We start from the raw sequence: 54,856 nt of genomic DNA, 5'->3' as shown, positions 1-54,856 counted from the left end.
GACGCCGGTACAAGTGGCACGTTGCATTGACAGCGTCGGCATTGGCTTCATGTTTGCCCAGTCCCACCACGGGGCGATGAAGCACGCGGCCGGCCCGCGCAAGGACCTTGGCTTGCGCACCCTGTTCAATATGCTCGGCCCGCTTACGAATCCGGCCGGTGTGAAGCATCAGGTCGTCGGTGTGTTCAGCCAGGCGTTGTGCCGGCCGTTGGCCGAAGTGCTGCAGCGGTTGGGCAGCAAACATGTGCTGGTGGTGCATTCCAAAGATGGCCTGGATGAATTCAGCCTGGCGGCGCCGACCTTCGTGGCGGAGTTGAAGAACGACCAGGTCACGGAATATTGGGTCGAGCCTGAGGACCTGGGCATGAAGAGCCAGAGCCTGCACGGCCTGGCAGTGGAAAGCCCGGCGGCCTCGCTGGAATTGATCCGCGATGCGTTGGGCCGGCGCAAGACCGAGAACGGTCAGAAAGCTGCGGAAATGATTGTGCTGAATGCTGGCGCGGCACTTTATGCAGCCGACCACGCCTATAGTCTTAAAGAAGGTGTGGCCTTGGCCCACGATGCGCTGCACACCGGTCTGGCTCGCGAGAAACTCGAAGAACTCGGAGCATTCACCGCCGTATTCAAGATGGAGAATGAAGCATGAGTGTTCCGACGGTTCTGGAAAAAATCCTCGCGCGCAAGGCTGAAGAAGTCGCCGAACGCCGTGCTCGCGTGAGCCTGGCCGAGCTGGAAACCCAGGCGAAAGCGGCGGATGCCCCGCGAGGGTTTGCCAAGGCCTTGCTTGATCAGGCGAAGAGGAAGCAGCCGGCGGTGATCGCCGAGATCAAGAAGGCTTCTCCGAGCAAAGGCGTGATCCGCGAACACTTCGTGCCACAGGAAATCGCCGTCAGCTATGAAAAGGGTGGGGCGACGTGCCTGTCCGTACTGACCGATATCGATTACTTCCAGGGTTCCGACCTGTTCCTGCAGCAGGCACGCGCCGCGTGCAAGTTGCCGGTGATTCGCAAGGACTTCATGGTTGATCCCTACCAGATCGTCGAAGCCCGCGCCCTGGGCGCCGATTGCGTGCTGCTGATCGTTTCGGCACTGGATGACGTGAAGATGGCCGAGCTGGCAGCCGTGGCCAAGAGTGTCGGCCTGGATGTGTTGGTTGAAGTGCACGACGGCGACGAGCTGGAGCGCGCGCTGAAAACCCTCGACACACCGCTGGTAGGGGTCAACAACCGTAACCTGCACACCTTCGACGTCAGCCTGGAGACCACCCTCGACCTGCTGCCGCGTATTCCGCGTGACCGCTTGGTGATCACCGAGAGCGGCATCGTCAACCGCGCCGATGTGGAACTGATGGAAATCAGCGAGGTGTATTCGTTCCTGGTCGGCGAGACGTTCATGCGCGCCGAGAACCCAGGGGCGGAACTGCAGCGTCTGTTCTTCCCGGAGCGTGGTGTGGCGGTCAGCGGTTCGACTCTCGACTGAACTGATTTGAAATGTGATCAACATGTGGGAGGGGGCTTGCCCCCGATAGCGGACTTTCTGTCAGTACATCGTCAACTGATACACCGCAATCGGGGGCAAGCCCCCTCCCACATTTGGGTTTGTGTTTGTTCAGATAGGTAGGTGACCCGTGATTCAGCCCCTGTCGATGACCGTCGAAGCCGGCCTTGCCGCCGAGCAGGACTTGCTGGCTGCCGTCTGCGCGGGCGAACGTGAGTTCGGGCTGTTGTTCTGGCAACCCAACGATCAAGCCTTGGTCATGCCGCGCCGTTTGAGCCGATTGCCGGCCTTTGAAATGGCCAGCCAAGTCTCGGCTGACGCCGGTTGGCCGGTGTTGTTGCGCGAAACCGGTGGCGAGCCGGTGCCGCAGTCGGCCGCTACGGTCAACATTGCCCTGGTCTATGCGCCGCCGCGCAGTGAGGGTGATCAAGGGCGCATCGAAACCGGCTATCAGCGCTTGTGCCAGCCAATCTGCGACTTGCTGATTGAATTGGGCGGCGAGGCGTCTGTTGGTGAAATCGACGGCGCGTTCTGCGACGGTCGTTACAACGTCAATCTCAACGGCCGTAAAATGGTCGGCACGGCCCAACGCTGGCGGCAGAGCGGTGGCCGCCCGGTAGGGTTGGTGCACGGTGCTTTACTGCTGGATAACGATCGCGATGCGTTGATTGCAGCGGTCAATCGTTTCAATCAAGCCTGTGGCCTGGAACAGCGCGTGCGCGCCGAGAGCCATATCGCGCTGCATGAAGTCTTTGCCGTGCCGGACGCGATCAGCCGGCTCGACACCCTGTACCGTCAAATGTTGGCAGGGATACTGCCCGGCTAACGGGTGCCGAACACCACCATCGTCTTGCCTTTGACGTGCACCAGGTTGCGCTCTTCCAGATCCTTGAGTACGCGACCTACCATCTCCCGCGAACAGCCCACGATGCGCCCGATTTCCTGGCGCGTGACCTTGATCTGCATCCCATCGGGGTGAGTCATGGCGTCGGGCTGCTTGCACAGCTCCAGCAGGCAGCGAGCGACACGCCCGGTGACATCGAAGAACGCCAGGTCGCCGACCTTGCGGGTGGTATCGCGCAGCCGCTGGGCGATCTGCCCGCTCAGGGCGTACAGAATGTCCGGATCATGTTGGGCCAGTTCGCGAAATTTGGTGTAGCTGATCTCGGCCACTTCGCATTCCACCTTGGTGCGCACCCAGGCGCTGCGCTGTTGCTCCTTGCCGGCCTGCTCGAACAGCCCCAGCTCGCCAAAAAAATCCCCGGTGTTGAGGTAGGCGATGATCATTTCGCGACCGTCTTCGTCCTCGATCAGAATGGTGACCGAGCCCTTGATGATGAAGAACAGTGTTTCGGAGCGCTCGCCCGCGCAGATGATGTTGTGCTTGGCCGGATGCCGCCGGCGCTGGCAATGCATCAGCAGCTTGTCGAGGTTCTTGATCTTGGGTGTGGGAGTGAGAGCAACCATGGTTGTATCCCGAAAGACTGCACGATGTGGTTGGATTTGTTTTTATCAGCGATGCCGGTATTGAGGCATGCTGTACAAAGGATGGCAATGCGCCATTGATTTGGCGCCAGCTTACCAGACACATTCTGACTCGATTAGCGTATTTCACCGGCAAACGCTGTTTATTGATCGTTTTCCTGCAGGGCACTGCTGCTGCGGGGCCTTGTGCTAAGCTGGCGACCCTTTTTTAGCAGTGGAGTCTGGGCGATGAAGGCACGCATCCAATGGGCGGGCGAAGCCATGTTCCTCGGTGAATCGGGCAGTGGCCATGTAGTGGTCATGGATGGCCCGCCGGAAGCCGGTGGCCGCAACCTGGGTGTACGCCCGATGGAAATGCTGCTGCTGGGTGTCGGCGGTTGCAGCAATTTCGACGTGGTCAGTATCTTGAAAAAGTCCCGTCAGGCCGTGGAAAGCTGCGAAGCCTTTCTGGAAGCCGAGCGTGCGACTGAAGATCCCAAGGTATTTACCAAGATCCATATGCACTTTGTGGTCAAGGGGCGCGCGCTGAAGGAAGCGCAGGTCAAGCGGGCCATCGAGCTGTCGGCAGAAAAGTACTGCTCGGCATCGATCATGCTGGGCGCGGCCGGCGTGGCCATTACCCATGATTACGAGATCATCGAACTCGGCTGATCTGGCCCTATGCTGTGGCGAGGGAGTTGCTCCCTTGCCACAGGGGCCAATTTCAAACCGCCGACGTGTTTATATGCGGTAAGTGCTCTTGGTCATCACCTTGGCCAGCATGCTCATGCCGAATCTTACCGGCGCCGGAAAACGGAAGCCGCCAGCATCCAGTGCGCTCTCAGCGTGGTGTTCTTCATCGATGCGCATCTGCTCAAGAATGGCCCGGGACTTTTCGTCCTCGGCCGGCAGTTGCTCAAGATGCTCGTCCAGATGCTTGCAGACCTGACGCTCGGTCGCTGCGACAAAACCCAGGCTGACCTTGTCACTGATCAGGCCGGCAGCGGCGCCGATCCCGAACGACAGGCCATAAAACACGGGGTTCAGCACGCTGGGGTGACTGCCCAACTGGCGAATGCGTTGTTCGCACCAGGCCAGGTGGTCAATCTCTTCCTCGGCCGCGTGCTCCATCGCCGCGCGTACCTGCGGTAACTTGGCGGTCAGGGCCTGGCCTTGGTACAACGCCTGGGCACACACTTCACCGGTATGGTTGATGCGCATCAGGCCGGCGACATGGCGGGTCTCGGTCTCGCTCATCTGTGCCTCTGGCTGCACGATGGCGGGGGACGGGCGGTACGGCTGGCCGCTGAATGGCAGCAGCGTACGCATGGCCGTGTCGGCTTGCAGTAACAGACGGTCAATCGGCGAGTAGTGACGTTGGGTAGTCATGCTGACCTCCGGGAAGAATCTCGGCGGCCAGTTTACCGCAAGAGAGGACGTCGCGTTTGCGCTGAGTCAATTTGCCCCTGCGCACTCAGCCCGGCGGCCAATTCATCTGACGCTGACCCAGTACATGCATATGAATGTGGTAAACGGTCTGCCCGCCGTCTTCATTGCAGTTCATCACCACACGGAAGCCTTTTTCGCAGCCTTGCTCCACTGCCAGGCGCTGGGCGGTGAACAGAATATGGCCGGCCAGGGCTTTGTCGTCTTCGGTCAGGTCATTAAGGGTACGAATCGGTTTTTTTGGGATCACCAGGAAATGGACTGGCGCTTGTGGCGCGATATCGTGGAAAGCGAGTACCTGGTCATCTTCATAGATGATTTTGGCGGGTATTTCTCTGTTGATGATCTTGGTGAACAGAGTATCCACAGCGGTTTCTCCATTGAAAAGTTAGGTGAGTGTACTCAGGCGGTCAACGCGGACAATAGGCCTTGTTGATGGCGCCGGCAATTTTGCGGGTCAGCAACCTAGGGCTCAGGCGTGGGCTGAAGGTCAGCCAGCGGTTACGGCGTCCGGGAATGATGATCGCCTTGTTCTTTTCCAGCGCCCGCACGGTGTAGAGCGCGACTTCTTCGGGGCTCATCAACTGTTGGCTGCGGTCGAGTTTCGCGGTGTCCATCTGCGCGGTGCCGAAGAAGGCGGTGCGTGTGGGGCCTGGGCACAATACCGAGACTTTGATACCGCACGTCTTCAGTTCCTCGCGCAAACCTTCGGAGAAGTGCAGTACATAGGCTTTGCTCGCGTAATAGCTGCTCATCCACGGGCCTGGCTGGAAAGCCGCGACCGAGGCCACGTTGAGGATCTGCCCGCCGCCCTGCAGCGCCATGGCGTTACCCAGCGCATGGCACATGCGGGTCAGGGCGAGGATGTTGACTTCGATCAGGTCCTGCTCGGTCATCCAGTCCTGTGCCAGGAAAGGCCCACTGGTGCCTATACCTGCGCAGTTGACCAGCAGATCGATCTGCCGCTCACCTTCTTCCAGTTCCAGCAAAAAGCCCGACAACCGCAGCGGCTCGCCCAGGTCGCAGGCACGAAACAGCACCTCGACGCCGAAACGCTGAGTCAGTTCGATTGCAATGCTTTCCAACTGATCACGCTGGCGGGCCACCAGAATCAAGCTGCGGCCACGTCGGGCCAGGGCTTCGGCCAAAGCCAGGCCGATACCGCTGGAGGCACCGGTGATCAGAGCGTAACGGGTCATGCCTTTCTCCATCGCAACGCCGCCGGGCCTGTGACAGAGGCATCACAGGCGGCGGGCGTTTCTTCACTGTTCTGGAGAGTCTACAGGTTCGGCCGCTTCGTCAGCACTTTGCGCTGCTTCTTCATCAACGATGGCGCTTTGGTCGGCATCTTCATCGGTGGTCATGGAGCTGCTTTCATAGCCGCTGTCCATGTTGGCTTCAAGCTGGTCCAGGTAGCCGTTCATGCCCAGGGTTACCACGATGATGAGTATCAGCGGGATAAACGCCAGCCACAACGAAGCCAGGATTTTAACGGCGGTGGAGTTGCGCGGAGGAGGGGCGCCGTACTGGTTGGCACCCGTGTTACCCGGCAATACCAGCAACAGCAGAGGAAACACGCTGTTTACCAGCGGAACCAGGTTCAGCAGATACAGCCAGCCCGACCAGCCGAGGTCGTGCAGGCGCTGCACACCGATTTGCACACTGACAACGGCGACTGCAATAAACAGCGCGAAACCCAGCAGCGAGCCAATAATGATCGCGATCGTTGGCGAGGCCGTGGCCACCGCGAAGCCCACGGTGCTGATGATGCCCGCGGCCACCAGTAGCGCGACGGTCAGTGCCAGCGTCCAGGCGAGGTAGCGCAGGCGACCGATACGGCCATGGATGGTGAAGATTTTAAGGGTGGAGTATTCCGGCAAGTCATCACCGACAGCGGCGCGTGGCGGTGCGTAAGGCGATGCGGCGGCGTGCGAGAAGTCCGAGGCGGATGAGCCGGTTTCGTGGGTTTCGGCCAGGCTGAAAGCCACGGGTTGTTCGGCTTCGATACGTGCCTCGATGCCGGCGTTCTGCAAGGCGGTGAGATAGGTGTCGGCATCGGCGCGGGACAGATCGCGCTTGAGCGCGACCGGGCGGCCGGTGAACAGCTTTTCGATCGCTTCGACATCGCTCTTGAACAGCTCGGCGAGGTTCAGTTTGGCAGTAGTGCTTTCGACACCCGGGCGCAAGGCCCCGTCAAACACAATCTTGAAACGGCTGTCGCTCATGCGGGCATCCTTGTCACTTAATCAGGGAGGGGTATGCAGGCCACCGAATTGGCAGGCCTGGCATTTGGGTTAACGTGGCCAGCGCAATTGTGCCGCGTTTTCGCGTGCCTTGCGGTATTCCGCGTCCAGGCGCGCGACGAGTTCATCCACGCCGGGCAAATCATGGATCTCACCGACGCCTTGGCCGGCAGACCATACAGTCTTCCATGCTTTGGCCTCATCGCTCAATGGTTTGAGCTTGGAACCGAAGTTGACCTCGCCTTTTCCTTGAAGGGCGGCGAGATCAAAACCGGCGTTTTCCAGGCTCTGGCGCATAAAGCTTGCAGGCACGCCGGAAACAGCCGGAGTGTGCACGATGTCGGCGGCGCGCGCTGTGAGCAGCATCTCTTTATACGCATCCGGCGCATGACTTTCGGTGGTTGCGATAAAGCGTGTGCCGAAATACGCCAGGTCCGCGCCGAGCAGTTGGGCGGCGAGAATCTCCCGCCCATGGTTGAGACAGCCGGCCAGTAGCAGGGTCTTGTCGAAGAACTGGCGTATCTCGGCAATTAGCGCAAAGGGGCTCCAGGTGCCGGCGTGACCGCCCGCGCCGGCGGCGACCGCAATCAAGCCATCGACACCCGCTTGGGCCGCTTTTTCCGCATGGCGCCGCGTGGTGACGTCATGAAAAACCAACCCACCGTAGCTGTGCACGGCATCGACCAGTTCCTTCACCGCACCAAGGCTGGTGATGACGATAGGCACTTTGTGCTCGACGCAGATTGCCAGGTCGGCTTGCAGCCGTGGGTTGCTGTTGTGCACGATCAGGTTCACGGCATAGGGCGCGGGGTTATCCAGCAGCGCCAGGCCCGCTTCGATTTCCTCCAGCCAGGCCCTGAAGCCGCTGCTTTCGCGTTGGTTGAGTGCCGGGAAACTGCCGACGACTCCGTTGCGGCAGCAGGCCAGCACCAGTTGCGGGTTGGAAATCAGGAACATCGGCGCAGCCACCACGGGCAGGCGCAGACGTTGTTCAAGCAGAGCGGGCAGCGACATTGGAGGTTCCCCGAGTAATTGACGTTAAAACGGTTTGACCACGACCAAAATTACGATAGCTAGCAATATCAGAACGGGGACTTCATTGAACCAGCGATAAAAGACATGGCTGCGGGTGTTTTCGCCACGGGCGAAGCGTTTCACCTGGGCTCCGCACATGTGGTGGTAACCGATCAGCAGAACGACCAGGGTGAGCTTGGCGTGGATCCAGGCGCCCGATTGGAAAATCCCAGGGTTCAGCGCCAGCATCCAGATGCCGAAAACCAGCGTGGCAACCATCGCCGGGCCCATGATGCCGCGATACAGCTTGCGCTCCATGATACTGAAACGCTCCTGGCTGACGGTGTCTTCGCTTTGCGCGTGATAGACAAACAGGCGTGGCAGGTAGAACAGCCCGGCAAACCAGCAGACGATGCTGACGATATGGAAGGCTTTGACCCATAGATAAAGCATTTTTAGTTATTCCCAGGTTCACGGTAGCGAAGATAGTAGTAGCTCATGCACCCGTACGTCACGTTGGCGGTTGTCGCAGGACGATGCGGCCCCTATTATCGACGGCTTTCCAGTGGGTTCGTTGAGGGCAGGTTTATGGTCAAGGTCGGTATCGTCGGCGGCACGGGTTACACCGGTGTCGAATTGCTGCGTCTGTTGGCTCAGCATCCGCAGGCTGAGGTGATGGTCATCACTTCACGCTCCGAGGCTGGCCTGGCCGTGGCCGATATGTACCCCAACCTGCGAGGCCACTACGACGGCCTGGCGTTCAGCGTGCCGGACATCAAGACCTTGGGCGCCTGTGATGTGGTGTTCTTCGCCACGCCACACGGGGTTGCACATGCGTTGGCCGGTGAGTTGCTGGCGGCGGGCACCAAGGTTATCGATCTGTCCGCGGACTTCCGGCTGCAGGATGCCGATGAGTGGGCCAAGTGGTACGGCCAGCCTCACGGCGCGCCGCAGTTGCTGGAGGAGGCTGTGTACGGCTTGCCGGAAGTCAACCGTGAGCAGATCAAGCAGGCGCGCCTGATTGCGGTGCCGGGTTGTTATCCGACTGCGACCCAGCTGGGTTTCCTGCCACTGCTGGAAGCCGGCTTGGCGGATGCCTCGCGTTTGATCGCGGACTGCAAGTCGGGCGTTAGCGGCGCCGGTCGCGGTGCTGCGGTGGGCTCGCTGTACTCAGAGACATCGGAAAGCATGAAAGCTTACGCGGTCAAAGGGCATCGTCACCTGCCTGAAATTCGTCAGGGGCTGCGCCGTGCAGCGGGTAAGGACGTTGGGCTGACCTTCGTACCCCACCTGACGCCGATGATCCGCGGGATTCATTCCACGTTGTACGCGACCGTTGTCGATCGCTCGGTAGACCTGCAGGCCCTGTTCGAAAAGCGTTATGCCAACGAGCCGTTCGTCGACGTGATGCCGGCGGGCAGCCATCCGGAAACCCGCAGCGTGCGCGGTGCCAACGTATGCCGAATTGCCGTGCATCGTCCGCAGGATGGCGACCTGGTGGTGGTGCTGTCAGTGATCGATAACCTGGTCAAGGGCGCATCGGGCCAGGCGGTGCAGAACATGAACATTCTGTTCGGTCTGGATGAGAAGCTGGGCTTGTCCCACGCGGGCATGTTGCCTTAACGCTTGCTCCTTGCAGCGCAAAAGGCCCGCACTTCGGGCCTTTTGCGTTTTTAATGGCCGCAGCGCAGATTGATATACCGTAACAATAGTTGACCGCTTTTCTAGGAGAAGCGGATAATGCCCGCCATTACGCATATGGCGGCGCTACGCCGGGAGATTATCAGCATGAGCGTTGAATCCTTCACCCCCACGGCTTTGCAATTCACCCACGGTGCTGCGCACAAGGTGAAGAGCCTGGTCGATGAAGAGGGTAATGATCGCTTGAAGCTGCGCGTATTCGTTACGGGCGGCGGTTGTTCAGGGTTTCAGTACGGTTTTACCTTCGATGAAGATGTGGCCGATGACGACACCATTGTTGAACGCGAGGGCGTGAGCCTGGTTGTGGACCCGATGAGCTTCCAGTACTTGGCTGGCGCTGAGGTGGATTACCAGGAAGGGCTCGAGGGGTCGCGTTTTGTGATCAAGAACCCTAACGCTACGACTACCTGTGGTTGCGGGTCTTCGTTCTCGATCTGATCGAAAACCTGATCTGCGCGCATAAAAAACGCCGCTTGGCTTTGATAGGCCAAGCGGCGTTTTGCTGTCTGAAGATCAGGTGGGGTAGATCGCACCCAGCACGCGCAGCCCACGAGCACCTGTGACACTCGGGCGGTTCGCGGCGATGCCTTCCAGGCAGCAATGGGCCAGCCAGGCGAAGGCCATGGCTTCCACCCAGTCCGGGTCTACGCCATAAACCGCAGTGCTGCTTACCTGTGTGGACGGCAGCAGCGCGGCCAATCGTTTCATCAGCGTACCGTTATGGGCGCCACCGCCGCAGATCAACAGGGTTTCGGTCCGGGGTTGAGCGCTTTGCAGGGATTCGACGATGGTCAGGCAGGTCAGCTCCAGCAACGTGGCTTGCACGTCCTGAGGAAGAAACGCCGGCAGCGCGCCGATGTGTTGCTGTAGCCAGCGCAGGTTGAACACTTCCCGTCCGGTACTTTTCGGGCCCTTGGTCGCGAAAAAGGGGTCGCTGAGCAGTGCGTTGAGTAACTGCGGCTGAACCTTGCCACTGGCCGCCCATTGCCCGTCACGATCAAAGTGTTCGCCGCGTTGGTTATGAATCCAGGCGTCCAGCAGGACATTGCCTGGGCCGCAGTCAAAGCCAGAAACGGGCTTGCCGGTTTCTATCAGGCTCAGGTTGCTGAACCCTCCGACGTTCAACACGGCGCGGTGGCCGGTACTTTCACCGAACAGTGCCTCGTGGAAGGCTGGCACCAAGGGCGCGCCCTGACCGCCTGCGGCGACGTCGCGGCTGCGGAAATCGCTGACCACGGTGATGCCGGTCAACTCGGTGAGCAACGCCGGATTGCCGATCTGCACGGTAAAGCCCCGGGCAGGCTCATGGCGGATGGTCTGCCCATGGCTGCCAATCGCGCGAATGTCCTGAGGCTTGAGGTTTTGCTGCTCCAGCAAGGTATGGATACCTTGAGCGGCGAGCGTTACCCAGGACTGCTGAGCGACTGCCGAGCGAGCGATTTCATCCGGCCCGCTGGCGCACAGGCTCAGCAGCTCGGCGCGCAGGGTCGCAGGCATCGGGATATAGTGAGTGGCGATCAGACTGATCGCCGCACCCTGTTCGATGAGGGCGATATCCAGGCCATCAAGGCTGGTCCCGGACATCACACCGATATAGCGCGGCATGCCTTAACGCTTCGCCGAAGCCAGCAGGGTGGTGCGTTCCTGATCCATGCGGGCCATCAGCGGTTGGCTTTGTTGCATGAAACGCGCACGTTCGGCCTTGGCGATCGGGTCGGCCATTGGCAGTTTCTGGCCCAGAGGATCAACGTGTACGCCGTTGACCTGGAATTCATAATGCAAGTGTGGCCCGGTGGACAGGCCAGTCGTGCCGATATAGCCGATCACCTGACCCTGCTTCACGTTGCCACCGGTTTTCACGCCTTTGGCAAACCCCTGCATGTGGCCATACAGCGTGCGGTAAGTGTTGCCGTGCTGGATGATCACCGTATTGCCATAGCCACCGCGACGCCCGGCCAGCAGGACCTTGCCGTCGCCAGCTGCCTTGATCGGCGTGCCACGGGGCGCGGCATAGTCGACACCTTTGTGGGCGCGGATTTTGTTCAGAATTGGATGCTTGCGACCCATGGAGAAACGCGAGCTAATACGAGCGAAGTCCACCGGCGTACGGATGAACGCCTTGCGCATGCTGTTCCCATCGGCGGTGTAGTAACTGGTATTGCCCTGTTTGTTGGTATAGCGCACTGCGGTGTAGGTCTTGCCGCGGTTGGTGAAGCGTGCAGAGAGGATGTTGCCGGTGCCGACGACTTTGCCGTTGGCGACTTTCTGTTCGTAGATCACATCGAATTCGTCACCCTGGCGGATGTCCTGGGCGAAGTCGATGTCGTAGCCGAAGACGCTGGCCATGTCCATGGTCATGCTGTGGGACAGGCCTGCACGGGCGGCGGATTGCGACAGCGAGCTATTGATCACGCCATGTACGTAGGCAGAACGCATGACCGGCTTGGTGGTGATGCGATTGAAGGCAAAACCCTTCGCGCCCTTGCTCAGGCTGATGCTTTCAAGGTCGCTGATATTGGTGTGCAGGTTGTTCAGCTGGCCGTCGGGCGTCAGTTCGAACTCAAGCTTCTGACCATTTTTGAGCTGGGTGAATTGCTTGGCTTGCTTGTCGGTAGCCAGCACGTCGCTGACGGTGGCGGCAGGCAATCCGACCTTTTCAAACAGCGTTGAGAGCGTGTCGCCTTTGCTCACGATGACTTCGCGATGCTGAGGGTTTTTGCTCGCGATTGCCGCGGGCTTTTCCTGGGCGGCCTCCTGAGTCTCTTCTGGAGTGTTTTCGATCTGGGCGAACGGAGACTCGGCCGGGGTATTTGTGGCTTCTTGTGCGTCGGAAGCGTCTTGATCTTGTGTCAGTTGCTCAACAGGGCTTTCCAGGTCGAGGCTTAGGGATGTTCGTTTGGCTTCTACGTCACTGGAAGGGAATACCAGGAGTGCCAGGCTGAGTAGGGCGGCGATACCACTTGCGGCGAGCAGGTGGGTCTTCGGGTAAAGCGGCGGCGCTTTAGACGGTTCAGTGGTCATAGGTATTTTGACTTTGAAGATGAAATGGAAAAGATGAATGACATGATGAAGATGAAATAACTGTATAAAATATAACCAAATCATCTGTGGTGCAAGCTCGCAAACGCTGGGCTTGCGCAATGGTGTCCGTGCGCAGGGCAAAACTTGTAATTAGTCCCTGATCTTGTATGGTTGTTCCCTTTTGAATCTGAGCCTTGCGGGTCTGTTATGAAGTCGGTTGAAGAGCAGTTAGCGCTGATAAAACGTGGTGCGGAAGAACTGTTGGTCGAAGCTGAGCTGATCGAAAAGCTCAAGCGTGGCCAGCCCCTGCGTATTAAGGCTGGCTTCGATCCAACCGCGCCGGATCTGCACCTTGGTCATACCGTGCTTATTAATAAGCTGCGACAGTTCCAGGAGCTGGGCCATCAGGTCATCTTCCTTATCGGTGACTTCACCGGGATGATCGGCGACCCGAGCGGCAAGAGCGCAACGCGCCCGCCGCTGACTCGCGAGCAGGTTCTCGATAACGCCGAGACCTACAAGACCCAGGTATTCAAAATCCTTGATCCGGCCAAGACCGAGGTGGCGTTCAACTCCACCTGGATGGATCAGATGGGGCCTGCGGACTTCATTCGGCTGACGTCGCAATATACCGTCGCGCGCATGCTTGAACGTGATGACTTCGACAAGCGCTACTCCACCAACCAGCCGATTGCGATCCATGAGTTTCTTTACCCGCTGGTCCAGGGGTATGACTCAGTGGCTTTGCGTGCGGACGTTGAGCTTGGCGGGACGGATCAGAAGTTCAACCTGCTGATGGGGCGTGAGCTGCAGCGTGCATATGGTCAGGAAGCTCAGTGTATTTTGACCATGCCGTTGCTGGAGGGGTTGGACGGCGTCAAGAAGATGTCCAAATCCCTGGGTAACTATGTCGGTATTCAGGAGGCGCCAGGCGTGATGTACGGCAAGCTGGTGTCCATTCCGGATTCGCTGATGTGGCGTTACTTCGAATTGCTCAGCTTTCGCTCGATGGATGAGATCAATGCGTTGCGTGCCGATGTCGAGGCGGGGGCTAATCCGCGTGATGTGAAGATCAAGCTGGCCGAAGAAATCGTCGCGCGTTTTCATGGCGAAGAGGCTGCGGCCAATGCTCACCGTGCGGCGGGTAACCGGATGAAGGATGGCGAGTTGCCGGACGACCTGCCTGAGGTCGAACTGACAGCGGCAGAGGCGATGCCAATCGCTGCCGTCCTTAATAAGGCAGGTCTGGTGAAGAATTCGGCGGTTGCGCGTGATCTTCTCGGTTCGGGTGGTGTGCGTATAGATGGTGAGGTGGTTGATCGCACCTTTATATACGAGCTGGGCGCGACTCACGTTTGCCAGGCGGGGAAGAAGGCGTTTGCGCGTATTACGCTCAAATCCGAATAAGTCTTTAATTAGCACTTGACGGCGAATTATATCTCTCTATAATTCGCCCCACTTCCGGCGCAGTCGAAACGGAAAACTCCTTGGTAAACAATGAGTTAAGTAGGTTTCAGCAGTAGGGTGCTTCAGTTCATCGAAGCCAAAAGGAAGTTGAAAAAGAGGTGTTGACAGCAGCGTGTAACGCTGTAGAATTCGCCTCCCGCTTACGAGAGATCGCAAGCGCAAGTGGTTGAAGTTGTTGAAGAAATCTTTGAAAACTTCTGAAAATAACCACTTGACAGTAAATGAGGCTGCTGTAGAATGCGCGCCTCGGTTGAGACGAAAGATCTTAACCAACCGCTCTTTAACAACTGAATCAAGCAATTCGTGTGGGTGCTTGTGGAGTCAGGCTGATAGTCAACAAGATTATCAGCATCACAAGTTACTCCGCGAGAAATCAAAGATGTAACCAACGATTGCTGAGCCAAGTTTAGGGTTTCTTAAAAACCCAAAGATGTTTGAACTGAAGAGTTTGATCATGGCTCAGATTGAACGCTGGCGGCAGGCCTAACACATGCAAGTCGAGCGGTAGAGAGAAGCTTGCTTCTCTTGAGAGCGGCGGACGGGTGAGTAATGCCTAGGAATCTGCCTGGTAGTGGGGGATAACGTTCGGAAACGGACGCTAATACCGCATACGTCCTACGGGAGAAAGCAGGGGACCTTCGGGCCTTGCGCTATCAGATGAGCCTAGGTCGGATTAGCTAGTTGGTGAGGTAATGGCTCACCAAGGCGACGATCCGTAACTGGTCTGAGAGGATGATCAGTCACACTGGAACTGAGACACGGTCCAGACTCCTACGGGAGGCAGCAGTGGGGAATATTGGACAATGGGCGAAAGCCTGATCCAGCCATGCCGCGTGTGTGAAGAAGGTCTTCGGATTGTAAAGCACTTTAAGTTGGGAGGAAGGGCAGTTACCTAATACGTGATTGTTTTGACGTTACCGACAGAATAAGCACCGGCTAACTCTGTGCCAGCAGCCGCGGTAATACAGAGGGTGCAAGCGTTAATCGGAATTACTGGGCGTAAAGCGCGCGTAGGTGGTTTGTTAAGTTGGATGTGAAATCCCCGGGCTCAACCTGGGAACTGCATTCAAAACTGACTGACTAGAGTGTGGTAGAGGGTGGTGGAATTTCCTGTGTAGCGGTGAAATGCGTAGATATAGGAAGGAACACCAGTGGCGAAGGCGACCACCTGGACCAACACTGACACTGAGGTGCGAAAGCGTGGGGAGCAAACAGGATTAGATACCCTGGTAGTCCACGCCGTAAACGATGTCAACTAGCCGTTGGGAGCCTTGAGCTCTTAGTGGCGCAGCTAACGCATTAAGTTGACCGCCTGGGGAGTACGGCCGCAAGGTTAAAACTCAAATGAATTGACGGGGGCCCGCACAAGCGGTGGAGCATGTGGTTTAATTCGAAGCAACGCGAAGAACCTTACCAGGCCTTGACATCCAATGAACTTTCCAGAGATGGATTGGTGCCTTCGGGAACATTGAGACAGGTGCTGCATGGCTGTCGTCAGCTCGTGTCGTGAGATGTTGGGTTAAGTCCCGTAACGAGCGCAACCCTTGTCCTTAGTTACCAGCACGTAATGGTGGGCACTCTAAGGAGACTGCCGGTGACAAACCGGAGGAAGGTGGGGATGACGTCAAGTCATCATGGCCCTTACGGCCTGGGCTACACACGTGCTACAATGGTCGGTACAGAGGGTTGCCAAGCCGCGAGGTGGAGCTAATCCCACAAAACCGATCGTAGTCCGGATCGCAGTCTGCAACTCGACTGCGTGAAGTCGGAATCGCTAGTAATCGCGAATCAGAATGTCGCGGTGAATACGTTCCCGGGCCTTGTACACACCGCCCGTCACACCATGGGAGTGGGTTGCACCAGAAGTAGCTAGTCTAACCTTCGGGAGGACGGTTACCACGGTGTGATTCATGACTGGGGTGAAGTCGTAACAAGGTAGCCGTAGGGGAACCTGCGGCTGGATCACCTCCTTAATCGACGACATCAGCTGCTCCATAAGTTCCCACACGAATTGCTTGATTCATTGAAGAAGACGAAAGAAGCAGCCCGAAATTGGGTCTGTAGCTCAGTTGGTTAGAGCGCACCCCTGATAAGGGTGAGGTCGGCAGTTCGAATCTGCCCAGACCCACCAATTTTGTGTGGGAAACGCCTGTAGAAATACGGGGCCATAGCTCAGCTGGGAGAGCGCCTGCCTTGCACGCAGGAGGTCAACGGTTCGATCCCGTTTGGCTCCACCACTACTGCTTCTGTCGGTATAAAGCTTAGAAATGAGCATTCCATCGTTGTGATGGTGAATGTTGATTTCTAGTCTTTGACTAGTTCGTTCTTTAAAAATTTGGGTATGTGATAGAAAGATAGACTGAACGTTACTTTCACTGGTAACGGATCAGGCTAAGGTAAAATTTGTGAGTTCTCTTAACTGAGAAATTCGAATTTTCGGCGAATGTTGTCTTCACAGTATAACCAGATTGCTTGGGGTTATATGGTCAAGTGAAGAAGCGCATACGGTGGATGCCTTGGCAGTCAGAGGCGATGAAAGACGTGGTAGCCTGCGAAAAGCTTCGGGGAGTCGGCAAACAGACTTTGATCCGGAGATGTCTGAATGGGGGAACCCAGCCATCATAAGATGGTTACCTTACACTGAATACATAGGTGTATGGAGCGAACCAGGGGAACTGAAACATCTAAGTACCCTGAGGAAAAGAAATCAACCGAGATTCCCTTAGTAGTGGCGAGCGAACGGGGACTAGCCCTTAAGTGGCTTTGAGATTAGCGGAACGCTCTGGAAAGTGCGGCCATAGTGGGTGATAGCCCTGTACGCGAAAATCTCTTAGTCATGAAATCGAGTAGGACGGAGCACGAGAAACTTTGTCTGAATATGGGGGGACCATCCTCCAAGGCTAAATACTACTGACTGACCGATAGTGAACTAGTACCGTGAGGGAAAGGCGAAAAGAACCCCGGAGAGGGGAGTGAAATAGATCCTGAAACCGTATGCGTACAAGCAGTGGGAGCCCACTTTGTTGGGTGACTGCGTACCTTTTGTATAATGGGTCAGCGACTTATTTTCAGTGGCGAGCTTAACCGAATAGGGGAGGCGTAGCGAAAGCGAGTCTTAATAGGGCGTCTAGTCGCTGGGAATAGACCCGAAACCGGGCGATCTATCCATGGGCAGGTTGAAGGTTGGGTAACACTAACTGGAGGACCGAACCGACTACCGTTGAAAAGTTAGCGGATGACCTGTGGATCGGAGTGAAAGGCTAATCAAGCTCGGAGATAGCTGGTTCTCCTCGAAAGCTATTTAGGTAGCGCCTCATGTATCACTGTAGGGGGTAGAGCACTGTTTCGGCTAGGGGGTCATCCCGACTTACCAAACCGATGCAAACTCCGAATACCTACAAGTGCCGAGCATGGGAGACACACGGCGGGTGCTAACGTCCGTCGTGAAAAGGGAAACAACCCAGACCGTCAGCTAAGGTCCCAAAGTTATGGTTAAGTGGGAAACGATGTGGGAAGGCTTAGACAGCTAGGAGGTTGGCTTAGAAGCAGCCACCCTTTAAAGAAAGCGTAATAGCTCACTAGTCGAGTCGGCCTGCGCGGAAGATGTAACGGGGCTCAAACCATACACCGAAGCTACGGGTATCACGTAAGTGATGCGGTAGAGGAGCGTTCTGTAAGCCTGTGAAGGTGAGTTGAGAAGCTTGCTGGAGGTATCAGAAGTGCGAATGCTGACATGAGTAACGACAATGGGTGTGAAAAACACCCACGCCGAAAGACCAAGGTTTCCTGCGCAACGTTAATCGACGCAGGGTTAGTCGGTCCCTAAGGCGAGGCTGAAAAGCGTAGTCGATGGAAAACAGGTTAATATTCCTGTACTTCTGGTTATTGCGATGGAGGGACGGAGAAGGCTAGGCCAGCTTGGCGTTGGTTGTCCAAGTTTAAGGTGGTAGGCTGGAATCTTAGGTAAATCCGGGATTCTAAGGCCGAGAGCTGATGACGAGTCATCTTTTAGATGACGAAGTGGTTGATGCCATGCTTCCAAGAAAAGCTTCTAAGCTTCAGGTAACCAGGAACCGTACCCCAAACCGACACAGGTGGTTGGGTAGAGAATACCAAGGCGCTTGAGAGAACTCGGGTGAAGGAACTAGGCAAAATGGCACCGTAACTTCGGGAGAAGGTGCGCCGGTGAGGGTGAAGGACTTGCTCCGTAAGCTCATGCCGGTCGAAGATACCAGGCCGCTGCGACTGTTTATTAAAAACACAGCACTCTGCAAACACGAAAGTGGACGTATAGGGTGTGACGCCTGCCCGGTGCCGGAAGGTTAATTGATGGGGTTAGCTAACGCGAAGCTCTTGATCGAAGCCCCGGTAAACGGCGGCCGTAACTATAACGGTCCTAAGGTAGCGAAATTCCTTGTCGGGTAAGTTCCGACCTGCACGAATGGCGTAACGATGGCGGCGCTGTCTCCACCCGAGACTCAGTGAAATTGAAATCGCTGTGAAGATGCAGTGTATCCGCGGCTAGACGGAAAGACCCCGTGAACCTTTACTATAGCTTTGCACTGGACTTTGAATTTGCTTGTGTAGGATAGGTGGGAGGCTTTGAAGCGTGGACGCCAGTCTGCGTGGAGCCAACCTTGAAATACCACCCTGGCAACTTTGAGGTTCTAACTCAGGTCCGTTATCCGGATCGAGGACAGTGTATGGTGGGTAGTTTGACTGGGGCGGTCTCCTCCTAAAGAGTAACGGAGGAGTACGAAGGTGCGCTCAGACCGGTCGGAAATCGGTCGTAGAGTATAAAGGCAAAAGCGCGCTTGACTGCGAGACAGACACGTCGAGCAGGTACGAAAGTAGGTCTTAGTGATCCGGTGGTTCTGTATGGAAGGGCCATCGCTCAACGGATAAAAGGTACTCCGGGGATAACAGGCTGATACCGCCCAAGAGTTCATATCGACGGCGGTGTTTGGCACCTCGATGTCGGCTCATCACATCCTGGGGCTGAAGCCGGTCCCAAGGGTATGGCTGTTCGCCATTTAAAGTGGTACGCGAGCTGGGTTTAGAACGTCGTGAGACAGTTCGGTCCCTATCTGCCGTGGACGTTTGAGATTTGAGAGGGGCTGCTCCTAGTACGAGAGGACCGGAGTGGACGAACCTCTGGTGTTCCGGTTGTCACGCCAGTGGCATTGCCGGGTAGCTATGTTCGGAATAGATAACCGCTGAAAGCATCTAAGCGGGAAACTAGCCTCAAGATGAGATCTCACTGGAACCTTGAGTTCCCTGAAGGGCCGTCGAAGACTACGACGTTGATAGGTTGGGTGTGTAAGCGCTGTGAGGCGTTGAGCTAACCAATACTAATTGCCCGTGAGGCTTGACCATATAACACCCAAGCAATTTGCGTCGAAAGGCCAGATTGCGGTGTGTGAAGACGCAATGAACCGAAAGTTCGACGCTCGCAAAACACCGACTTCTATTACATACCCAATTTGCTGAAGCGAGGCCAGCTGGTCACGACTCAGTACCCGAATTTCTTGACGACCATAGAGCATTGGAACCACCTGATCCCATCCCGAACTCAGCAGTGAAACGATGCATCGCCGATGGTAGTGTGGGGTTTCCCCATGTGAGAGTAGGTCATCGTCAAGATTAAATTCCAGAACCCCAATTGCGAAAGCAGTTGGGGTTTTGTTTTGCGCGGTCGAAAAGACGCCTAGGGCACTCACCCCTGCCTGATGACGCGCGGCCTTTCTATGCAATGCCTCTTCGCATGGCTATCATGCGGGCCTCATTGTGAGGCGATACCTGCATGCTTACGCTGTTAGAACTTCTGAAAGATGGCCGATTCCATTCCGGGGAGGCGTTGGGTGCTGCCCTGGGCGTTAGCCGGAGTGCCGTGTGGAAGCAACTTCAGCTACTTGAGGCTGAATTGAATCTACCTATTCATAAGGTGCGTGGTAAGGGGTACCGGTTAGCATCGCCGCTGGTGTTCCTGGATGCGCAAGAGATCTCGCGAAGTGCACCGTCATTGCAGTGGCCCATTCATATCTACGACTCGATCGACTCTACCAACGCGGAGGCGTTGCGCTTGGTTGGTATTGCCCAGGCGGCACCCTTCCTGGTGTTGGCTGAGCAGCAGGTGGCCGGGCGGGGTAGGCGTGGTCGAAAGTGGGTCAGTCCATTCGCCCAAAACATCTATTACAGCCTCGTGCTGCGTATTGAGGATGGGCTCCGGCAATTGGAAGGGCTGAGCCTTGTTGTTGGCTTGGCGGTCATCCAGGCTTTGCGAGAGTCGGGTGTACAGGACGCAGTTTTGAAATGGCCGAATGACGTATTGGTCGGGCAGAAGAAAATTGCTGGGATATTGTTGGAACTGGTGGGCGATCCGGCAGATATCTGTCACGTGGTTGTCGGAATCGGCGTCAACGTGAATATGCAGAAAGCTGCCGAGGTTGACCAGCAATGGACGTCAGTGCAGCTTGAAACGGGTACTGCCGCTGACCGTAACGCCCTGGTGGCTCAGGTCGGCTTGCAGCTCCAGCGCTACCTGGACCGGCACAAGGCGTCAGGCTTTGCCGCTCTCCAGGAGGAATGGGAGCAACATCATGCATGGCAGGGGCGGTCGGTATCACTGATTGCGGGCGTGAACCGAGTTGATGGTGTGGTGCTTGGTGTTGACCGTCAAGGTGCATTGCGCTTGAGCGTTGACGGTGTTGAGAGAACATACAGCGGTGGTGAGCTAAGCCTGAGGTTGCGTGATGATTCTTGAGCTCGACTGTGGCAATAGCTTTATCAAATGGCGAGTACTGGATGTCGAAAGGATGGGCACCTTTGCCGAGGGTGTTGTCGGTTCGAATATCGCCTTGATTGAGAGCCTGAATGCCGTGCCGGGCATGTTGCTGACGCGCTGTCGGCTAGTGAGTGTTCGCGCGCTGGAGGAAACAGACAAGCTGGTCGAAACATTGGTTGAGGCTTTTGGTGTCACTGTTTCGTGTGCGACGTCAGCCCGGGAAATGGCGGGCGTTCGCAATGGTTATGACGATTTCGAGCGGCTTGGTCTTGACCGTTGGCTGGCGATCCTTGGTGGGCACAAATTAGCGCCAGGTGCTTGCCTGGTGCTGGATTTCGGTACTGCTGCGACTGCGGACTTCATCGGTGCCGATGGCGAGCATTTGGGTGGCTTCATTTGTCCCGGCCTGCCTCTTATGCGAAACCAGCTGCGCACGCACACCCGTAAAATACGCTACGACGATGCTGCTGCTGAGCGCGCGTTGGAGCGTCTTTTACCTGGACGTACGACTGCCGAGGCGGTTGAGCGTGGTTGTACGCTCATGCTTAGGGGATTTGTGCTGACCCAAATCGAGCTCGCCAGGAGCTACTGGGGGGATGACTTCACGGTATTCCTGACAGGGGGAGATGCTGCTCTGGTGTTCGACGCTGTGCCGCAGGCGCGGCTTGTTCCGGATCTGGTATTCATTGGTCTGGCAATGGCGTGTCCTTTGCCCTGAGGTGCTTATGCGTTGGTTGTTTCTGCTTCTACTGATTCTCAACGTCTTCTATTACGTATGGCATCAGCAAGAGGCGCCGTTGCGTGCCAAGGACGTCACCCCGCTGAGTCTTTATCGTGGCTCCCAGCAGGACATAAGGTTGCTGAGTGAGTCTTCCGAGGGGATGGCTCGAAGGGATCGTCCGAAAGCGTCCGATACTCAGAATACCTGCTTGTACATAGGCGGATTTACCGATCAGCGTCAGGCGCGATCCCTCGAGCAGCGCCTCACCAGCCTGGATATAAAGGTTGAGGTTAAATTGCTGGGCGCGCCGGAGGTTGGCGGTTACTGGCTTCGAGTGGCCCCTGAAAGCAGGCGCTTGGCGGATGATCTGCCCTTTGAAAACCTTGCTAAGGAATTCAATGAGTTAAAACATAAAATAATGCTGTGCGAAGGCATTGCAAGTCTCGAATAGTTTGCATAGAATGGCGCCCGCTTCGCAGTGAAGACCTTCAGGGGCTTCGGTGAGAAGTGACGTCAATGCAGCTAACCTCATAATTTAAATGAGAAAATGCTTGACAGAAGGTCGGCGTGATGTAAAATGCCGGCTCGCTTAGGAGGGGTTCCCGAGCGGCCAAAGGGATCAGACTGTAAATCTGACGTCTACGACTTCGAAGGTTCGAATCCTTCCCCCTCCACCATTTTAGCGTGAGCTGCAAGCTCCGCGGGTATAGTTTAGTGGTAGAACCTCAGCCTTCCAAGCTGATGATGCGGGTTCGATTCCCGCTACCCGCTCCAAGTTTGCAGGTTGTGCACGGTGTTTCGCTCTTGTAGCTCAGTTGGTAGAGCACACCCTTGGTAAGGGTGAGGTCAGCGGTTCAAATCCGCTCAAGAGCTCCATATGACAAGGCAGATATGAAAATATCTGCCTTTGTTTTAACAGCTGCCTCGGCTTGTATCGTGTTGTTTCTGGCGCTGTTTGCCGGTTGATTTCAAGTCTGTTGGGGTTGGTTGTTGTAAAGTCTTTTTCAGGCCTGCATAATGGTCGGCCTGATTTTGTTTTAGGTCAGTAGCTCAATTGGCAGAGCGACGGTCTCCAAAACCGTAGGTTGGGGGTTCGATTCCCTCCTGACCTGCCAGATTCACGTGGTGTGTCTGGCTTTCTTTTCACAGGATCTTCATAGATGACTCCTAAGGCTGAAGCTCAAAGCTCTCGTTTCGATCTGTTCAAGTGGCTCGCCGTAGTCGCCTTGGTGGTCGTAGGCGTTGTTGGCAATCAGTACTATTCTGCTTCGCCGATCCTGTACCGCGTTCTCGCTTTGCTTGCCCTTGCCGCTGTAGCTGCCTTTGTAGGCCTGCAGACTGCTAAAGGCAAGTCTTTCGCGGTCCTGGTAAAGGAAGCTCGCACCGAAATTCGTAAAGTCGTTTGGCCGACTCGCCAAGAAACCACGCAGACCACATTGATTGTCGTGGCTGTCGTTCTGGTTATGGCGTTGCTGTTGTGGGGGCTTGATTCCCTGCTCGGCTGGCTTGTTTCCTTGATTGTTGGCTAAGGGTGTCCCGTGGCTAAGCGTTGGTACGTTGTGCATGCTTACTCGGGTTACGAGAAGCATGTTATGCGCTCTTTGCTAGAGCGCGTAAAGCTGGCAGGCATGGAAGATGGCTTCGGCGAAATTCTGGTTCCCACTGAAGAAGTGGTTGAAATGCGGAATGGTCAGAAGCGCAAGAGTGAACGCAAGTTCTTCCCTGGCTACGTGCTGGTACAGATGGACATGAACGAAGGTACTTGGCACTTGGTCAAGGACACTCCTCGCGTCATGGGTTTCATTGGCGGTACCGCTGATAAGCCTGCGCCGATCACTGATAAAGAAGCGGAAGCAATTCTGCGTCGTGTTGCTGACGGTAGCGACAAGCCTAAGCCGAAGACATTGTTCGAGCCGGGTGAGGTTGTTCGTGTTACAGACGGTCCGTTCGCTGATTTCAACGGTACTGTCGAAGAAGTTAACTACGAAAAGAGCCGGATCCAAGTGGCGGTGCTCATTTTCGGTCGCTCTACTCCGGTAGAGTTGGAGTTCAGCCAGGTCGAGAAGGTCTAGCTGAGCAAGCATCCCAACCCCGCAGCCTAGGCTGTGGGGTTTTGTCGTCACTGGGATAAACGCGCAAGTAACCGGGGAGCCTTTCGAGGCGCTTGAACCCGTAATTGGAGTGCCTCATGGCCAAGAAGATTACCGCTTACATCAAGCTGCAAGTGAAGGCCGCTCAGGCCAACCCTAGCCCACCCGTCGGTCCAGCTCTGGGTCAGCACGGCGTGAACATCATGGAATTCTGCAAGGCCTTCAACGCCCGTACTCAGGGTCTTGAGCCAGGTCTGCCGACTCCAGTGATCATCACTGTATACAGCGACCGTAGCTTCACTTTCGAAACCAAGTCGACCCCGGCTTCGGTTCTCCTGAAGAAAGCTGCTGGTCTGACTAGCGGTTCCGCTCGTCCGAACACCGTTAAGGTTGGCACCGTCACTCGTGCTCAGCTGGAAGAAATCGCGAAAACCAAAAACGCGGATCTGACTGCAGCTGATATGGATGCAGCCGTGCGTACCATCGCCGGTTCTGCTCGTAGCATGGGCCTTAACGTGGAGGGTGTGTAATGGCTAAGCTGACCAAGCGCCAAAAGGCTATCGCCGGCAAAATCGAAGCAGGCAAGTCCTACAGCTTTGTAGACGCTGCTGCCCTGCTGACAGAGCTGTCGACTGTCAAGTTCAGCGAGTCCGTTGACGTTGCTGTGAACCTGGGTGTTGACCCACGTAAATCCGACCAGGTCGTTCGTAGCGCTACTGTGCTGCCACACGGTACTGGCAAGACTGTACGTGTTGCTGTCTTCACCCAAGGCCCGGCAGCTGAAGCTGCTCTGGCCGCCGGCGCCGATCGCGTTGGCATGGACGACCTGGCTGCCGAAATGAAAGGCGGCGACCTGAACTATGACGTGGTTATTGCCTCCCCGGATGCAATGCGCGTTGTAGGTCAGTTGGGTCAGATCCTGGGTCCACGCGGCCTGATGCCTAACCCTAAAGTCGGCACCGTAACCCCAGACGTAGCTACTGCGGTTAAAAACGCCAAGGCTGGTCAGGTTCGTTATCGCACCGACAAAAACGGCATCATTCACACCTCCGTTGGCAAAGTCGGCTTTGATGCCGTCAAGCTGAAGGAAAACGTTGAAGCCCTGATCGCTGATCTGAAGCGTATCAAGCCTGCTTCCTCGAAAGGTATCTACGTCAAGCGCGTTACCCTGAGCACCACTATGGGCCCAGGTCTGGTCATCGACCAAGGCTCGCTGGACGTATAAGACACAAGTTGGCGCAAGTGATTGCGCCAATTGAAAGATTGGGGTCCCTGCCTGGCGGGGGCTATCCAAGACCGTAGGCGACGCAAGTCTTAAACCAACAAGCCTACGCAGATGGTGCTCCCGGTTCCTTACCGAATCAGACACCAAAACGACATCAGGCCTAGGCCGGATGAAACGGTAACAAGCAGGAGTTAAACCCGTGGCAATTAATCTCGAAGACAAGAAGGCCATCGTCGCTGAAGTCAACGAGGCTGCCAAAGCTGCTCTGTCCGCTGTCGTGGCTGATGCCCGTGGTGTGACAGTAGGCGCTATGACCGGACTCCGTAAAGAGGCTCGTGAAGCTGGCGTTTACGTACGTGTTGTACGTAACACCTTGCTCAAGCGCGCTGTTGCTGACACTGAATACAGTGTTCTCAATGACGTGTTCACTGGCCCGACTCTGATCGCGTTTTCCAAAGACCATCCAGGCGCTGCTGCCCGTTTGTTCAAGGAATTTGCCAAGAGTCAGGATAAGTTCGAGATCAAGGCAGCTGCGTTCGAGGGCAAGTTCCTCGCAGCTAACCAAATCGACGTACTGGCAACACTGCCGACCCGCGACGAAGCCATTTCGCAGCTGATGAGCGTGATTCAAGGCGCTACCAGCAAGCTGGCTCGTACTCTGGCTGCAGTTCGCGAGCAAAAAGAAGCTGCCGCAGCCTAAGGCTGAGCAACTTCTCTCGCGTATTTTTGTTTATTTCGATGGCCGCGTAGGCCGTCCCCCAATTCAGGAAATACAGCAATGTCTATCTCCCAAGACGATATCCTCAACGCCGTAGCTGAAATGTCGGTTCTGCAGGTTGTTGAGCTGATCAAAGCTTTCGAAGAAAAATTCGGCGTTTCCGCTGCCGCTGCTTCCGCTGGCCCAGCTGTTGCTGCTGTCGCTGCTGAAGAGCAAACCGAATTCAACGTCATGCTGCTGGAAGCTGGCGAGAAGAAAGTAAACGTGATCAAGGCAGTACGTGAACTGACCGGTCTGGGCCTGAAAGAAGCCAAGGCTGTAGTTGACGGCGCTCCTGCCCAGGTTCTGGAAGCAGTGTCGAAAGACGCCGCTGACAAAGCCAAAGCTACTCTGGAAGAAGCAGGCGCTAAAGTCGAGCTGAAGTAAGCATCGACCTTGCGTCTCCAGCCCAAGCTTTAAGCTGAAGGCTGATGGCTGGTGGCTCTTGCCACCGGCCTTTTTCCGTTCTTGGCTGACGACTCGGTCGCCGCCATTAACGCGCTGTAGCCACCCGATGCGGTGGTGCAAACCATGGGGTTTGCAAGATTTTCTGGCTGCTCCCGTCGGGAGGGCCAAACAAGCAGGTGACCAAGCTGGGGAACGCTGATGGCTTACTCATATACTGAGAAAAAACGTATCCGCAAGGACTTTAGCAAGTTGCCGGACGTCATGGATGTCCCGTACCTTCTGGCTATCCAGCTGGATTCGTATCGTGAATTCTTGCAGGCGGGAGCGACCAAAGATCAGTTCCGCGACGTGGGCCTGCATGCGGCCTTCAAATCCGTTTTCCCGATCATCAGCTACTCCGGCAATGCTGCGCTGGAGTACGTCGGTTATCGCCTGGGCGAACCGGCATTTGATGTCAAAGAATGCGTGTTGCGCGGTGTTACGTACGCCGTACCTTTGCGGGTAAAAGTCCGTCTGATCATTTTCGACAAAGAATCGTCGAACAAAGCGATCAAGGACATCAAAGAGCAAGAAGTCTACATGGGCGAAATCCCACTGATGACTGAAAACGGTACCTTCGTTATCAACGGTACCGAGCGCGTAATCGTTTCCCAGCTGCACCGTTCCCCGGGCGTGTTCTTCGACCACGACCGCGGCAAGACGCACAGCTCCGGTAAGCTCCTGTACTCCGCGCGGATCATTCCGTACCGCGGTTCGTGGTTGGACTTCGAGTTCGACCCGAAAGACTGCGTGTTCGTGCGTATCGACCGTCGTCGCAAGCTGCCGGCCTCGGTACTGCTGCGCGCGCTCGGCTATACCACCGAGCAAGTGCTGGACGCCTTCTACACCACCAACGTATTCAGCCTGAAGGATGAAACCCTCAAGCTGGAGCTGATCGCTTCGCGTCTGCGTGGTGAAATTGCCGTCCTGGACATCCAGGATGAAAAGGGCAAGGTCATTGTTGAAGCTGGCCGTCGTATTACCGCGCGCCACATCAACCAGATCGAAAAAGCCGGTCTCAAAGAATTGGAAGTGCCGCTGGACTATGTCCTGGGCCGCACGACCGCCAAGGTCATCGTTCACCCGGCTACAGGCGAAATCCTGGCTGAGTGCAACACCGAGCTGAACACCGAGATCCTGGCCAAAATCGCCAAGGCCCAGGTTGTTCGCATCGAGACCCTGTATACCAACGACATCGACTGCGGTCCGTTCATCTCCGACACCCTGAAGATCGACTCCACCAGCAACCAATTGGAAGCGCTGGTTGAGATCTATCGCATGATGCGTCCGGGTGAGCCGCCAACCAAAGACGCTGCCGAGACCCTGTTCAACAACCTGTTCTTCAGCCCTGAGCGCTATGACCTGTCTGCGGTCGGCCGGATGAAGTTCAACCGTCGTATCGGTCGTACCGAAATCGAAGGTTCGGGCGTGCTGTGCAAGGAAGACATCGTCGCGGTACTGAAGACCCTGGTCGACATCCGTAACGGCAAAGGCATTGTCGATGACATCGACCACCTGGGTAACCGTCGTGTTCGCTGCGTAGGCGAAATGGCCGAGAACCAGTTCCGCGTTGGCCTGGTACGTGTTGAGCGTGCGGTCAAAGAGCGTCTGTCGATGGCTGAAAGCGAAGGCCTGATGCCGCAAGACCTGATCAACGCCAAGCCAGTGGCTGCAGCGGTGAAAGAGTTCTTCGGTTCCAGCCAGCTCTCGCAGTTCATGGACCAGAACAACCCGCTCTCCGAGATCACCCACAAGCGCCGTGTCTCTGCACTGGGCCCGGGCGGTCTGACCCGTGAGCGCGCTGGCTTTGAAGTTCGTGACGTTCACCCGACGCACTACGGTCGTGTATGCCCGATCGAAACGCCGGAAGGTCCGAACATCGGTCTGATCAACTCCCTGGCCGCTTATGCGCGCACCAACCAGTACGGCTTCCTCGAGAGCCCGTACCGTGTGGTGAAAGAGGGTCTGGTCACCGACGAGATCGTATTCCTGTCCGCCATCGAAGAAGCTGATCACGTGATCGCTCAGGCTTCGGCCACGATGAACGACAAGAAAGTCCTGATCGACGAGCTGGTAGCCGTTCGTCACTTGAACGAGTTCACCGTCAAGGCGCCGGAAGACGTCACCCTGATGGACGTTTCGCCCAAGCAGGTAGTTTCGGTTGCAGCGTCGCTGATCCCGTTCCTGGAGCACGATGACGCCAACCGTGCGTTGATGGGTTCCAACATGCAGCGTCAAGCTGTACCGACCCTGCGCGCCGACAAGCCGCTGGTAGGTACCGGCATGGAGCGTAACGTAGCCCGTGACTCCGGCGTTTGCGTCGTAGCTCGTCGTGGCGGCGTAATCGACTCCGTTGATGCCAGCCGTATCGTGGTGCGTGTTGCCGATGACGAAGTTGAAACCGGTGAAGCTGGTGTCGACATCTACAACCTGACCAAATACACCCGTTCGAACCAGAACACCTGCATTAACCAGCGTCCGCTGGTGCGTAAGGGTGACCGTGTTCAGCGTAGCGACATCATGGCCGACGGCCCGTCCACCGACATGGGTGAGCTGGCACTGGGTCAGAACATGCGCATCGCGTTCATGGCCTGGAACGGTTACAACTTCGAAGACTCCATCTGCCTGTCGGAACGAGTTGTTCAAGAAGATCGCTTTACCACGATCCACATCCAGGAACTGACCTGTGTGGCGCGTGACACCAAGCTTGGGCCTGAGGAAATCACTGCAGACATCCCGAACGTGGGTGAAGCTGCACTGAACAAACTGGACGAAGCCGGTATCGTTTATGTAGGTGCTGAAGTTGGCGCTGGCGACATCCTGGTCGGTAAGGTCACTCCGAAAGGCGAGACCCAACTGACTCCGGAAGAGAAGCTGCTGCGTGCCATCTTCGGTGAAAAAGCCAGCGACGTTAAAGACACCTCCCTGCGTGTACCTACCGGTACCAAGGGTACTGTCATCGACGTACAGGTCTTCACCCGTGACGGCGTTGAGCGTGATGCTCGTGCACTGTCCATCGAGAAGACCCAGCTCGACGAGATCCGCAAGGACCTGAACGAAGAGTTCCGTATCGTTGAAGGCGCGACCTTCGAACGTCTGCGTTCCGCTTTGGTAGGCCACAAGGCTGAAGGCGGCGCAGGTCTGAAGAAAGGTCAGGACATCACCGACGAAATCCTCGACGGTCTTGAGCACGGCCAGTGGTTCAAACTGCGCATGGCTGAAGATGCTCTGAACGAGCAGCTCGAGAAGGCTCAGGCCTACATCGTTGATCGCCGCCGTCTGCTGGACGACAAGTTCGAAGACAAGAAGCGCAAACTGCAGCAGGGCGATGACCTGGCTCCAGGCGTGCTGAAAATCGTCAAGGTTTACCTGGCAATCCGTCGTCGCATCCAGCCGGGCGACAAGATGGCCGGTCGTCACGGTAACAAGGGTGTGGTCTCTGTGATCATGCCGGTTGAAGACATGCCGCACGATGCCAATGGCACCCCGGTCGACGTCGTCCTCAACCCGTTGGGCGTACCTTCGCGTATGAACGTCGGTCAGATCCTTGAAACCCACCTGGGCCTCGCGGCCAAAGGTCTGGGCGAAAAGATCAACCGTATGATCGAAGAGCAGCGCAAGGTCGCTGACCTGCGTAAGTTCCTGCACGAGATCTACAACGAGATCGGCGGTCGCAACGAAGAGCTGGACACCTTCTCCGACCAGGAAATCCTGGACTTGGCGAAGAACCTGCGCGGCGGCGTTCCAATGGCTACCCCGGTGTTCGACGGTGCCAAGGAAAGCGAAATCAAGGCCATGCTGAAACTGGCAGACCTGCCGGAAAGCGGCCAGATGCAGCTGTTCGACGGCCGTACCGGCAACAAGTTCGAGCGCCCGGTTACTGTTGGCTACATGTACATGCTGAAGCTGAACCACTTGGTAGACGACAAGATGCACGCTCGTTCTACCGGTTCGTACAGCCTGGTTACCCAGCAGCCGCTGGGTGGTAAGGCTCAGTTCGGTGGTCAGCGTTTCGGGGAGATGGAGGTCTGGGCACTGGAAGCATACGGTGCTGCATACACTCTGCAAGAAATGCTCACAGTGAAGTCGGACGATGTGAACGGTCGTACCAAGATGTACAAAAACATCGTGGACGGCGATCACCGTATGGAGCCGGGCATGCCCGAGTCTTTCAACGTGTTGATCAAAGAAATTCGTTCCCTCGGCATCGATATCGATCTGGAAACCGAATAACACGTGACGCGAATCGAGAGCGGGGCAGCTTAGCCCGCTCTCTGCTCCGCCAGGAGGAAAGGCCTTGAAAGACCTACTGAATTTGCTGAAAAACCAGGGTCAAGTCGAAGAGTTCGACGCCATCCGTATTGGATTGGCATCGCCTGAGATGATCCGTTCGTGGTCGTTCGGTGAAGTTAAAAAGCCGGAAACCATCAACTACCGTACGTTCAAACCTGAGCGTGACGGCCTGTTCTGCGCCAAGATCTTTGGCCCGGTAAAGGATTACGAGTGCCTGTGCGGTAAGTACAAGCGCTTGAAGCACCGTGGTGTGATCTGCGAGAAGTGCGGCGTTGAAGTTGCGCTGGCCAAGGTTCGTCGTGAGCGCATGGCGCACATTGAACTGGCTTCGCCGGTTGCCCACATCTGGTTCCTGAAATCGCTGCCGTCCCGTATCGGCTTGCTGATGGACATGACCCTGCGTGATATCGAACGCGTTCTCTACTTCGAGAGCTATGTCGTTATCGACCCAGGCATGACCACCCTTGAAAAAGGTCAGCTGCTGAACGACGAGCAGTACTTCGAAGCGCTGGAAGAGTTCGGCGACGACTTTGATGCCCGCATGGGTGCCGAAGCTGTCCGTGAGCTGCTGCACGCTATCGACCTGGAACACGAGATTGGCCGTCTGCGCGAAGAAATTCCGCAAACCAACTCCGAAACCAAGATCAAGAAGCTGTCCAAGCGTCTGAAGTTGATGGAAGCCTTCCAGGGTTCCGGCAACCTGCCAGAGTGGATGGTGCTGACCGTTCTGCCGGTTCTGCCGCCAGACTTGCGTCCGCTGGTACCGTTGGACGGTGGTCGTTTCGCGACGTCCGACCTCAACGACCTGTACCGCCGCGTGATCAACCGTAACAACCGCTTGAAGCGCCTGCTCGATCTGTCCGCTCCGGACATCATCGTGCGCAACGAAAAGCGTATGTTGCAGGAAGCTGTCGATGCTCTGCTCGACAACGGTCGTCGTGGCCGCGCTATCACCGGTTCGAACAAGCGTCCTCTGAAATCCCTGGCTGACATGATCAAGGGTAAGCAAGGTCGTTTCCGTCAGAACTTGCTCGGTAAGCGTGTTGACTACTCCGGTCGTTCGGTAATTACCGTAGGCCCGACCCTGCGTCTGCACCAGTGCGGTCTGCCTAAGAAGATGGCGCTCGAGCTGTTCAAGCCGTTCATCTTCGGCAAGCTGGAAATGCGCGGTCTCGCGACCACCATCAAAGCGGCCAAGAAAATGGTCGAGCGCGAACTGCCAGAGGTTTGGGACGTTCTCGCTGAAGTGATTCGCGAACACCCGGTTCTCCTCAACCGTGCACCGACCCTTCACCGTCTGGGTATCCAGGCGTTTGAACCGGTACTGATCGAAGGCAAGGCTATCCAGCTGCACCCTCTGGTCTGTGCTGCGTACAACGCCGACTTCGACGGCGACCAAATGGCCGTGCACGTACCGCTGACACTGGAAGCCCAGTTGGAAGCGCGTGCGTTGATGATGTCGACCAACAACATTCTGTCGCCAGCCAACGGTGAGCCAATCATCGTTCCGTCGCAGGACGTTGTATTGGGTCTGTACTACATGACCCGTGAAGCGATCAATGCCAAGGGCGAAGGTCGTGTGTTCGCTGACCTGCAGGAAGTTGACCGTGTGTTCCGTGCCGGCGAAGCCGCACTGCACGCCAAGGTCAAAGTGCGGATCCACGAAACCGTCAATGACCGTGACGGCGGCAGCGTGAGCAATGTTCGTATCGTCGACACGACTGTCGGCCGTGCGCTGTTGTATCAGGTTGTACCAAAAGGTCTGTCGTACGACGTCGTCAACCTGCCAATGAAGAAAAAGGCGATCTCCAGGCTGATCAACCAATGCTACCGCGTGGTTGGTTTGAAAGAGACCGTGATCTTCGCTGACCAGTTGATGTACACCGGTTTTGCTTATTCGACCATTTCCGGCGTTTCCATCGGTGTTAACGACTTCGTTATCCCTGATGAAAAAGCTCGCATCATCGCGGCTGCAACCGATGAAGTGAAAGAGATCGAGAGCCAGTACGCCTCCGGCCTGGTAACCCAGGGCGAGAAGTACAACAAAGTAATCGACCTTTGGTCCAAGGCCAACGACGAAGTTTCCAAGGCGATGATGGCCAACCTCTCGAAAGAGAAAGTCATCGACCGTCACGGCGACGAAGTTGACCAAGAGTCCTTCAACTCGATGTACATGATGGCCGACTCGGGCGCGCGGGGTTCTGCTGCGCAGATCCGTCAGCTCGCCGGTATGCGTGGCCTGATGGCCAAGCCGGACGGTTCCATCATCGAAACGCCGATTACCGCGAACTTCCGTGAAGGTTTGAGCGTACTTCAGTACTTCATCTCCACTCACGGTGCTCGTAAGGGTCTGGCGGATACCGCGTTGAAAACCGCTAACTCCGGTTACCTGACACGTCGTCTGGTAGACGTTGCCCAGGATCTGGTTGTAACCGAGATCGATTGCGGCACCGAGCATGGCCTGCTGATGACTCCGCACATTGAAGGCGGTGACGTTGTAGAGCCACTGGGTGAACGCGTATTGGGTCGTGTTATTGCCCGTGACGTATTCAAGCCGGGTACCGAGGAAGTTATCGTTCCTGCCGGCACTCTGGTGGATGAGAAGTGGGTCGAGTTCATCGAGCTCAACAGCATCGACGAAGTAATCGTTCGTTCGCCGATCAGCTGCGAAACCCGCTACGGCATCTGCGCCAAGTGCTACGGTCGTGATTTGGCTCGTGGTCACCAGGTGAACATCGGTGAAGCGGTCGGCGTTATCGCTGCCCAGTCCATCGGTGAGCCGGGTACCCAGCTGACCATGCGTACGTTCCACATTGGTGGTGCGGCAAGCCGGACCTCCGCAGCCGACAGCGTTCAGGTGAAGAACGGCGGTACTGTCCGTCTGCACAACCTGAAGCACGTTGAGCGAGTGGATGGTCACCTGGTTGCTGTGTCCCGTTCTGGTGAGCTGGCGATCGCTGATGACTACGGTCGTGAGCGTGAGCGTTACAAGCTGCCGTACGGTGCTGTAATTTCGGTCAAGGAAGGTGACAAGGTCGACGCTGGCGCAATCGTGGCCAAGTGGGATCCGCACACTCACCCAATCGTTACCGAAATGAAAGGTACCGTGACCTACGTGGGCATGGAAGAAGGCATCACGATCAAACGTCAGACTGACGAATTGACCGGTATGACCAACATTGAAGTACTCGACGCGAAAGATCGTCCAGCTGCCGGTAAAGACATCCGTCCTGCCGTGAAGATGGTCGATGACAACGGCAAGGACTTGTTGCTGCCAGGCACTGACGTAATCGCTCAGTACTTCCTGCCAGCCAACGCCCTGGTCGGTGTAGCGGATGGTGCGAAGATCGCGATCGGTGATGTTATCGCGCGTATCCCGCAAGAAACCTCGAAGACTCGAGACATCACCGGTGGTCTGCCGCGTGTTGCCGACTTGTTCGAAGCTCGTCGTCCGAAAGAGGCGTCGATTCTGGCTGAAGTCAGCGGCACCATCGCGTTCGGTAAAGAGACCAAGGGCAAGCGCCGTCTGGTCATTACCCCGAACGACGGTAGCGATCCGTACGAAGAGCTGATTCCTAAGTGGCGTCACCTGAACGTCTTCGAAGGCGAACAGGTAAACCGCGGCGAAGTTATCTCCGACGGCCCGAGCGATCCACACGACATCCTGCGTCTGCTGGGTGTGAGTGCGCTGGCCAAGTACATCGTTAACGAGATCCAGGACGTTTACCGTCTGCAAGGCGTGAAGATCAACGATAAGCACATCGAGACCATCCTGCGTCAGATGTTGCGTAAAGTTGAAATCGCTGAATCCGGCGATTCCAGTTTCATCAAGGGCGACCAGATGGAACTGACTCACGTACTGGTAGAGAACGAGCGTCTGGCTGGCGACGAGAAATTCGTTTCCAAGTTCACTCGTGTACTGCTGGGTATTACCAAGGCGTCGTTGTCCACTGAGTCGTTCATCTCGGCGGCCTCCTTCCAGGAGACCACTCGCGTACTGACCGAAGCAGCGGTAACCGGCAAGCGCGATTACCTGCGCGGCCTGAAAGAAAACGTGGTCGTGGGTCGTTTGATCCCGGCGGGTACCGGTTTGGCTTACCACAGCGAGCGTAAGCGCCGCCGTGACGCTGACAAACCGTTGCGCGTAAGCGCCAGTGAAGTGGAAGCTGCACTGACCGAAGCGCTGAACTCAAGCGGTAACTGAGTTCTGCGATAAATAAGTCCGGGCCCTGGCAGCCCCATTCGTCGGATCGAGGCATTTTTGCCCCGGTTCGACGGGAGGGGAGGTCGGGGCCTTGCCTTGACTGGGGACAAGATCCTCTTTAGACTCTTGTACCCCTAAATTTGGCGGGAATTCGTTCCTGCCATTTTGCTTTTCTTGCAAGACAATAGCGTCGCAAGACAACAGTGGAGCTAGTAGATGGCAACTATCAACCAGCTGGTACGTCAGCCGCGTAAGCGTATCGTCGAGAAATCCGACGTGCCTGCGCTGCAGAACTGCCCGCAACGTCGTGGCGTATGCACCCGTGTGTATACCACCACGCCGAAAAAACCTAACTCGGCACTGCGTAAAGTATGCCGTGTGCGTCTGACCAACGGTTTCGAGGTTTCCTCGTACATCGGCGGTGAAGGCCACAACCTGCAAGAGCACAGCGTGGTACTGATCCGCGGCGGTCGTGTAAAAGACTTGCCAGGTGTTCGTTACCACACCGTACGTGGCTCCTTGGATACTTCCGGTGTTAAAGGTCGTAACCAGGGTCGTTCGAAGTACGGTACCAAAAAGCCTAAGTAGTAGCGGCTTTTTGTAAACCTGAATCATCTTATTTTCTGAGTCGATAAGAGTAAGGTCGGAGGCGTCCCGAAAGGGCACCGATTCCGAGCGAACCTGAAGACCGTTTGAGGGCTTATCCATGCCAAGAAGACGCGTAGCAGCCAAGCGCGAAGTGCTTGACGATCCAAAATACGGAAGCCAAATTCTGGCCAAGTTCATGAACCACGTGATGGAAAGCGGCAAGAAAGCCGTTGCCGAGCGTATCGTTTATGGCGCGCTGGAAAAGGTTAAAGAACGCAAGAACAGCGACCCCCTGGAAATCTTCGAGAAAGCTCTCGACGCCATCGCTCCGCTGGTCGAAGTGAAGTCGCGCCGTGTAGGCGGTGCTACTTACCAGGTTCCGGTTGAAGTTCGTCCGTCCCGTCGTAACGCTCTGGCAATGCGCTGGTTGGTAGACTTCGCCCGTAAGCGCGGCGAGAAGTCTATGGCCCTGCGTTTGGCCGGCGAACTGTTGGACGCTGCTGAAGGTAAAGGTGCTGCTGTTAAGAAGCGTGAAGACGTGCACCGTATGGCTGAAGCTAACAAAGCTTTCTCGCACTACCGCTTCTAATTTTAGCTTCACTAATTTTGCGAGGGCTTTATGGCTCGTACTACTCCGATTAGCCGTTACCGTAACATCGGTATCGTCGCTCACGTGGATGCTGGTAAAACCACCACCACCGAGCGCGTACTGTTTTACACCGGCAAAAGTCACAAGATGGGCGAGGTGCATGATGGCGCCGCGACCACAGACTGGATGGTTCAGGAGCAGGAGCGTGGTATTACCATTACTTCTGCTGCTATTACCGCCTTCTGGAAAGGTTCCGAGAAGCAGTACAAAGACGAGCACCGCTTCAACGTAATCGATACCCCAGGCCACGTAGACTTCACCATTGAAGTTGAACGTTCCCTGCGCGTACTCGACGGCGCTGTCGTTGTGTTCTGTGGTACCTCGGGTGTTGAGCCTCAGTCGGAAACCGTATGGCGCCAAGCCAACAAATACGGCGTTCCACGTCTTGTTTACGTAAACAAGATGGACCGTGCTGGTGCCAACTTCCTGCGCGTGATCGGTCAGATCAAACAGCGTCTGGGTCACACCCCGGTTCCTATCCAATTGGCTATCGGTTCCGAAGATAATTTCCAGGGGCAGATCGATCTGCTGACCATGGAAGCTGTCTACTGGAACGATGCCGACAAAGGTATGGTTCCTGTTCGCAAGCCTATCCCTGCTGAACTGCAGGAACTGGCTGACGAATGGCGCAACAACATGGTTGAAGCTGCGGCCGAAGCCAATGAAGAGCTGATGAACAAATACCTCGAAGGTGAAGAACTCACCAACGCGGAAATCAAGGCCGCTCTGCGTCAGCGTACTATCGCTGGTGAGATCGTCTTGGCTGTTTGTGGTTCCTCGTTCAAGAACAAGGGCGTTCCCCTGGTTCTCGATGCTGTGATCGACTACCTGCCGGCACCGGTTGATATTCCTGCCATCAAGGGTACTGACCCGGATGACGAGACTATCGAGCTGGAGCGTCATGCAGACGACGCAGAACCGTTCTCCGCTCTGGCATTTAAAATTGCCACTGACCCATTCGTGGGTACCTTGACCTTCGTCCGCGTTTACTCGGGCGTGTTGAACTCCGGCGACGGCGTAATCAACTCGGTTAAAGGCAAGAAAGAGCGCGTGGGCCGTATGGTGCAAATGCACGCAAACGCCCGCGAAGAGATCAAGGAAGTGCGCGCTGGTGACATCGCGGCCTTGATCGGCATGAAGGACGTCACCACCGGTGAAACCTTGTGCAACGCTGACAAGCCAATCATCCTGGTTCGCATGGACTTCCCGGAGCCGGTTATTTCGGTTGCCGTAGAGCCAAAGACCAAGGATGACCAGGAAAAAATGGGTATCGCTCTGGGCAAACTTGCTCAGGAAGATCCATCTTTCCGCGTCAAGACTGATGAAGAGACTGGTCAAACGATCATCTCCGGCATGGGCGAGCTTCACCTGGACATCCTGGTTGACCGGATGCGCCGTGAGTTCAACGTCGAAGCCAACATCGGTAAGCCTCAGGTTTCCTATCGTGAGCGCATCACGAAGAACTGTGAAATCGAAGGCAAGTTCGTTCGTCAATCCGGCGGTCGTGGTCAGTTCGGTCACTGCTGGATCCGTTTTGCTCCTGCTGACGAAGGTCAGGAAGGTCTGCAATTCGTGAACGAAGTAGTAGGTGGTGTTGTTCCTAAGGAATACATCCCTGCTATCCAGAAGGGTATCGAAGAGCAGATGAAGAACGGTGTTGTTGCCGGCTATCCGCTGATCGGCCTGAAAGCAACCGTTTTTGACGGTTCTTACCACGACGTCGACTCCAACGAGATGGCGTTTAAGGTGGCTGCCTCCATGGCAACCAAGCAGCTGGCCCAGAAGGGCGGTGGTGAGTTGCTTGAGCCAATCATGGCGGTAGAAGTTGTTACACCTGAAGACTATATGGGTGATGTCATGGGCGACCTTAACCGTCGTCGCGGCATGATCTTGGGTATGGAAGACACGGTTTCCGGCAAAGTGATTCGCGCCGAGGTTCCGTTGGGTGAGATGTTCGGTTATGCGACCGACGTTCGCTCCATGTCTCAGGGTCGCGCAAGCTACTCTATGGAATTCAAAAAATACAACACAGCTCCGGCGCACATCGCTGAAACTGTATCCAAAAAACAAGGCTGATTCAGTCCTTTAGGCAAGGAGTTAATTGTCGTGGCTAAAGAAAAATTTGATCGTTCCCTACCGCACGTCAACGTTGGCACTATCGGTCACGTTGACCACGGTAAAACCACTCTGACTGCTGCTCTGACTCGCGTTTGCTCCGAAGTATTCGGTTCCGCAATCGTTGATTTCGATAAAATCGACAGCGCGCCAGAAGAAAAAGCTCGTGGTATCACCATCAACACCGCGCACGTTGAATACAACTCGCTGATCCGTCACTACGCTCACGTTGACTGCCCAGGTCACGCTGACTATGTGAAGAACATGATCACCGGTGCTGCCCAGATGGACGGCGCAATCCTGGTTTGCTCGGCCGCTGATGGTCCGATGCCACAAACCCGTGAGCACATCCTGCTGTCCCGTCAGGTTGGCGTTCCGTACATCGTGGTTTACCTGAACAAGGCTGACCTGGTAGACGACGCTGAGCTGCTGGAACTGGTTGAGATGGAAGTGCGCGACCTGCTGAGCACTTACGACTTCCCAGGTGACGACACTCCGATCATCATCGGTTCTGCTCGTATGGCTCTGGAAGGCAAAGACGACAACGAAATGGGCACCACGTCCGTTCGTAAACTGGTTGAGACTCTGGACAGCTACATCCCAGATCCAGTCCGTGTTATCGACAAGCCGTTCCTGATGCCAATCGAAGACGTATTCTCGATCTCCGGTCGCGGTACTGTTGTAACTGGTCGTATCGAGCGCGGTATCGTCAAGGTTCAAGATCCACTGGAAATCGTTGGTCTGCGTGACACTACCGTCACCACCTGCACCGGTGTTGAAATGTTCCGTAAACTGCTCGACGAAGGTCGTGCTGGCGAGAACTGCGGCGTGCTGCTGCGTGGTACCAAGCGTGACGACGTTGAGCGTGGCCAGGTTCTGGTCAAGCCAGGTTCGGTTAAGCCGCACACCAAGTTCGAAGCTGAAGTGTACGTGCTGAGCAAAGAAGAAGGCGGTCGTCACACTCCGTTCTTCAAAGGCTACCGTCCACAGTTCTACTTCCGTACTACTGACGTGACTGGTAACTGCGAACTGCCGGAAGGCGTAGAAATGGTAATGCCAGGCGACAACATCAAAATGGTTGTCACCCTGATCAAAACCATCGCTATGGAAGACGGTCTGCGTTTCGCAATCCGTGAAGGCGGCCGTACCGTTGGTGCTGGCGTTGTAGCTAAAATCATCGAGTAATTATCTCTTCTGAGATAGTTCTGATGTTTTGAAAAGGCCCCCGCTCAGCGGGGGCCTTTTTTATTGGGTTGACACCCATCAGGGCCGTCTATAGAATTGCGCCTCCTTTTAACGGGCGTATTGCGCTCGCTGGGAATAGCAGCCGGAGTCTGAAATCCAATGCAAAATCAGCAAATCCGTATCAGGTTGAAGGCTTTTGACCATCGCCTGATCGACCAATCCACCCAGGAAATCGTGGAAACCGCGAAACGTACTGGTGCTCAAGTGCGTGGTCCAATTCCACTGCCTACCCGTAAAGAGCGGTTCACCGTTCTGGTCTCCCCGCACGTCAACAAAGACGCGCGTGACCAGTACGAGATCCGCACTCATAAGCGCGTACTGGACATCGTCCAGCCAACGGATAAAACCGTTGATGCACTTATGAAGCTTGATCTGGCGGCCGGTGTGGAAGTACAGATCAGCCTCGGCTAAGACTTGGGTCTTAGTCGTGTAACGCTCTGAAATGGGCGGCCATAGCGGGTGAAAGCCCCGTACACTCATGAGGTTTACAACATGACTATTGGTGTAGTCGGTCGTAAATGCGGTATGACCCGTATTTTCACCGAAGAAGGTGTCTCCATTCCGGTCACGGTCATTGAGATCGAACCGAATCGCGTCACCCAGTTCAAAACTGAAGAGACCGATGGCTATCGTGCAGTGCAAGTCACTGTCGGCGAGCGTCGTGCTTCGCGCGTGACTGCTGCTCAAGCAGGTCACTTCGCTAAAGCAAACGTTGCAGCTGGTCGCACCGTCATGGAGTTCCGTCTTGAAGACGGCGACTACCAGGCTGGCGATCTGATCAACGCTGAAATCTTCGCTGCTGGTCAACTGGTTGATGTAACCGGTCAGTCCAAAGGTAAAGGCTTCCAGGGTACGATCAAGCGTTGGAATTTCCGTGGTCAAGACAACACTCACGGTAACTCCGTTTCCCACCGCGTCCCGGGCTCTATTGGCCAGTGCCAGACTCCTGGTCGTGTATTCAAGGGCAAAAAAATGTCCGGTCATATGGGCGCTGAGCGCGTGACCGTGCAGTCCCTCGAAGTAGTGCGCGTCGACGCTGAACGCAATCTGTTGTTGGTCAAGGGTGCTGTTCCTGGCGCTACTGGCGGCAACCTGGTTGTACGTCCAGCGGCCAAGGCTCGCGGTTAAGGGGAAGCTGACATGCAATTAAATGTAAATGACGCTCAAGCGATCGAAGTTTCCGAACTGACATTTGGCGGCGAATTCAACGAGACGCTGGTTCACCAAGCAGTCGTGGCCTACATGGCTGGCGGCCGTCAAGGTAGCAAGCAGCAAAAGACCCGTTCCGACGTACGTGGTGGCGGTAAGCGCCCTTGGCGTCAGAAAGGCACTGGCCGTGCTCGTGCCGGTACTATCCGTAGCCCAATCTGGCGTGGCGGTGGTACCACTTTCGCAGCTCGTCCACAGGATCACTCTCAGAAGCTCAACAAGAAGATGTACCGCGCAGCTCTGCGCTCCATCCTTGCTGAACTCGTGCGTACTGATCGTCTGGTCGTGGTTCAAGACTTCGCTGTTGAAAGTCCAAAAACCAAAGATCTGCTGGGCAAACTGAACAACATGAGCCTGACCGATGTTTTGATCGTGTCTGAAGCTGTTGATCAGAACCTGTACCTGGCTGCTCGCAACCTGCCACACGTTGATGTACGTGACGTGCAAGGTTCCGATCCAGTTAGTCTGATCGCATACGACAAGGTGTTGATCACCGTGTCGGCCGTGAAGAAATTCGAGGAGCTGCTGGGATGAACCAGGAACGCGTATTTAAAGTTCTGCTTGGCCCGCACGTTTCCGAAAAGGCTACGGTTCTGGCTGACAAGAAAGGCCAGTTCGTTTTCAAGGTTGCAACTGACGCAACCAAGCTGGAAATCAAGAAGGCCGTCGAAAGCCTGTTCAGCGTGAAAGTAGAGCGTGTTACTACCCTGAATGTTCTGGGTAAGAGCAAGCGCACTGCTCGCGGTCTGGGCAAGCGTAATGACTGGAAGAAGGCAGTTATCTCCCTTCAGCCAGGCCAAGATCTCGATTTCAGCAGCAGTGCTGAGTAAGGAAGGGGTGCATCATGGCAATCGTTAAATGCAAACCGACTTCCCCTGGCCGCCGTTTTGTGGTCAAGGTGGTCAACCAGGAGCTGCATAAAGGCGCTCCTCACGCACCGCTGCTCGAGAAGAAATCGAAGACTGGTGGTCGTAACAACAATGGTCGTATTACCACTCGTCACATCGGTGGTGGCCATAAGCAGCATTATCGTCTGGTCGATTTCCGTCGCAACGACAAAGATGGCATCTCCGCCACTGTCGAGCGTATTGAATACGATCCAAACCGTACTGCTCACATCGCTCTGCTGCTGTACGCAGATGGCGAGCGTCGCTACATCATCGCCCCTAAAGGCGTGAGTGCTGGCGACCAGCTGATTGCAGGTGCCTTGGCACCGATCAAGCCGGGCAACGCTCTGCAATTGCGCAACATTCCAGTTGGTAGCACCGTACACGGCATCGAATTGAAGCCAGGTAAAGGCGCGCAAATCGCTCGTTCCGCTGGTGCTTCGGCTCAGCTGATCGCTCGTGAAGGTGTCTACGTGACCCTGCGTCTGCGTTCTGGTGAGATGCGTAAAGTGCTGGCTGAATGCCGTGCGACCCTGGGCGAAGTCTCGAACTCCGAGCACAGCCTGCGTTCGCTGGGTAAAGCTGGTGCCAAACGCTGGCGTGGCGTTCGCCCAACCGTTCGTGGTGTTGCCATGAACCCGGTTGACCACCCACACGGTGGTGGTGAAGGTCGTACCTCTGGTGGTCGTCATCCGGTATCGCCATGGGGCTTCCCGACTAAGGGCGCGAAGACTCGTGGTAATAAGCGTACCGACAAAATGATCGTCCGTCGTCGCAAGTAAATAGAGGGATACGACAGTGCCACGTTCTCTGAAAAAAGGTCCTTTTATTGATCTTCACCTACTGAAGAAGATCGAAGTGGCGGCGGAAAAGAACGATCGCAAACCAGTTAAGACCTGGTCGCGTCGTTCGATGATCCTGCCACAAATGGTCGGTCTGACCATCGCTGTACACAACGGTCGTCAACACGTCCCAGTTCTCGTTAACGAAGACATGGTCGGCCACAAACTGGGCGAGTTTGCCGGTACCCGCACTTATCGTGGGCACGTGGCAGACAAGAAAGCCAAGCGTTAAGGGGTTAGGAAATGGAAGTAGCCGCTAAGTTGTCGGGCGCTCGAATCTCCGCCCAGAAAGCCCGCTTGGTCGCCGACCAGATCCGCGGGAAGAAGGTGGGCGAAGCGCTCAACCTGTTGGCTTTCAGCAGTAAGAAAGCCGCCGAGATCATGAAGAAAGTGCTGGAGTCGGCCGTAGCCAACGCCGAGCATAACGAAGGCGCAGACGTTGATGACCTTAAGGTCAGCACCGTTTTCGTCAACGAAGGGCGTTCGCTGAAGCGCATCATGCCACGTGCCAAAGGCCGTGCTGATCGCATCGTCAAGCGGTCTTGCCATATCACTGTCAAGGTTGCTGACAAGTAACGGAGTCGAAGAGATGGGTCAGAAAGTACATCCCATTGGCATTCGCCTGGGAATCGTCAAGGAGCACACCTCCGTCTGGTACGCAGACGGTCGGACTTATGCGGACTATTTGTTCGCTGATCTGAAGGTGCGTGAGTATCTCCAAGACAAACTAAAAAGCGCGTCCGTAAGCCGTATCGATATCCATCGTCCGGCACAAACTGCACGTATCACCATCCACACCGCTCGTCCAGGTATCGTTATCGGGAAGAAAGGTGAAGATGTTGAGAAACTGCGTCAGGACCTGACCAAGCAAATGGGTGTGCCTGTGCACATCAATATCGAAGAGATCCGCAAGCCGGAGCTCGACGGTATGCTGGTTGCGCAGAGCGTAGCTCAGCAGCTGGAGCGTCGCGTAATGTTCCGTCGCGCTATGAAGCGCGCTGTACAGAACGCCATGCGCATTGGTGCCAAAGGCATCAAAATCCAAGTGAGCGGTCGTCTCGGCGGTGCTGAAATCGCACGTACTGAATGGTATCGCGAAGGTCGTGTGCCATTGCACACCCTGCGTGCCGACATCGACTATGCCAACTACGAAGCTCACACCACCTACGGTGTGATCGGTGTAAAGGTTTGGATCTTCAAAGGCGAAGTAATTGGTGGTCGCCAAGAAGAACTGAAACCACAAGCACCAGCGCCTCGTAAAAAAGCTGCTAAGTAAGGGGTACGCCAAATGTTGCAACCAAAGCGTACGAAGTTCCGCAAGCAGATGACCGGCCACAACCGTGGTCTGGCTCAGCGCGGTAGCAAAGTCAGCTTCGGCGAGTTCGCGCTGAAGTCTGTAGCTCGTGGTCGTCTCACCGCTCGTCAGATCGAGTCAGCGCGTCGTGCTCTGACCCGTCACGTTAAACGTGGCGGCAAGATCTGGATCCGTGTATTCCCGGACAAGCCGATCTCCAAAAAACCTCTCGAGGTTCGGATGGGTAAAGGTAAGGGTAACGTGGAATACTGGGTAGCCCAGATTCAGCCAGGCAAAGTCCTGTATGAAATCGAGGGTGTAACTGAAGAGCTGGCGCGTGAGGCTTTTGCCCTGGCTGCTGCAAAGCTGCCGCTCGCCACCGCCTTTGTTAAACGGACGGTGATGTGATGAAAGCGAATGAACTTCGTGAAAAATCCGCACAGCAGCTGAACGAGCAACTGCTCGGCCTGCTGCGCGACCAGTTCAATCTGCGTATGCAGAAAGCAACTGGCCAGTTGGGGCAGTCTCATCTGCTCTCGCAAGTTAAGCGTGACATCGCTCGCGTGAAGACTGTGCTCAACCAGCAGGCAGGTAAGTGATCATGGCTGAAGCCGAAAAGACTGTCCGTACGCTGACTGGCCGTGTTGTCAGCGACAAGATGGACAAAACCATCACCGTTTTGATCGAGCGTCGCGTTAAGCACCCGATCTACGGTAAATATGTTAAGCGTTCGACTAAGCTGCACGCGCACGACGAAACCAATCAGTGCCACATCGGCGACAAAGTCACTATTCGTGAAACTCGTCCGCTGGCCAAGACCAAGTCTTGGGCATTGGTTGATGTTCTCGAACGCGCTGTGGAAGTCTAAGGACTAGGGGTCGGAGAAATTATATGATTCAGACTCAATCCATGCTCGATGTGGCCGATAACAGCGGCGCTCGCCGCGTTATGTGCATCAAGGTGCTGGGTGGCTCCCATCGTCGTTACGCTGGTATCGGTGACATCATCAAGGTTACCGTCAAGGAAGCAATTCCTCGCGGTAAAGTGAAAAAAGGCCAAGTGATGACTGCTGTTGTAGTCCGCACTCGTCACGGCGTACGTCGTGCTGATGGCTCCATTATCCGCTTTGATGGCAACGCTGCTGTTCTTCTGAACAACAAGCAAGAGCCTATCGGCACCCGTATCTTTGGGCCAGTGACCCGTGAACTTCGTACTGAGAAGTTCATGAAGATCGTCTCGCTCGCCCCAGAAGTGCTGTAAGGAGATCCGACATGCAAAAGATTCGTCGTGACGACGAGATCATCGTGATCGCCGGCAAAGACAAAGGTAAGCGCGGTAAGGTGCTTAAGGTTCTCGCTAATAACCGTCTGGTTATCGGCGGTCTGAACCTGGTCAAGCGTCATACCAAGCCTAACCCGATGTCGGGCGTGCAGGGCGGTATCGTCGAAAAAGAAGCTCCGCTGGACGCTTCTAACGTCGCCATTTTCAACGGCGAAACCAACAAGGCTGACCGCGTTGGTTTCAAAGTAGAAGATGGCAAGAAAATTCGTGTCTTCAAGTCGACCCAAAAAGCGGTTGATGCTTGAACACTGCTAGGTAGAAGACCATGGCACGACTAAAAGAGATTTACTGGAAAGAAATCGCACCGAAACTTAAGGAAGAACTTAAGCTTTCGAACGTGATGGAAGTTCCACGCGTTACCAAAATCACCCTGAACATGGGTTTGGGCGAAGCGGTCGGTGACAAAAAAGTCATCGAGCACGCTGTTGCTGACCTGGAAAAGATCACCGGCCAGAAAGTCGTTGTGACCTACGCTCGGAAATCCATCGCTGGCTTTAAAGTCCGCGAAGGTTGGCCGATCGGCGTCAAAGTGACCCTGCGCCGTGAGCGTATGTACGAGTTCCTGGATCGTCTGCTGTCGATCTCCCTGCCTCGGGTTCGCGACTTCCGCGGCCTGAATGCCAAGTCCTTCGATGGTCGTGGTAACTACAGCATGGGCGTGAAAGAGCAGATCATCTTCCCGGAAATCGACTACGACAAGATCGATGCTCTCCGCGGTCTGGACATCACCCTGACCACCACTGCCAAGAACGATGATGAAGGTCGCGCCCTGTTGCGTGCTTTCAAATTCCCGTTCCGCAACTGATTGGAGTAGGACCATGGCCAAGATGAGCATGAAAAACCGCGAGCTGAAGCGTCAGCTCACGGTTGCCAAGTACGCCAAGAAGCGTGCAGCACTGAAAGCAATCATCGTTGATCTGAACGCAAGTCCAGAAGCGCGCTGGGAAGCTACAGTTGCTCTGCAGAAGCAGCCACGTGACGCAAGCGCCTCGCGCATGCGTAACCGCTGCCGCCTGACCGGTCGTCCACACGGCGTTTACCGCAAGTTCGGCCTCGGCCGTAACAAACTGCGTGAAGCGGCAATGCGTGGTGACGTACCAGGTCTGGTTAAAGCCAGCTGGTAAGTACTTTCAGCGTCAAGGCGGTTGGGATCGCAAGATACTGACCGCCGGTGACCTTGAATCTGGAACAAGCCCCTTTTGGGGCTTGTTTCATTTCCGCAGTGTGTCTAAAATACGCGGCTCGCCTGAGCCCGTGTTTTTTATGCTCGGAGATTCTCGGCGACATATGTAGCCGCAAGGCTAATTTTTTGTGTATTAGGAGCGTCTAGCCCATGAGTATGCAGGACCCGTTAGCGGACATGCTAACTCGTATCCGTAATGCCCAGATGGCTGAAAAGTCCGTCGTAAGCATGCCATCTTCCAAGTTGAAGGTAGCTGTTGCCAAAGTCCTGAAAGACGAAGGCTACATTGCGGGTTATCAGATCAGCAGCGAAATCAAGCCACTGCTGTCCATCGAGCTGAAGTACTTCGAAGGCCGTTCGGTCATCGAGGAAGTGAAGCGCGTTAGCCGTCCAGGCCTGCGTCAGTACAAGTCCGCTGAAGATCTGCCGAAAGTTCGTGGCGGTCTGGGCGTGTCTATCGTCTCCACCAACAAAGGTGTGATGACGGATCGTGCTGCGCGCGCTGCCGGTGTCGGCGGCGAAGTTCTTTGCACTGTGTTCTAAGGGGGGATAAGCATGTCTCGCGTCGCTAAGAACCCCGTTAAGCTGCCAGCCGGTGTCGAAGTCAAATTCGCAGGCCAACAGCTTTCGGTGAAGGGTGCCAAGGGCACTCTTGAACTGAACATCCATTCGTCCGTTGAGATCGTTGAAGAAGCTGGTGAGCTGCGTTTCGCTGCTCGCAATGGCGATCAACAAACTCGCGCAATGGCCGGTACCACGCGTGCGTTGGTAAACAACATGGTCCAAGGCGTAAGCCAAGGCTTCGAGCGTAAGCTCCAGCTGGTCGGTGTTGGTTACAAAGCGCAAGCAAAAGGCACGGTTCTGAACCTTGCCCTTGGCTTCTCGCACCCAGTGGATTACGAACTGCCGGAAGGCATCACCGCTGAGACCCCTAGCCAAACCGATATCCTGATCAAGGGCATCGATAAGCAGCTGGTAGGTCAGGTGGCCGCTGAGATCCGCGACTTCCGTCCACCAGAGCCGTACAAAGGCAAAGGTGTGCGCTACGCGGACGAAGTCGTCCGTCGTAAAGAAGCCAAGAAGAAGTAGGGCATAGCAAATGACCGACAAAAAAGTTACTCGACTGCGTCGCGCTCGCAAAGCACGCCTGAAAATGCACGAACTCGAAGTCGTGCGTCTCTGCGTGTACCGCTCGTCGCAGCACATCTACGCCCAGGTCATCTCGGCCGACGGCAACAAGGTCCTGGCAAGCGCCTCGACTTTGGATAAAGAACTGCGTGATGGTGCCACCGGCAACATCGACGCGGCCACAAAGGTTGGCCAGCTGGTCGCTACACGTGCTAAGGCCGTGGGCGTCTCGCAAGTGGCTTTCGACCGCTCTGGCTTCAAGTACCACGGCCGCGTTAAAGCGCTGGCTGATGCTGCTCGTGAAGCTGGGCTGGAGTTCTAAGTTATGTCAAATAACGACCAAAAGCGCGACGAAGGCTACATTGAGAAGCTGGTTCAAGTTAACCGCGTAGCCAAAACCGTTAAGGGCGGCCGTATCTTCACTTTTACCGCGTTGACCGTGGTTGGTGATGGTAAAGGGCGCGTTGGCTTCGGCCGTGGCAAGTCACGTGAAGTGCCTGCCGCGATCCAGAAGGCAATGGAAGCTGCTCGTCGCAACATGATCCAAGTTGATCTGAACGGCACCACTCTGCAGTACGCAATGAAGTCCGCCCATGGCGCTTCGAAGGTGTACATGCAGCCTGCTTCTGAAGGTACCGGTATCATCGCTGGCGGCGCTATGCGTGCTGTCCTCGAAGTTGCTGGCGTTCAGAACGTTCTGGCCAAGTGCTACGGCTCGACTAACCCGGTAAACGTGGTTCACGCCACTTTCAAGGGTCTGAAAGCCATGCAATCTCCTGAGTCCATTGCTGCCAAGCGCGGCTTGACTGTCAAGGAGATCTTCTGATCATGGCTACCGTTAAAGTAACGCTGATCAAAAGCATGACCGGCCGCATCCCTAACCACAAATTGTGCGTTAAAGGTCTGGGTCTGCGTCGCATCGGTCACACTGTAGAAGTCCAGGATACTCCCGAGAATCGCGGGATGATCAACAAGGCTTACTACATGCTGCGTGTAGAGGGTTAATCGATGAAACTCAATGATCTGAGTCCAGCGCCGGGTTCCCGTCGCGAAAAGCATCGTCCGGGCCGTGGTATCGGTAGCGGTTTGGGTAAGACTGGTGGCCGTGGCCACAAAGGTCAAACCTCCCGCTCCGGTGGCACCATCGCTCCAGGCTTTGAAGGCGGTCAACAGCCGCTGCATCGTCGCCTGCCTAAGTTCGGTTTCGTATCCCTGAAAGCCATGGACCGCGCAGAAGTGCGTCTGTCCGAGCTGGCTAAAGTGGAAGGCGACATCGTTACTGTGCAGACCCTGAAAGATGCCAACGTGATCAACGTCAACGTACAGCGTGTGAAAATCATGCTGTCCGGTGAAGTGACTCGCGCTGTCACTATCGGCAAGGGAATCGGCGCCACCAAAGGTGCGCGTTCGGCTATCGAAGCAGCTGGCGGCAAGTTCGAGGAATAAATGGCTAAGCAAGGTGCTCTCTCAGCGCTCGGCAAAGGCGGTATGTCTGAACTTTGGGCTCGTCTGCGTTTTCTGTTCCTGGCGATTATCGTCTACCGAATAGGCGCACACATCCCGGTTCCAGGTATCAACCCGGACCGACTCGCAGACCTGTTTCGACAGAATGAGGGGACCATTCTTAGCTTGTTCAACATGTTTTCCGGCGGCGCGCTGGAGCGGATGAGCATCTTTGCACTGGGGATCATGCCGTACATTTCGGCATCGATCATCATGCAACTGATGACCGCCGTCAGCCCGCAGCTGGAGCAGTTGAAGAAGGAAGGTGAAGCTGGCCGTCGCAAGATTAGCCAGTACACCCGCTACGGCACTGTCGTCCTCGCCCTGGTTCAAGCTATCGGCATGTCCGTTGGCCTGGCCGGGCAGGGCGTTGCGTTCACTGGTGACTTTGGCTTCCATTTCGTCGCGGTATCCACTTTTGTGGCTGGTGCGATGTTCATGATGTGGCTGGGTGAGCAGATTACTGAGCGTGGTGTTGGTAACGGTATCTCGATGTTGATTTTCGCAGGTATCGTCGCCGGTCTTCCGAGAGCAATCGGGCAGTCTTTCGAGTCTGCGCGTCAGGGTGATATCAATATCTTCGCCCTGGTTGCCATCGGTTTGCTGGCAGTAGCGATTATCGGTTTTGTGGTGTTCATTGAGCGTGGCCAGCGTCGTATTGCTGTTCACTACGCCAAGCGTCAGCAGGGCCGTAAGGTCTTTGCTGCGCAGACCAGCCACTTGCCGCTGAAAGTGAATATGGCCGGCGTCATTCCGGCAATTTTCGCGAGCAGCATCTTGCTGTTTCCGGCTTCGTTGGGTACCTGGTTTGGTCAGTCTGAAAATATGGGCTGGCTGCAGGACCTCTCTCAGTCGATCGCTCCTGGTCAGCCGTTGAATATTCTGCTGTTTAGTGCAGGGATTATTTTCTTCTGCTTCTTCTATACGGCGTTGATGTTCAATCCGAAAGACGTAGCGGAAAACCTGAAGAAGTCCGGTGCCTTTATTCCGGGTATTCGTCCAGGTGAGCAGTCTGCGCGCTACATTGATGGCGTTCTGACTCGTTTGACCCTGTTCGGTGCTCTATATATGACGGCCGTGTGCCTGCTTCCCCAGTTCCTGGTGGTTGCAGCAAACGTTCCGTTCTACCTTGGCGGGACCTCGTTGCTGATCGTGGTCGTGGTTGTGATGGACTTCATGTCCCAAGTACAATCGCACCTCGTTTCGCACCAGTACGAATCCCTGATGAAGAAAGCCAACCTGAAGGGCTACGGCAGCGGCATGTTGCGCTGAGTACCCCATAAGGTTCGAGGAGTTGGTGATGAAAGTTCGTGCATCGGTGAAAAAGCTGTGCCGTAACTGCAAGATTATTCGCCGCGAAGGTGTTGTTCGAGTAATTTGCAGCGCGGAACCGCGTCACAAACAGCGCCAAGGCTGAGTGTGATCCGCTTGAAGCCCGGCAGCTAGTGCGCTGCCGGGTTGATTATTTGTTATTACAGCGATATTATCTCGCGCCCTATTTCTTGGCTTCCGGGGCGTAGGTAGCTGTCAATTGGAGTCCCACTGAATGGCCCGTATTGCAGGCGTTAACATTCCAGATAACAAGCACACTGTTATCTCGCTGACCTACATCTATGGTGTTGGTCGCACTACTGCGCAGAAAATTTGCGCAGATACTGGGGTAAACCCAGCCGCAAAGATCAAGGATCTGAGCGACGAGCAGATTGAGCTGTTGCGTGGCGAAGTGGCGAAGTTCACCACTGAAGGTGACCTGCGTCGCGAAATCAACATGAAAATCAAGCGTTTGATGGACCTCGGTTGCTACCGTGGTCTGCGTCATCGTCGTGGTCTTCCAGTGCGCGGTCAGCGTACCAAGACTAACGCGCGTACCCGTAAAGGTCCGCGTAAGCCGATCCGCAAGTAATCGCCCACGCGAATCGACAGGAAAATTATCATGGCAAAACCTGCTGCTCGTCCTCGTAAAAAAGTTAAAAAGACAGTGGTTGATGGCATCGCCCACATCCATGCATCTTTTAACAACACAATCGTGACCATCACCGACCGTCAAGGTAACGCGCTTTCTTGGGCTACCTCCGGTGGTTCGGGTTTCCGCGGTTCCCGCAAGTCCACCCCGTTCGCTGCTCAAGTAGCTGCTGAACGTGCTGGTCAAGCTGCGCTGGAATACGGCCTGAAAAACCTCGACGTTAACGTCAAAGGTCCAGGTCCAGGTCGTGAGTCTGCTGTCCGTGCTTTGAACGGCTGTGGCTATAAGATCGCCAGCATCACCGACGTGACGCCAATCCCGCACAACGGGTGCCGTCCGCCGAAGAAGCGCCGCGTGTAATCCAGGAGATTGTAAAGAATGGCTCGTTACATTGGTCCAAAATGCAAACTCGCTCGTCGCGAAGGCACCGATCTCTTCTTGAAGAGCGGCGTGCGCGCGATCGAATCGAAGTGCAACATTGAAGCGGCACCTGGTATCCACGGCCAACGCCGCGGTCGCCAGTCCGATTACGGCACCCAACTGCGTGAAAAGCAGAAGGTCCGTCGTATCTACGGCGTTCTCGAGCGTCAGTTCAGCGGCTACTACAAAGAAGCTGCTGGCAAGAAAGGTGCAACCGGTGAAAACCTGCTGCAACTGCTCGAATGCCGTCTGGACAACGTTGTATACCGTATGGGCTTTGGTTCGACTCGTGCCGAATCCCGTCAGCTGGTATCGCACAAGTCGATCAGCGTTAACGGTCAAACCGTAAACGTTCCGTCCTACCAGGTTCGTGCTGGTGACGTGGTCGCAGTTCGCGAGAAAGCAAAAAACCAACTTCGCATTGTCCAAGCTCTCGATCTGTGTGCCCAACGTGGCCGCGTAGAATGGGTAGAAGTAGACACTGAGAAGAAGTCGGGCGTTTTCAAGAACGTTCCTGCTCGCAGTGATCTGTCCGCCGACATCAACGAAAGCCTGATTGTCGAGCTCTACTCCAAGTAAGGGCTAGAAAATAGGTGCATCCATGCAGATTTCGGTAAATGAGTTCCTGACACCCCGCCACATTGATGTGCAGGTTGTCAGTCCAACCCGCGCCAAAATTACTCTCGAGCCTCTCGAGCGTGGTTTTGGCCACACCCTGGGCAACGCGCTGCGCCGCATCCTGTTGTCCTCAATGCCCGGCTGTGCAGTAGTCGAGGCCGAGATTGACGGTGTGCTCCACGAGTACAGCGCCATCGAAGGTGTACAGGAAGACGTAATTGAAATCCTGTTGAACCTTAAAGGTCTGGCTATCAAGCTGCACGGCCGTGACGAAGTTACGCTGACCTTGTCGAAGAAGGGTTCGGGGGTGGTTACCGCTGCCGATATTCAGCTGGATCATGATGTCGAGATCGTTAACCCCGATCACGTAATCGCTAACCTGGCGTCTAACGGCGCCCTGAACATGAAGCTCACCGTAGCTCGTGGTCGTGGTTATGAACCGGCCGACTCGCGTCAGAGCGATGAAGACGAAAGCCGCAGCATTGGTCGCTTGCAGCTTGACTCTTCGTTCAGCCCGGTTCGCCGTATCGCATACGTGGTGGAAAACGCCCGTGTCGAGCAGCGTACTAACCTGGATAAGCTGGTTATTGATCTGGAAACCAACGGTACTCTGGATCCTGAAGAGGCTATTCGCCGCGCTGCAACCATTCTGCAACAGCAGTTGGCTGCGTTCGTCGACCTCAAGGGTGACAGCGAACCAGTGGTAATCGAGCAGGAAGACGAGATCGATCCGATCCTGCTTCGCCCGGTTGACGATCTGGAACTGACTGTACGTTCGGCTAACTGCCTTAAGGCGGAAAACATTTACTACATCGGCGACCTGATTCAGCGTACCGAAGTAGAACTGTTGAAGACTCCGAACCTGGGCAAGAAATCCTTGACTGAAATCAAGGACGTTCTGGCCTCCCGCGGTCTGTCCCTCGGCATGCGCCTCGACAACTGGCCGCCTGCAAGTCTTAAGAAGGACGACAAGGCGACTGCCTGATCGTCGTAATCACCGAACGTGAGTTTGGTAAGGAATGAACCATGCGTCATCGTAAAAGTGGTCGTCACCTGAGCCGTACCAGCTCGCACCGCAAGGCCATGTTTCAAAACATGGCGGTGTCGCTGTTCGAGCACGAGCTGATCAAAACTACACTGCCGAAAGCTAAAGAACTGCGTCGCGTTGCTGAGCCGCTGATCACTTTGGCCAAGACAGACAGCCTGGCTAACCGCCGTCTGGCTTTCGACCGTACTCGTTCGAAAGCTATCGTTGGTAAGCTCTTCAACGACCTGGGTAAGCGTTACGCTACCCGTGAGGGTGGCTACCTGCGCATCCTCAAGTGCGGCTTCCGCGCTGGCGACAACGCGCCTATGGCGTACGTCGAGTTGGTTGATCGTGCTACTGCCGGCGAAGCTGTAAGCGCCGAGTAAGACGACAGTCTGTAACGAAGAACCGGGCCTAGCGCCCGGTTTTTTGTGCGCGCAATAAAAGCGCGATACGTACAAGTTTCCCTGTGTGGCTGTGGGCATTATGGGCGTCGGCGTGGCTGGTAGTAATTTTCTATTGATGTCTACAATTTAATAAATTTGTAGGCGTCATGGTGTTGGTCAATACTCCCTCCAAGCCGATTAGCCGGCAGTTCCAAGTCCGACCTGAGGAAGATTGCGCATGAGCCAGAATAAAATCCTTACCACCGCCAGCGGTGCTCCCGTTGCGGATAATCAAAATTCCCGTTCCGCCGGGCCTCGTGGTCCGCTGCTGCTCGACGATTTTCACCTGATCGAGAAGCTTGCGCACTTCAACCGTGAGAATATTCCGGAGCGCCGTGTGCACGCCAAGGGTTCGGGCGCTTACGGTACGTTCACCGTTACCCAAGACATTACTCAATACACTAGCGCTAAGCTGTTCGAATCAGTGGGTAAGCAAACGCCGACTTTCCTGCGGTTCTCCACCGTAGGCGGCGAGCGCGGTTCGGCTGACACTGAGCGCGACCCACGTGGTTTCGCCTTGAAGTTCTACACCGAGGAAGGCAATTGGGACATCGTCGGTAACAACACGCCTGTGTTCTTCATCCGCGACCCACTGAAATTCCCGGATTTCATCCACACCCAAAAACGCTTGCCGCAAAGCAATCTGAAAAGCGCGCAGATGATGTGGGACTTCTGGTCACACTCCCCAGAGGCGCTGCACCAGGTCACCATCCTGTTTTCGGATCGTGGCATACCTGACGGCTACCGCCACATGCACGGCTTCGGCAGTCACACCTACAGCCTGATCAACGCCAAAGGCGAGCGTCACTGGGTGAAGTGGCACTACAAGACCAAGCAAGGCATCAAGAACCTGGCACCGGCTGAAGCCGCGCGCCTGGCGGGTACCGACCCGGACTATGCTCAGCGTGATTTGTTCGGTGCAATCGAGCGTGGTGATTTCCCGAAATGGCGCGTCTGCATCCAGATCATGACCGAGGCCCAGGCGAACACCCATTACGAAAACCCGTTTGACGTGACCAAGACCTGGTCGCAAAAAGAGTTCCCCCTGATCGAAGTGGGTGAACTGGAGCTTAACCGCAACCCGCAGAACTATTTCGCTGAAGTGGAGCAGGCCGCGTTTGGCCCAAGCAACATGGTTCCAGGTGTAGGTCTGTCGCCAGACCGTATGTTGCAAGGTCGTGTCTTCGCCTACGCGGATGCTCATCGCTACCGTGTCGGCACCAACCACCAACAACTGCCGGTGAATGCCCCACGTAACCCGGTCAATAGCTACCAGCGTGACGGTTCCATGGCATTCGGCAGCAACGGTGGCGCAGCGCCAAACTACGAACCGAACAGCTACGCCGACGCGCCAAAACAGGCGCCACAGTACGCAGAACCTGCATTGGCCTTGAGCGGCGCGGCAGATCGTTACGATCATCGCGAAGACACTGACTACTACAGCCACGCCGGCGCGCTTTTTCGCTTGATGAACGACGAACAGAAAGCGCTGCTTACCAGCAACATTGCCGGTGCGATGGGCGGTGTTTCCAGTGATGTAGTCCAGCGCCAGTTGCAGCATTTCTACAAAGCGGATCCTGCTTATGGAGAAGCAATCGCAAAGGCACTGGGTGTATCGCTTAACTGACTCTAAACGATAAGCAGAACCGCCCTCATTTGGGCGGTTTTTGCGTTATTTCAGCTACTTTTCTCCGCAAATCTTCGCTTTTCTGCCGTTGATCCCGTGACCTTGAAGTCATCATGGTTCAAACTACAGACTTTAAAGCAGGGAGATGTAGGGCGATGCAAGGTCACCCCGACGTAATCGATTACCTAAACACGTTGCTGACGGGCGAACTGGCAGCTCGTGACCAATATTTCATCCATTCGCGCATGTACGAAGACTGGGGCTTTACCGAGCTCTACGAACGTATCAATCACGAGATGGAAGAAGAAGCACAGCACGCTGATGCGCTGATGCGCCGTATCCTCATGCTCGAAGGCACGCCGCGCATGCGCCCCGACGACCTGGACGTGGGTGCCAC

The 54,856-nt window shown here is 55.7% G+C and carries 61 protein-coding genes, 6 tRNA genes and 3 rRNA genes (2 of these 70 only partly in view); 61 read left to right on the top strand and 9 right to left on the bottom strand.

The genetic code is table 11. The annotated features are described in order from the left end of the window. The 3 genes from trpD to C4J94_RS24635 all read left to right on the top strand — a co-directional run. A protein-coding gene (gene trpD / locus C4J94_RS24645) for an anthranilate phosphoribosyltransferase (protein WP_057723690.1) crosses the window boundary here: on the top strand, positions 1-646 show its 3' portion. It extends 404 nt beyond the left edge of the window; 646 of the gene's 1,050 nt are visible here — the last part of the coding sequence; its start codon lies beyond the left edge, outside the window; the stop codon is at positions 644-646. Further along, positions 643-1,479 carry an indole-3-glycerol phosphate synthase TrpC gene (gene trpC / locus C4J94_RS24640; protein ID WP_124388424.1) on the top strand — a complete coding sequence of 279 codons (837 nt, stop codon included), beginning with the start codon at positions 643-645 and terminating at the stop codon, positions 1,477-1,479. Before trpD ends, trpC begins: the two co-directional genes overlap by 4 nt. A 148-nt stretch (positions 1,480-1,627) precedes the next feature. Then, on the top strand, positions 1,628-2,323 hold the full coding sequence (locus C4J94_RS24635) for a lipoate--protein ligase family protein (RefSeq protein ID WP_124388423.1): 696 nt from the start codon (positions 1,628-1,630) through the stop codon (positions 2,321-2,323). Here C4J94_RS24635 and crp read toward each other — a convergent pair. Further along, positions 2,320-2,964 carry a cAMP-activated global transcriptional regulator CRP gene (crp, locus tag C4J94_RS24630; protein ID WP_124364629.1) on the bottom strand — a complete coding sequence of 215 codons (645 nt, stop codon included), beginning with the start codon at positions 2,962-2,964 and terminating at the stop codon, positions 2,320-2,322. The two genes, C4J94_RS24635 and crp, sit on opposite strands and share 4 nt — an antisense overlap. A 246-nt stretch (positions 2,965-3,210) precedes the next feature. On the opposite strand from crp, the gene C4J94_RS24625 reads away from it, so the two are divergent. Then, positions 3,211-3,633, top strand: coding sequence for an OsmC family protein (locus C4J94_RS24625; RefSeq protein WP_005792019.1), 423 nt, complete (start codon positions 3,211-3,213; stop codon positions 3,631-3,633). Between the two features lie 69 nt (positions 3,634-3,702). On the opposite strand, the gene coq7 is transcribed toward C4J94_RS24625, so the two are convergent. From coq7 to hemJ, 6 genes are all read right to left on the bottom strand, one after another. Continuing rightward, positions 3,703-4,350 carry a 2-polyprenyl-3-methyl-6-methoxy-1,4-benzoquinone monooxygenase gene (gene coq7 / locus C4J94_RS24620; RefSeq protein ID WP_124388422.1) on the bottom strand — a complete coding sequence of 216 codons (648 nt, stop codon included), beginning with the start codon at positions 4,348-4,350 and terminating at the stop codon, positions 3,703-3,705. 85 nt (positions 4,351-4,435) lie between these two features. Continuing rightward, positions 4,436-4,774, bottom strand: a complete 339-nt coding sequence (locus tag C4J94_RS24615) for a histidine triad nucleotide-binding protein (protein ID WP_003194682.1) — start codon at positions 4,772-4,774, stop codon at positions 4,436-4,438. Positions 4,775-4,817: 43 nt separating this feature from the next. Beyond that, complete coding sequence (locus C4J94_RS24610) at positions 4,818-5,606, bottom strand: SDR family oxidoreductase (RefSeq protein WP_124388421.1); 789 nt, start codon at positions 5,604-5,606, stop codon at positions 4,818-4,820. Positions 5,607-5,669: 63 nt separating this feature from the next. Further along, a complete protein-coding gene (locus C4J94_RS24605) occupies positions 5,670-6,632 on the bottom strand; it encodes a DUF805 domain-containing protein (RefSeq protein WP_124388420.1) in 963 nt (320 codons plus the stop codon). A gap of 69 nt (positions 6,633-6,701) precedes the next feature. Next, positions 6,702-7,664 carry a nitronate monooxygenase family protein gene (locus C4J94_RS24600; RefSeq protein ID WP_124388419.1) on the bottom strand — a complete coding sequence of 321 codons (963 nt, stop codon included), beginning with the start codon at positions 7,662-7,664 and terminating at the stop codon, positions 6,702-6,704. Between the two features lie 24 nt (positions 7,665-7,688). Further along, entirely contained in the window at positions 7,689-8,117 is a 429-nt protein-coding gene (hemJ, locus tag C4J94_RS24595; RefSeq protein ID WP_124388418.1) for a protoporphyrinogen oxidase HemJ, read from the bottom strand. 135 nt (positions 8,118-8,252) lie between these two features. Between hemJ and argC the strand changes: the two genes are divergently transcribed. Both argC and erpA read left to right on the top strand, forming a co-directional pair. After that, on the top strand, positions 8,253-9,287 hold the full coding sequence (argC, locus tag C4J94_RS24590) for an N-acetyl-gamma-glutamyl-phosphate reductase (protein WP_124388417.1): 1,035 nt from the start codon (positions 8,253-8,255) through the stop codon (positions 9,285-9,287). Positions 9,288-9,452: 165 nt separating this feature from the next. Continuing rightward, on the top strand, positions 9,453-9,803 hold the full coding sequence (erpA, locus tag C4J94_RS24585) for an iron-sulfur cluster insertion protein ErpA (protein ID WP_003176443.1): 351 nt from the start codon (positions 9,453-9,455) through the stop codon (positions 9,801-9,803). A 75-nt stretch (positions 9,804-9,878) separates the two neighbouring features. Here erpA and C4J94_RS24580 read toward each other — a convergent pair whose 3' ends face one another. Beyond that, the gene (locus tag C4J94_RS24580) at positions 9,879-10,970 is read right to left on the bottom strand and encodes an anhydro-N-acetylmuramic acid kinase (RefSeq protein WP_124388416.1); all 1,092 of its coding nucleotides are present in this window, start codon (positions 10,968-10,970) and stop codon (positions 9,879-9,881) included. A gap of 3 nt (positions 10,971-10,973) precedes the next feature. After that, the gene (locus tag C4J94_RS24575) at positions 10,974-12,386 is read right to left on the bottom strand and encodes a peptidoglycan DD-metalloendopeptidase family protein (RefSeq protein WP_124388415.1); all 1,413 of its coding nucleotides are present in this window, start codon (positions 12,384-12,386) and stop codon (positions 10,974-10,976) included. Between the two features lie 207 nt (positions 12,387-12,593). On the opposite strand from C4J94_RS24575, the gene tyrS reads away from it, so the two are divergent. The 55 genes from tyrS to bfr all read left to right on the top strand — a co-directional run. Further along, a complete protein-coding gene (gene tyrS / locus C4J94_RS24565) occupies positions 12,594-13,793 on the top strand; it encodes a tyrosine--tRNA ligase (RefSeq protein WP_124388414.1) in 1,200 nt (399 codons plus the stop codon). Between the two features lie 496 nt (positions 13,794-14,289). Next, positions 14,290-15,826: ribosomal RNA gene (locus C4J94_RS24555) — 16S ribosomal RNA — on the top strand. Between the two features lie 81 nt (positions 15,827-15,907). Then, positions 15,908-15,984: transfer RNA gene (locus C4J94_RS24550), tRNA-Ile, on the top strand. 30 nt (positions 15,985-16,014) lie between these two features. Then, positions 16,015-16,090: transfer RNA gene (locus tag C4J94_RS24545), tRNA-Ala, on the top strand. 247 nt (positions 16,091-16,337) lie between these two features. Further along, positions 16,338-19,229, top strand: a 23S ribosomal RNA gene (locus C4J94_RS24540). Positions 19,230-19,380: 151 nt separating this feature from the next. After that, positions 19,381-19,496, top strand: a 5S ribosomal RNA gene (gene rrf / locus C4J94_RS24535). The 16S, 23S and 5S rRNA genes sit together here with 2 tRNA genes alongside, the layout of an rRNA operon. 160 nt (positions 19,497-19,656) lie before the next feature. Further along, the gene (birA, locus tag C4J94_RS24530; protein ID WP_124388413.1) at positions 19,657-20,616 is read left to right on the top strand and encodes a bifunctional biotin--[acetyl-CoA-carboxylase] ligase/biotin operon repressor BirA; all 960 of its coding nucleotides are present in this window, start codon (positions 19,657-19,659) and stop codon (positions 20,614-20,616) included. Then, entirely contained in the window at positions 20,606-21,355 is a 750-nt protein-coding gene (locus C4J94_RS24525) for a pantothenate kinase (protein WP_124388412.1), read from the top strand. Before birA ends, C4J94_RS24525 begins: the two co-directional genes overlap by 11 nt. A 7-nt stretch (positions 21,356-21,362) precedes the next feature. Beyond that, a complete protein-coding gene (locus tag C4J94_RS24520) occupies positions 21,363-21,809 on the top strand; it encodes a hypothetical protein (RefSeq protein ID WP_124388411.1) in 447 nt (148 codons plus the stop codon). A gap of 141 nt (positions 21,810-21,950) precedes the next feature. Next, a tRNA-Tyr gene (locus C4J94_RS24515) sits at positions 21,951-22,035 on the top strand. A 23-nt stretch (positions 22,036-22,058) separates the two neighbouring features. Then, positions 22,059-22,132 (top strand) — tRNA-Gly (locus C4J94_RS24510). Between the two features lie 26 nt (positions 22,133-22,158). Then, positions 22,159-22,234 (top strand) — tRNA-Thr (locus C4J94_RS24505). A 163-nt stretch (positions 22,235-22,397) separates the two neighbouring features. After that, positions 22,398-22,473, top strand: a tRNA-Trp gene (locus tag C4J94_RS24500). A gap of 45 nt (positions 22,474-22,518) precedes the next feature. Next, positions 22,519-22,887: a preprotein translocase subunit SecE gene (gene secE, locus C4J94_RS24495; RefSeq protein ID WP_005791990.1), complete on the top strand. Its 369-nt coding sequence runs from the start codon at positions 22,519-22,521 to the stop codon at positions 22,885-22,887. A gap of 9 nt (positions 22,888-22,896) precedes the next feature. Then, positions 22,897-23,430 (top strand): transcription termination/antitermination protein NusG, encoded by a 534-nt coding sequence (nusG, locus tag C4J94_RS24490; protein ID WP_003176436.1) that lies wholly within the window; start codon positions 22,897-22,899, stop codon positions 23,428-23,430. A gap of 116 nt (positions 23,431-23,546) precedes the next feature. Then, positions 23,547-23,978, top strand: a complete 432-nt coding sequence (gene rplK / locus C4J94_RS24485) for a 50S ribosomal protein L11 (RefSeq protein WP_003176435.1) — start codon at positions 23,547-23,549, stop codon at positions 23,976-23,978. Beyond that, on the top strand, positions 23,978-24,673 hold the full coding sequence (gene rplA, locus C4J94_RS24480) for a 50S ribosomal protein L1 (RefSeq protein ID WP_028618134.1): 696 nt from the start codon (positions 23,978-23,980) through the stop codon (positions 24,671-24,673). The genes rplK and rplA overlap by 1 nt, the downstream gene beginning before the upstream one ends. Before the next feature lie 199 nt (positions 24,674-24,872). Beyond that, positions 24,873-25,373 carry a 50S ribosomal protein L10 gene (rplJ, locus tag C4J94_RS24475; RefSeq protein WP_003232405.1) on the top strand — a complete coding sequence of 167 codons (501 nt, stop codon included), beginning with the start codon at positions 24,873-24,875 and terminating at the stop codon, positions 25,371-25,373. 78 nt (positions 25,374-25,451) lie between these two features. After that, a complete protein-coding gene (rplL, locus tag C4J94_RS24470) occupies positions 25,452-25,817 on the top strand; it encodes a 50S ribosomal protein L7/L12 (protein ID WP_003176432.1) in 366 nt (121 codons plus the stop codon). Between the two features lie 219 nt (positions 25,818-26,036). Further along, entirely contained in the window at positions 26,037-30,110 is a 4,074-nt protein-coding gene (gene rpoB / locus C4J94_RS24465) for a DNA-directed RNA polymerase subunit beta (protein ID WP_124388410.1), read from the top strand. 64 nt (positions 30,111-30,174) lie between these two features. Continuing rightward, entirely contained in the window at positions 30,175-34,374 is a 4,200-nt protein-coding gene (gene rpoC, locus C4J94_RS24460) for a DNA-directed RNA polymerase subunit beta' (RefSeq protein ID WP_124388409.1), read from the top strand. 216 nt (positions 34,375-34,590) lie between these two features. After that, positions 34,591-34,962, top strand: a complete 372-nt coding sequence (gene rpsL / locus C4J94_RS24455; RefSeq protein ID WP_002555494.1) for a 30S ribosomal protein S12 — start codon at positions 34,591-34,593, stop codon at positions 34,960-34,962. 118 nt (positions 34,963-35,080) lie between these two features. Beyond that, positions 35,081-35,551, top strand: a complete 471-nt coding sequence (rpsG, locus tag C4J94_RS24450) for a 30S ribosomal protein S7 (RefSeq protein WP_002555493.1) — start codon at positions 35,081-35,083, stop codon at positions 35,549-35,551. A gap of 30 nt (positions 35,552-35,581) precedes the next feature. Further along, positions 35,582-37,687, top strand: coding sequence for an elongation factor G (fusA, locus tag C4J94_RS24445; RefSeq protein ID WP_057724826.1), 2,106 nt, complete (start codon positions 35,582-35,584; stop codon positions 37,685-37,687). A gap of 30 nt (positions 37,688-37,717) precedes the next feature. Next, positions 37,718-38,911: an elongation factor Tu gene (tuf, locus tag C4J94_RS24440; protein WP_003176426.1), complete on the top strand. Its 1,194-nt coding sequence runs from the start codon at positions 37,718-37,720 to the stop codon at positions 38,909-38,911. A gap of 159 nt (positions 38,912-39,070) precedes the next feature. Beyond that, positions 39,071-39,382 (top strand): 30S ribosomal protein S10, encoded by a 312-nt coding sequence (gene rpsJ, locus C4J94_RS24435; protein WP_003186070.1) that lies wholly within the window; start codon positions 39,071-39,073, stop codon positions 39,380-39,382. 81 nt (positions 39,383-39,463) lie between these two features. Continuing rightward, on the top strand, positions 39,464-40,099 hold the full coding sequence (rplC, locus tag C4J94_RS24430) for a 50S ribosomal protein L3 (RefSeq protein ID WP_003194649.1): 636 nt from the start codon (positions 39,464-39,466) through the stop codon (positions 40,097-40,099). Between the two features lie 12 nt (positions 40,100-40,111). Continuing rightward, positions 40,112-40,714 carry a 50S ribosomal protein L4 gene (gene rplD / locus C4J94_RS24425; RefSeq protein ID WP_003176424.1) on the top strand — a complete coding sequence of 201 codons (603 nt, stop codon included), beginning with the start codon at positions 40,112-40,114 and terminating at the stop codon, positions 40,712-40,714. Then, positions 40,711-41,010: a 50S ribosomal protein L23 gene (gene rplW / locus C4J94_RS24420; protein ID WP_002555488.1), complete on the top strand. Its 300-nt coding sequence runs from the start codon at positions 40,711-40,713 to the stop codon at positions 41,008-41,010. Before rplD ends, rplW begins: the two co-directional genes overlap by 4 nt. 14 nt (positions 41,011-41,024) lie before the next feature. Beyond that, positions 41,025-41,849 carry a 50S ribosomal protein L2 gene (rplB, locus tag C4J94_RS24415; RefSeq protein ID WP_003176423.1) on the top strand — a complete coding sequence of 275 codons (825 nt, stop codon included), beginning with the start codon at positions 41,025-41,027 and terminating at the stop codon, positions 41,847-41,849. Positions 41,850-41,865: 16 nt separating this feature from the next. Beyond that, positions 41,866-42,141, top strand: coding sequence for a 30S ribosomal protein S19 (gene rpsS / locus C4J94_RS24410; RefSeq protein ID WP_002555486.1), 276 nt, complete (start codon positions 41,866-41,868; stop codon positions 42,139-42,141). Between the two features lie 11 nt (positions 42,142-42,152). After that, entirely contained in the window at positions 42,153-42,485 is a 333-nt protein-coding gene (rplV, locus tag C4J94_RS24405) for a 50S ribosomal protein L22 (protein ID WP_003103908.1), read from the top strand. 13 nt (positions 42,486-42,498) lie between these two features. Continuing rightward, positions 42,499-43,185, top strand: coding sequence for a 30S ribosomal protein S3 (gene rpsC, locus C4J94_RS24400; RefSeq protein ID WP_003176422.1), 687 nt, complete (start codon positions 42,499-42,501; stop codon positions 43,183-43,185). Between the two features lie 12 nt (positions 43,186-43,197). Further along, positions 43,198-43,611 (top strand): 50S ribosomal protein L16, encoded by a 414-nt coding sequence (gene rplP, locus C4J94_RS24395; protein ID WP_003232424.1) that lies wholly within the window; start codon positions 43,198-43,200, stop codon positions 43,609-43,611. After that, entirely contained in the window at positions 43,611-43,802 is a 192-nt protein-coding gene (rpmC, locus tag C4J94_RS24390) for a 50S ribosomal protein L29 (RefSeq protein ID WP_002555481.1), read from the top strand. Before rplP ends, rpmC begins: the two co-directional genes overlap by 1 nt. 2 nt (positions 43,803-43,804) lie before the next feature. Next, positions 43,805-44,071, top strand: coding sequence for a 30S ribosomal protein S17 (gene rpsQ, locus C4J94_RS24385; RefSeq protein ID WP_003176419.1), 267 nt, complete (start codon positions 43,805-43,807; stop codon positions 44,069-44,071). A gap of 23 nt (positions 44,072-44,094) precedes the next feature. Then, positions 44,095-44,463 carry a 50S ribosomal protein L14 gene (rplN, locus tag C4J94_RS24380; RefSeq protein ID WP_002555479.1) on the top strand — a complete coding sequence of 123 codons (369 nt, stop codon included), beginning with the start codon at positions 44,095-44,097 and terminating at the stop codon, positions 44,461-44,463. A gap of 11 nt (positions 44,464-44,474) precedes the next feature. Then, the gene (rplX, locus tag C4J94_RS24375; RefSeq protein WP_003176416.1) at positions 44,475-44,789 is read left to right on the top strand and encodes a 50S ribosomal protein L24; all 315 of its coding nucleotides are present in this window, start codon (positions 44,475-44,477) and stop codon (positions 44,787-44,789) included. A gap of 20 nt (positions 44,790-44,809) precedes the next feature. Beyond that, a complete protein-coding gene (gene rplE / locus C4J94_RS24370) occupies positions 44,810-45,349 on the top strand; it encodes a 50S ribosomal protein L5 (RefSeq protein ID WP_003176415.1) in 540 nt (179 codons plus the stop codon). A 13-nt stretch (positions 45,350-45,362) separates the two neighbouring features. Then, the gene (gene rpsN, locus C4J94_RS24365) at positions 45,363-45,668 is read left to right on the top strand and encodes a 30S ribosomal protein S14 (protein ID WP_003176414.1); all 306 of its coding nucleotides are present in this window, start codon (positions 45,363-45,365) and stop codon (positions 45,666-45,668) included. Between the two features lie 209 nt (positions 45,669-45,877). Next, a complete protein-coding gene (rpsH, locus tag C4J94_RS24360; RefSeq protein ID WP_003176413.1) occupies positions 45,878-46,270 on the top strand; it encodes a 30S ribosomal protein S8 in 393 nt (130 codons plus the stop codon). Between the two features lie 12 nt (positions 46,271-46,282). After that, the gene (rplF, locus tag C4J94_RS24355) at positions 46,283-46,816 is read left to right on the top strand and encodes a 50S ribosomal protein L6 (RefSeq protein WP_003176412.1); all 534 of its coding nucleotides are present in this window, start codon (positions 46,283-46,285) and stop codon (positions 46,814-46,816) included. A gap of 10 nt (positions 46,817-46,826) precedes the next feature. Further along, a complete protein-coding gene (rplR, locus tag C4J94_RS24350) occupies positions 46,827-47,177 on the top strand; it encodes a 50S ribosomal protein L18 (protein WP_017135964.1) in 351 nt (116 codons plus the stop codon). Positions 47,178-47,180: 3 nt separating this feature from the next. Next, positions 47,181-47,681: a 30S ribosomal protein S5 gene (gene rpsE / locus C4J94_RS24345; protein ID WP_003176409.1), complete on the top strand. Its 501-nt coding sequence runs from the start codon at positions 47,181-47,183 to the stop codon at positions 47,679-47,681. Positions 47,682-47,683: 2 nt separating this feature from the next. Continuing rightward, entirely contained in the window at positions 47,684-47,860 is a 177-nt protein-coding gene (rpmD, locus tag C4J94_RS24340; RefSeq protein WP_003176408.1) for a 50S ribosomal protein L30, read from the top strand. Between the two features lie 3 nt (positions 47,861-47,863). Beyond that, a complete protein-coding gene (rplO, locus tag C4J94_RS24335; RefSeq protein WP_003176407.1) occupies positions 47,864-48,301 on the top strand; it encodes a 50S ribosomal protein L15 in 438 nt (145 codons plus the stop codon). After that, the gene (secY, locus tag C4J94_RS24330) at positions 48,302-49,630 is read left to right on the top strand and encodes a preprotein translocase subunit SecY (RefSeq protein ID WP_003194637.1); all 1,329 of its coding nucleotides are present in this window, start codon (positions 48,302-48,304) and stop codon (positions 49,628-49,630) included. Positions 49,631-49,658: 28 nt separating this feature from the next. Further along, a complete protein-coding gene (rpmJ, locus tag C4J94_RS24325) occupies positions 49,659-49,775 on the top strand; it encodes a 50S ribosomal protein L36 (protein WP_002555468.1) in 117 nt (38 codons plus the stop codon). 129 nt (positions 49,776-49,904) lie between these two features. Further along, positions 49,905-50,261 carry a 30S ribosomal protein S13 gene (rpsM, locus tag C4J94_RS24320; RefSeq protein WP_003210063.1) on the top strand — a complete coding sequence of 119 codons (357 nt, stop codon included), beginning with the start codon at positions 49,905-49,907 and terminating at the stop codon, positions 50,259-50,261. A 30-nt stretch (positions 50,262-50,291) separates the two neighbouring features. Continuing rightward, positions 50,292-50,681 carry a 30S ribosomal protein S11 gene (rpsK, locus tag C4J94_RS24315; RefSeq protein WP_002555466.1) on the top strand — a complete coding sequence of 130 codons (390 nt, stop codon included), beginning with the start codon at positions 50,292-50,294 and terminating at the stop codon, positions 50,679-50,681. Positions 50,682-50,699: 18 nt separating this feature from the next. After that, on the top strand, positions 50,700-51,320 hold the full coding sequence (gene rpsD / locus C4J94_RS24310) for a 30S ribosomal protein S4 (protein WP_003176404.1): 621 nt from the start codon (positions 50,700-50,702) through the stop codon (positions 51,318-51,320). Between the two features lie 22 nt (positions 51,321-51,342). Further along, positions 51,343-52,344, top strand: coding sequence for a DNA-directed RNA polymerase subunit alpha (rpoA, locus tag C4J94_RS24305; protein WP_003176403.1), 1,002 nt, complete (start codon positions 51,343-51,345; stop codon positions 52,342-52,344). 41 nt (positions 52,345-52,385) lie between these two features. Beyond that, a complete protein-coding gene (gene rplQ, locus C4J94_RS24300; protein WP_003176402.1) occupies positions 52,386-52,772 on the top strand; it encodes a 50S ribosomal protein L17 in 387 nt (128 codons plus the stop codon). 238 nt (positions 52,773-53,010) lie between these two features. After that, the gene (locus tag C4J94_RS24295; protein ID WP_124388408.1) at positions 53,011-54,459 is read left to right on the top strand and encodes a catalase; all 1,449 of its coding nucleotides are present in this window, start codon (positions 53,011-53,013) and stop codon (positions 54,457-54,459) included. Between the two features lie 155 nt (positions 54,460-54,614). Further along, a protein-coding gene (bfr, locus tag C4J94_RS24290) for a bacterioferritin (RefSeq protein ID WP_122576597.1) crosses the window boundary here: on the top strand, positions 54,615-54,856 show its 5' portion. 223 nt of this gene lie beyond the right edge of the window; the window shows 242 of its 465 coding nt (coding positions 1-242); it begins with the start codon at positions 54,615-54,617; its stop codon lies off the right edge, out of view.

It is taken from the genome of Pseudomonas sp. R5-89-07, assembly GCF_003851685.1.
Lineage (GTDB): Bacteria > Pseudomonadota > Gammaproteobacteria > Pseudomonadales > Pseudomonadaceae > Aquipseudomonas.
This window is presented reverse-complemented; position numbering and strand designations above follow the sequence as displayed.

Excerpts from the sequence above, each read along its gene's own strand:
- rplF (WP_003176412.1), top strand. The coding sequence starts at position 46,283 with ATGTCTCGCGTCGCTAAGAACCCCGTTAAGCTGCCAGCCGGTGTCGAA.
- rplR (WP_017135964.1), top strand. The coding sequence starts at position 46,827 with ATGACCGACAAAAAAGTTACTCGACTGCGTCGCGCTCGCAAAGCACGC.
- C4J94_RS24625 (WP_005792019.1), top strand. The coding sequence starts at position 3,211 with ATGAAGGCACGCATCCAATGGGCGGGCGAAGCCATGTTCCTCGGTGAA.
- hemJ (WP_124388418.1), bottom strand. The coding sequence starts at position 8,117 with ATGCTTTATCTATGGGTCAAAGCCTTCCATATCGTCAGCATCGTCTGC.
- rplP (WP_003232424.1), top strand. The coding sequence starts at position 43,198 with ATGTTGCAACCAAAGCGTACGAAGTTCCGCAAGCAGATGACCGGCCAC.
- rpsQ (WP_003176419.1), top strand. The coding sequence starts at position 43,805 with ATGGCTGAAGCCGAAAAGACTGTCCGTACGCTGACTGGCCGTGTTGTC.
- secY (WP_003194637.1), top strand. The coding sequence starts at position 48,302 with ATGGCTAAGCAAGGTGCTCTCTCAGCGCTCGGCAAAGGCGGTATGTCT.
- C4J94_RS24605 (WP_124388420.1), bottom strand. The coding sequence starts at position 6,632 with ATGAGCGACAGCCGTTTCAAGATTGTGTTTGACGGGGCCTTGCGCCCG.
- rpoA (WP_003176403.1), top strand. The coding sequence starts at position 51,343 with ATGCAGATTTCGGTAAATGAGTTCCTGACACCCCGCCACATTGATGTG.
- rplL (WP_003176432.1), top strand. The coding sequence starts at position 25,452 with ATGTCTATCTCCCAAGACGATATCCTCAACGCCGTAGCTGAAATGTCG.
- rpsK (WP_002555466.1), top strand. The coding sequence starts at position 50,292 with ATGGCAAAACCTGCTGCTCGTCCTCGTAAAAAAGTTAAAAAGACAGTG.
- rplK (WP_003176435.1), top strand. The coding sequence starts at position 23,547 with ATGGCCAAGAAGATTACCGCTTACATCAAGCTGCAAGTGAAGGCCGCT.
- C4J94_RS24575 (WP_124388415.1), bottom strand. The coding sequence starts at position 12,386 with ATGACCACTGAACCGTCTAAAGCGCCGCCGCTTTACCCGAAGACCCAC.
- rpmJ (WP_002555468.1), top strand. The coding sequence starts at position 49,659 with ATGAAAGTTCGTGCATCGGTGAAAAAGCTGTGCCGTAACTGCAAGATT.
- rplN (WP_002555479.1), top strand. The coding sequence starts at position 44,095 with ATGATTCAGACTCAATCCATGCTCGATGTGGCCGATAACAGCGGCGCT.
- rplO (WP_003176407.1), top strand. The coding sequence starts at position 47,864 with ATGAAACTCAATGATCTGAGTCCAGCGCCGGGTTCCCGTCGCGAAAAG.
- tyrS (WP_124388414.1), top strand. The coding sequence starts at position 12,594 with ATGAAGTCGGTTGAAGAGCAGTTAGCGCTGATAAAACGTGGTGCGGAA.
- rpsH (WP_003176413.1), top strand. The coding sequence starts at position 45,878 with ATGAGTATGCAGGACCCGTTAGCGGACATGCTAACTCGTATCCGTAAT.
- rpsJ (WP_003186070.1), top strand. The coding sequence starts at position 39,071 with ATGCAAAATCAGCAAATCCGTATCAGGTTGAAGGCTTTTGACCATCGC.
- rplV (WP_003103908.1), top strand. The coding sequence starts at position 42,153 with ATGGAAGTAGCCGCTAAGTTGTCGGGCGCTCGAATCTCCGCCCAGAAA.
- rpsM (WP_003210063.1), top strand. The coding sequence starts at position 49,905 with ATGGCCCGTATTGCAGGCGTTAACATTCCAGATAACAAGCACACTGTT.
- C4J94_RS24580 (WP_124388416.1), bottom strand. The coding sequence starts at position 10,970 with ATGCCGCGCTATATCGGTGTGATGTCCGGGACCAGCCTTGATGGCCTG.
- rplC (WP_003194649.1), top strand. The coding sequence starts at position 39,464 with ATGACTATTGGTGTAGTCGGTCGTAAATGCGGTATGACCCGTATTTTC.
- birA (WP_124388413.1), top strand. The coding sequence starts at position 19,657 with ATGCTTACGCTGTTAGAACTTCTGAAAGATGGCCGATTCCATTCCGGG.
- crp (WP_124364629.1), bottom strand. The coding sequence starts at position 2,964 with ATGGTTGCTCTCACTCCCACACCCAAGATCAAGAACCTCGACAAGCTG.
- rplB (WP_003176423.1), top strand. The coding sequence starts at position 41,025 with ATGGCAATCGTTAAATGCAAACCGACTTCCCCTGGCCGCCGTTTTGTG.
- argC (WP_124388417.1), top strand. The coding sequence starts at position 8,253 with ATGGTCAAGGTCGGTATCGTCGGCGGCACGGGTTACACCGGTGTCGAA.
- rpmC (WP_002555481.1), top strand. The coding sequence starts at position 43,611 with ATGAAAGCGAATGAACTTCGTGAAAAATCCGCACAGCAGCTGAACGAG.
- C4J94_RS24520 (WP_124388411.1), top strand. The coding sequence starts at position 21,363 with ATGCGTTGGTTGTTTCTGCTTCTACTGATTCTCAACGTCTTCTATTAC.
- coq7 (WP_124388422.1), bottom strand. The coding sequence starts at position 4,350 with ATGACTACCCAACGTCACTACTCGCCGATTGACCGTCTGTTACTGCAA.
- rplX (WP_003176416.1), top strand. The coding sequence starts at position 44,475 with ATGCAAAAGATTCGTCGTGACGACGAGATCATCGTGATCGCCGGCAAA.
- erpA (WP_003176443.1), top strand. The coding sequence starts at position 9,453 with ATGAGCGTTGAATCCTTCACCCCCACGGCTTTGCAATTCACCCACGGT.
- rplD (WP_003176424.1), top strand. The coding sequence starts at position 40,112 with ATGCAATTAAATGTAAATGACGCTCAAGCGATCGAAGTTTCCGAACTG.
- rpoB (WP_124388410.1), top strand. The coding sequence starts at position 26,037 with ATGGCTTACTCATATACTGAGAAAAAACGTATCCGCAAGGACTTTAGC.
- rplQ (WP_003176402.1), top strand. The coding sequence starts at position 52,386 with ATGCGTCATCGTAAAAGTGGTCGTCACCTGAGCCGTACCAGCTCGCAC.
- rplA (WP_028618134.1), top strand. The coding sequence starts at position 23,978 with ATGGCTAAGCTGACCAAGCGCCAAAAGGCTATCGCCGGCAAAATCGAA.
- rpmD (WP_003176408.1), top strand. The coding sequence starts at position 47,684 with ATGGCTACCGTTAAAGTAACGCTGATCAAAAGCATGACCGGCCGCATC.
- rpsL (WP_002555494.1), top strand. The coding sequence starts at position 34,591 with ATGGCAACTATCAACCAGCTGGTACGTCAGCCGCGTAAGCGTATCGTC.
- fusA (WP_057724826.1), top strand. The coding sequence starts at position 35,582 with ATGGCTCGTACTACTCCGATTAGCCGTTACCGTAACATCGGTATCGTC.
- rpsC (WP_003176422.1), top strand. The coding sequence starts at position 42,499 with ATGGGTCAGAAAGTACATCCCATTGGCATTCGCCTGGGAATCGTCAAG.
- rpsG (WP_002555493.1), top strand. The coding sequence starts at position 35,081 with ATGCCAAGAAGACGCGTAGCAGCCAAGCGCGAAGTGCTTGACGATCCA.
- rpsN (WP_003176414.1), top strand. The coding sequence starts at position 45,363 with ATGGCCAAGATGAGCATGAAAAACCGCGAGCTGAAGCGTCAGCTCACG.
- C4J94_RS24525 (WP_124388412.1), top strand. The coding sequence starts at position 20,606 with ATGATTCTTGAGCTCGACTGTGGCAATAGCTTTATCAAATGGCGAGTA.
- rplW (WP_002555488.1), top strand. The coding sequence starts at position 40,711 with ATGAACCAGGAACGCGTATTTAAAGTTCTGCTTGGCCCGCACGTTTCC.
- C4J94_RS24600 (WP_124388419.1), bottom strand. The coding sequence starts at position 7,664 with ATGTCGCTGCCCGCTCTGCTTGAACAACGTCTGCGCCTGCCCGTGGTG.
- rpsD (WP_003176404.1), top strand. The coding sequence starts at position 50,700 with ATGGCTCGTTACATTGGTCCAAAATGCAAACTCGCTCGTCGCGAAGGC.
- rpsE (WP_003176409.1), top strand. The coding sequence starts at position 47,181 with ATGTCAAATAACGACCAAAAGCGCGACGAAGGCTACATTGAGAAGCTG.
- trpC (WP_124388424.1), top strand. The coding sequence starts at position 643 with ATGAGTGTTCCGACGGTTCTGGAAAAAATCCTCGCGCGCAAGGCTGAA.
- C4J94_RS24610 (WP_124388421.1), bottom strand. The coding sequence starts at position 5,606 with ATGACCCGTTACGCTCTGATCACCGGTGCCTCCAGCGGTATCGGCCTG.
- C4J94_RS24295 (WP_124388408.1), top strand. The coding sequence starts at position 53,011 with ATGAGCCAGAATAAAATCCTTACCACCGCCAGCGGTGCTCCCGTTGCG.
- rplE (WP_003176415.1), top strand. The coding sequence starts at position 44,810 with ATGGCACGACTAAAAGAGATTTACTGGAAAGAAATCGCACCGAAACTT.
- secE (WP_005791990.1), top strand. The coding sequence starts at position 22,519 with ATGACTCCTAAGGCTGAAGCTCAAAGCTCTCGTTTCGATCTGTTCAAG.